Source organism: Thermodesulfovibrionales bacterium, assembly GCA_026417875.1.
GTDB lineage: Bacteria > Nitrospirota > Thermodesulfovibrionia > Thermodesulfovibrionales > CALJEL01 > CALJEL01.
This window is the reverse complement of record JAOACK010000005.1, coordinates 1-57,671: the sequence shown is the minus strand read 5'-3', so window position 1 is coordinate 57,671 and position 57,671 is coordinate 1. Positions and strand designations below refer to the sequence as shown.

At 39.8% G+C, this 57,671-nt stretch carries 49 protein-coding genes and 1 rRNA gene (1 of these 50 running past the window's edge); 34 read left to right on the top strand and 16 right to left on the bottom strand.

Features of this window, described 5'->3' with window-relative positions:
- The 4 genes in view from N2257_02080 to N2257_02065 are tightly spaced (each overlapping or abutting the next) and all read right to left on the bottom strand, a layout consistent with a single transcriptional unit that may run on beyond the window.
- Positions 1-28: the start of a M23 family metallopeptidase gene (locus tag N2257_02080; protein ID MCX7793185.1), read on the bottom strand. It extends 848 nt beyond the left edge of the window; 28 of the gene's 876 nt are visible here — the first part of the coding sequence; the start codon lies at positions 26-28; its stop codon lies off the left edge, out of view.
- Entirely contained in the window at positions 25-3,237 is a 3,213-nt protein-coding gene (locus N2257_02075; GenBank protein MCX7793184.1) for a M20/M25/M40 family metallo-hydrolase, read from the bottom strand. Before N2257_02075 ends, N2257_02080 begins: the two co-directional genes overlap by 4 nt.
- Positions 3,238-4,272, bottom strand: a complete 1,035-nt coding sequence (locus N2257_02070; GenBank protein MCX7793183.1) for a hypothetical protein — start codon at positions 4,270-4,272, stop codon at positions 3,238-3,240.
- Positions 4,269-4,814, bottom strand: a complete 546-nt coding sequence (locus N2257_02065; protein MCX7793182.1) for a hypothetical protein — start codon at positions 4,812-4,814, stop codon at positions 4,269-4,271. Before N2257_02065 ends, N2257_02070 begins: the two co-directional genes overlap by 4 nt.
- A 172-nt stretch (positions 4,815-4,986) precedes the next feature.
- Between N2257_02065 and N2257_02060 the strand changes: the two genes are divergently transcribed.
- From N2257_02060 to N2257_02050, 3 genes are all read left to right on the top strand, one after another.
- Positions 4,987-5,367: a peptide chain release factor-like protein gene (locus N2257_02060; protein MCX7793181.1), complete on the top strand. Its 381-nt coding sequence runs from the start codon at positions 4,987-4,989 to the stop codon at positions 5,365-5,367.
- A 14-nt stretch (positions 5,368-5,381) separates the two neighbouring features.
- Positions 5,382-5,630 (top strand): hypothetical protein, encoded by a 249-nt coding sequence (locus N2257_02055; GenBank protein ID MCX7793180.1) that lies wholly within the window; start codon positions 5,382-5,384, stop codon positions 5,628-5,630.
- A gap of 580 nt (positions 5,631-6,210) precedes the next feature.
- Entirely contained in the window at positions 6,211-8,529 is a 2,319-nt protein-coding gene (locus N2257_02050; GenBank protein ID MCX7793179.1) for an endonuclease MutS2, read from the top strand.
- Between the two features lie 71 nt (positions 8,530-8,600).
- Here N2257_02050 and N2257_02045 read toward each other — a convergent pair whose 3' ends face one another.
- Together N2257_02045 and N2257_02040 are read right to left on the bottom strand one after the other, a co-directional pair.
- Entirely contained in the window at positions 8,601-11,384 is a 2,784-nt protein-coding gene (locus N2257_02045) for a PKD domain-containing protein (GenBank protein ID MCX7793178.1), read from the bottom strand.
- 85 nt (positions 11,385-11,469) lie between these two features.
- Positions 11,470-11,865 carry a hypothetical protein gene (locus N2257_02040; protein MCX7793177.1) on the bottom strand — a complete coding sequence of 132 codons (396 nt, stop codon included), beginning with the start codon at positions 11,863-11,865 and terminating at the stop codon, positions 11,470-11,472.
- 527 nt (positions 11,866-12,392) lie between these two features.
- Here N2257_02040 and N2257_02035 point away from each other — a divergent pair.
- The 7 genes from N2257_02035 to N2257_02005 all read left to right on the top strand — a co-directional run bounded on the left by N2257_02035 (position 12,393) and on the right by N2257_02005 (position 20,666).
- Positions 12,393-13,181 carry a cytochrome c3 family protein gene (locus N2257_02035; protein ID MCX7793176.1) on the top strand — a complete coding sequence of 263 codons (789 nt, stop codon included), beginning with the start codon at positions 12,393-12,395 and terminating at the stop codon, positions 13,179-13,181.
- Positions 13,182-13,278: 97 nt separating this feature from the next.
- Positions 13,279-14,433, top strand: coding sequence for a hypothetical protein (locus N2257_02030; protein ID MCX7793175.1), 1,155 nt, complete (start codon positions 13,279-13,281; stop codon positions 14,431-14,433).
- Between the two features lie 39 nt (positions 14,434-14,472).
- Positions 14,473-14,979, top strand: a complete 507-nt coding sequence (locus tag N2257_02025) for a cytochrome c3 family protein (protein MCX7793174.1) — start codon at positions 14,473-14,475, stop codon at positions 14,977-14,979.
- Positions 14,980-15,050: 71 nt separating this feature from the next.
- Positions 15,051-17,024: a hypothetical protein gene (locus N2257_02020; GenBank protein MCX7793173.1), complete on the top strand. Its 1,974-nt coding sequence runs from the start codon at positions 15,051-15,053 to the stop codon at positions 17,022-17,024.
- An 8-nt stretch (positions 17,025-17,032) separates the two neighbouring features.
- Entirely contained in the window at positions 17,033-17,947 is a 915-nt protein-coding gene (locus tag N2257_02015) for a peptidyl-prolyl cis-trans isomerase (protein MCX7793172.1), read from the top strand.
- Positions 17,944-18,921: a 6-bladed beta-propeller gene (locus tag N2257_02010; protein MCX7793171.1), complete on the top strand. Its 978-nt coding sequence runs from the start codon at positions 17,944-17,946 to the stop codon at positions 18,919-18,921. Before N2257_02015 ends, N2257_02010 begins: the two co-directional genes overlap by 4 nt.
- Positions 18,918-20,666 (top strand): hypothetical protein, encoded by a 1,749-nt coding sequence (locus N2257_02005; protein ID MCX7793170.1) that lies wholly within the window; start codon positions 18,918-18,920, stop codon positions 20,664-20,666. Before N2257_02010 ends, N2257_02005 begins: the two co-directional genes overlap by 4 nt.
- Positions 20,667-20,670: 4 nt before the next feature.
- Here N2257_02005 and N2257_02000 read toward each other — a convergent pair whose 3' ends face one another.
- From N2257_02000 to N2257_01990, 3 genes are all read right to left on the bottom strand, one after another.
- Complete coding sequence (locus tag N2257_02000) at positions 20,671-22,059, bottom strand: sigma-54 dependent transcriptional regulator (GenBank protein ID MCX7793169.1); 1,389 nt, start codon at positions 22,057-22,059, stop codon at positions 20,671-20,673.
- 65 nt (positions 22,060-22,124) lie between these two features.
- Positions 22,125-22,403: a PilZ domain-containing protein gene (locus N2257_01995; protein MCX7793168.1), complete on the bottom strand. Its 279-nt coding sequence runs from the start codon at positions 22,401-22,403 to the stop codon at positions 22,125-22,127.
- Positions 22,400-23,656 (bottom strand): cytochrome c3 family protein, encoded by a 1,257-nt coding sequence (locus N2257_01990; GenBank protein MCX7793167.1) that lies wholly within the window; start codon positions 23,654-23,656, stop codon positions 22,400-22,402. The genes N2257_01995 and N2257_01990 overlap by 4 nt, the downstream gene beginning before the upstream one ends.
- Before the next feature lie 145 nt (positions 23,657-23,801).
- Between N2257_01990 and N2257_01985 the strand changes: the two genes are divergently transcribed.
- Together N2257_01985 and N2257_01980 are read left to right on the top strand one after the other, a co-directional pair.
- Positions 23,802-25,235 carry a sensor histidine kinase gene (locus tag N2257_01985; protein ID MCX7793166.1) on the top strand — a complete coding sequence of 478 codons (1,434 nt, stop codon included), beginning with the start codon at positions 23,802-23,804 and terminating at the stop codon, positions 25,233-25,235.
- 22 nt (positions 25,236-25,257) lie between these two features.
- Entirely contained in the window at positions 25,258-27,783 is a 2,526-nt protein-coding gene (locus N2257_01980; protein MCX7793165.1) for an AMP-binding protein, read from the top strand.
- Here N2257_01980 and N2257_01975 read toward each other — a convergent pair.
- Positions 27,769-28,356, bottom strand: coding sequence for a hypothetical protein (locus N2257_01975; protein ID MCX7793164.1), 588 nt, complete (start codon positions 28,354-28,356; stop codon positions 27,769-27,771). The genes N2257_01980 and N2257_01975 overlap by 15 nt on opposite strands.
- 389 nt (positions 28,357-28,745) lie before the next feature.
- Here N2257_01975 and N2257_01970 point away from each other — a divergent pair, with 389 nt between their 5' ends.
- Both N2257_01970 and N2257_01965 read left to right on the top strand, forming a co-directional pair.
- Entirely contained in the window at positions 28,746-29,906 is a 1,161-nt protein-coding gene (locus N2257_01970) for an acyl-CoA dehydrogenase family protein (protein MCX7793163.1), read from the top strand.
- 9 nt (positions 29,907-29,915) lie between these two features.
- Positions 29,916-30,833 carry a branched-chain amino acid transaminase gene (locus N2257_01965; GenBank protein MCX7793162.1) on the top strand — a complete coding sequence of 306 codons (918 nt, stop codon included), beginning with the start codon at positions 29,916-29,918 and terminating at the stop codon, positions 30,831-30,833.
- A gap of 1 nt (position 30,834) precedes the next feature.
- Here the strand turns inward: N2257_01965 and mtgA are convergent, their stop codons facing one another.
- Together mtgA and argB are read right to left on the bottom strand one after the other, a co-directional pair.
- Positions 30,835-31,626, bottom strand: a complete 792-nt coding sequence (gene mtgA / locus N2257_01960; protein ID MCX7793161.1) for a monofunctional biosynthetic peptidoglycan transglycosylase — start codon at positions 31,624-31,626, stop codon at positions 30,835-30,837.
- Position 31,627: 1 nt separating this feature from the next.
- On the bottom strand, positions 31,628-32,506 hold the full coding sequence (gene argB, locus N2257_01955; protein MCX7793160.1) for an acetylglutamate kinase: 879 nt from the start codon (positions 32,504-32,506) through the stop codon (positions 31,628-31,630).
- A 163-nt stretch (positions 32,507-32,669) separates the two neighbouring features.
- Here argB and N2257_01950 point away from each other — a divergent pair, with 163 nt between their 5' ends.
- The 15 genes from N2257_01950 (at position 32,670) to N2257_01880 (ending at position 45,320) form a co-directional block, all read left to right on the top strand.
- Positions 32,670-33,569: a hypothetical protein gene (locus tag N2257_01950; GenBank protein MCX7793159.1), complete on the top strand. Its 900-nt coding sequence runs from the start codon at positions 32,670-32,672 to the stop codon at positions 33,567-33,569.
- 27 nt (positions 33,570-33,596) lie between these two features.
- A complete protein-coding gene (locus N2257_01945; GenBank protein MCX7793158.1) occupies positions 33,597-34,043 on the top strand; it encodes a hypothetical protein in 447 nt (148 codons plus the stop codon).
- 291 nt (positions 34,044-34,334) lie between these two features.
- Positions 34,335-38,474 carry a PilC/PilY family type IV pilus protein gene (locus N2257_01940; GenBank protein MCX7793157.1) on the top strand — a complete coding sequence of 1,380 codons (4,140 nt, stop codon included), beginning with the start codon at positions 34,335-34,337 and terminating at the stop codon, positions 38,472-38,474.
- Positions 38,471-38,947: a prepilin-type N-terminal cleavage/methylation domain-containing protein gene (locus N2257_01935; protein MCX7793156.1), complete on the top strand. Its 477-nt coding sequence runs from the start codon at positions 38,471-38,473 to the stop codon at positions 38,945-38,947. Before N2257_01940 ends, N2257_01935 begins: the two co-directional genes overlap by 4 nt.
- Positions 38,922-39,377, top strand: coding sequence for a type II secretion system GspH family protein (locus N2257_01930; GenBank protein MCX7793155.1), 456 nt, complete (start codon positions 38,922-38,924; stop codon positions 39,375-39,377). Before N2257_01935 ends, N2257_01930 begins: the two co-directional genes overlap by 26 nt.
- Complete coding sequence (locus tag N2257_01925; protein ID MCX7793154.1) at positions 39,374-40,504, top strand: PilW family protein; 1,131 nt, start codon at positions 39,374-39,376, stop codon at positions 40,502-40,504. Before N2257_01930 ends, N2257_01925 begins: the two co-directional genes overlap by 4 nt.
- A 3-nt stretch (positions 40,505-40,507) precedes the next feature.
- Positions 40,508-41,128 carry a hypothetical protein gene (locus N2257_01920; GenBank protein MCX7793153.1) on the top strand — a complete coding sequence of 207 codons (621 nt, stop codon included), beginning with the start codon at positions 40,508-40,510 and terminating at the stop codon, positions 41,126-41,128.
- A gap of 26 nt (positions 41,129-41,154) precedes the next feature.
- Positions 41,155-41,997 (top strand): putative Ig domain-containing protein, encoded by an 843-nt coding sequence (locus N2257_01915; GenBank protein MCX7793152.1) that lies wholly within the window; start codon positions 41,155-41,157, stop codon positions 41,995-41,997.
- Positions 41,998-42,621: 624 nt separating this feature from the next.
- Positions 42,622-43,743 carry a Vms1/Ankzf1 family peptidyl-tRNA hydrolase gene (locus N2257_01910; GenBank protein ID MCX7793151.1) on the top strand — a complete coding sequence of 374 codons (1,122 nt, stop codon included), beginning with the start codon at positions 42,622-42,624 and terminating at the stop codon, positions 43,741-43,743.
- Positions 43,743-43,901: a hypothetical protein gene (locus N2257_01905; protein MCX7793150.1), complete on the top strand. Its 159-nt coding sequence runs from the start codon at positions 43,743-43,745 to the stop codon at positions 43,899-43,901. Before N2257_01910 ends, N2257_01905 begins: the two co-directional genes overlap by 1 nt.
- Positions 43,888-44,367 carry a hypothetical protein gene (locus tag N2257_01900; GenBank protein ID MCX7793149.1) on the top strand — a complete coding sequence of 160 codons (480 nt, stop codon included), beginning with the start codon at positions 43,888-43,890 and terminating at the stop codon, positions 44,365-44,367. The genes N2257_01905 and N2257_01900 overlap by 14 nt, the downstream gene beginning before the upstream one ends.
- Positions 44,368-44,404: 37 nt before the next feature.
- Positions 44,405-44,719 carry a carboxymuconolactone decarboxylase family protein gene (locus tag N2257_01895; GenBank protein ID MCX7793148.1) on the top strand — a complete coding sequence of 105 codons (315 nt, stop codon included), beginning with the start codon at positions 44,405-44,407 and terminating at the stop codon, positions 44,717-44,719.
- Positions 44,720-44,721: 2 nt separating this feature from the next.
- Complete coding sequence (locus N2257_01890; GenBank protein MCX7793147.1) at positions 44,722-44,922, top strand: hypothetical protein; 201 nt, start codon at positions 44,722-44,724, stop codon at positions 44,920-44,922.
- A complete protein-coding gene (locus N2257_01885) occupies positions 44,867-45,199 on the top strand; it encodes a hypothetical protein (protein MCX7793146.1) in 333 nt (110 codons plus the stop codon). Before N2257_01890 ends, N2257_01885 begins: the two co-directional genes overlap by 56 nt.
- Positions 45,165-45,320 (top strand): hypothetical protein, encoded by a 156-nt coding sequence (locus N2257_01880; GenBank protein MCX7793145.1) that lies wholly within the window; start codon positions 45,165-45,167, stop codon positions 45,318-45,320. The genes N2257_01885 and N2257_01880 overlap by 35 nt, the downstream gene beginning before the upstream one ends.
- On the opposite strand, the gene N2257_01875 is transcribed toward N2257_01880, so the two are convergent.
- The 4 genes from N2257_01875 to N2257_01860 are packed head-to-tail and all read right to left on the bottom strand — an operon-like array spanning position 45,298 to position 51,248.
- Positions 45,298-48,492, bottom strand: coding sequence for a CusA/CzcA family heavy metal efflux RND transporter (locus tag N2257_01875; GenBank protein MCX7793144.1), 3,195 nt, complete (start codon positions 48,490-48,492; stop codon positions 45,298-45,300). The two genes, N2257_01880 and N2257_01875, sit on opposite strands and share 23 nt — an antisense overlap.
- A 6-nt stretch (positions 48,493-48,498) precedes the next feature.
- Positions 48,499-49,614, bottom strand: coding sequence for an efflux RND transporter periplasmic adaptor subunit (locus N2257_01870; GenBank protein MCX7793143.1), 1,116 nt, complete (start codon positions 49,612-49,614; stop codon positions 48,499-48,501).
- Positions 49,580-50,860: a TolC family protein gene (locus N2257_01865; GenBank protein MCX7793142.1), complete on the bottom strand. Its 1,281-nt coding sequence runs from the start codon at positions 50,858-50,860 to the stop codon at positions 49,580-49,582. The genes N2257_01870 and N2257_01865 overlap by 35 nt, the downstream gene beginning before the upstream one ends.
- 4 nt (positions 50,861-50,864) lie before the next feature.
- Positions 50,865-51,248 (bottom strand): FixH family protein, encoded by a 384-nt coding sequence (locus tag N2257_01860; GenBank protein MCX7793141.1) that lies wholly within the window; start codon positions 51,246-51,248, stop codon positions 50,865-50,867.
- Between the two features lie 90 nt (positions 51,249-51,338).
- On the opposite strand from N2257_01860, the gene cdaA reads away from it, so the two are divergent.
- The 5 genes from cdaA to N2257_01835 form a co-directional block, all read left to right on the top strand.
- A complete protein-coding gene (gene cdaA, locus N2257_01855) occupies positions 51,339-52,100 on the top strand; it encodes a diadenylate cyclase CdaA (protein ID MCX7793140.1) in 762 nt (253 codons plus the stop codon).
- Positions 52,101-52,103: 3 nt separating this feature from the next.
- Entirely contained in the window at positions 52,104-52,769 is a 666-nt protein-coding gene (locus tag N2257_01850; GenBank protein ID MCX7793139.1) for a CdaR family protein, read from the top strand.
- A complete protein-coding gene (glmM, locus tag N2257_01845; GenBank protein ID MCX7793138.1) occupies positions 52,766-54,124 on the top strand; it encodes a phosphoglucosamine mutase in 1,359 nt (452 codons plus the stop codon). The genes N2257_01850 and glmM overlap by 4 nt, the downstream gene beginning before the upstream one ends.
- A 225-nt stretch (positions 54,125-54,349) precedes the next feature.
- Positions 54,350-56,407, top strand: a complete 2,058-nt coding sequence (locus N2257_01840) for a DNA internalization-related competence protein ComEC/Rec2 (protein ID MCX7793137.1) — start codon at positions 54,350-54,352, stop codon at positions 56,405-56,407.
- Between the two features lie 399 nt (positions 56,408-56,806).
- Positions 56,807-57,671 (top strand): 16S ribosomal RNA (locus tag N2257_01835); the annotation flags it as partial.

The window sequence follows — 57,671 nt, the reverse complement described above, 5'->3', positions numbered from 1 at the left end:
CTTTTAATCTGAGTCTGATGGAGTTCACTTCCTCTCCCTTAATTCAACCTCAATGTTTAAGGTCTTTCCATCCCTTTCTATCTTTAGCAGGATTTTATCACCCGGCTGAAGGTTTTTAAGATATTCAGAAAAATCCCTGATACCCTTTACAGGTTTTGAGCTGACCTCTATTATCACATCTCCTTCCCTCAGACCAGCCTCATGGGCAGGAGAACCCTTTGTTGTTCCGCTAATTCTGTATCCAGTGCCTTTATATGTAAAATCAGGTATTGTGCCTATACTTACCCTTCTTTTACTTTCTTCTTGTGAGGTTCTTTTATTTATATTGCCTGTGAAGCTCAGTTCCGGGAGTCTGTCCACTCTCTTTATTAACTCTTCTGTAAAAGTCCCTATCTTAATTATGCCATCAATATCAACTTTGTCAATGGTATCGGTTATTTTGTGGTAGTCTTCATGAGGTCCGGAAGATAATTGTATGGCCGGAATGCCAGCCTCCTCAAAGCTTTTCTGGTCACTTGAATCAAGATCTTCCTTTGCGATATCAATCTTAATGCCTGAAATAAGGGATGCCTCCTTAAGAAGCATGGGCCATTCCTTTGCTGAATGGGCACCGATGACAAGGAGTCTTCTTCCCTCCAGTCTGCCCACAGTATCAAGATTTATCATTGCTATACATCTGTATGAGTCAGCATGTTCAACAAAGTGTCTTGAACCTTTTCTGCCGTATTCCTCACCGGTAAAGGCAATGAATATTAAGTCCCTGTTGATTCCACCTTTTTCAGCCTTTATCCTTGCCAGCTCCAGAAGAAGGGCAACACCGCTTGCGTTGTCATCAGCACCAGGATAGATATTTCCTTTATCATCTTTCCCAAGATGGTCATAATGGGCTCCTATGATTATACATTCTTCAGACCTTCCCTTTATTTTTCCTATAACATTGGCAAAGGTCATGCCTTTTTCATCATGCCATTTCTGAAGATAATCACTATTTAGGGGCTGTAGTCCAGCCTTTCTAAAGGATTCTCTGATAAATTCAGCAGCCCTCATTGCTCCATCTGAGCCGGCCTTTCTACCTTCTAAATGAGGAGAGGTGAGAAATTCTAATGTCTTGTTGATTGATTCCTGTGAGAAGAAAGGGATGAGTAATTTATCACTTGATTTTATACTGAGAGATCGGGATTTCTCATCGAGAATGATATTCATCGGAGTTTCCTCAATCTCCCATCTGCCTTTCATAGTATTTGTTGCTTCCTCTCCCTCAAAGACAAGATAACTGTATTTATGGTAGTGGGGAAGCTTTCTTAATAGAGCCCTGAGTGTTGATGGATTTTTAGAACCGATAAACATGAGAGGTCTATCCCTTTTTAGTGGATTATTCCTGACAATGACTACGGAGTCTTTTTCTGTGTCAAGCAATCTTTCTGATAGCCTGTACCCGTTGTTCTCTATCTTTATATATTTTTGATCAGAGAAAAGATAATCTAAAAATTTATTCTCCCATCCAAGGATTATAATTGAGGATTCAGGTAAAGTATCTATTTTACTGTCAATAACTACCTTTATCCTTTCAGGACCGGCATTTTCTATTACTCTTGTAACATCATCCCAGGTATCCATAAGCTCTTTCTTTCCTGCTTCGGGTTTTATAATAACTATCTCCTTTGAGCCTAAAACAGCGGTTATTGCAGGAGGTATCTCATCTCTTGAAAGTTTTCTGAATACATGAAGATCAGGATCAATATCTATTCTTAAGGGCTTTTCAGGAAGTCTCTCCATAAAAGACTGGTTTTTATCTCTCATTTTTAATGCGGTCTCATGGATAGTGCCATTTCTGAGAATAATTCTTACAGGTATCTCAAGTATGTAAGGAGAACCATCCTGGCTCTGTCGGAGGGTGAGCCTAAGGTGGCTTTCCTTTACCACTGCCTCCTTTATCTCAATAACAGGTGCGCCTGTTCTCTTTGTCCATTGATCAAAGAAATCTCTTAAATCCCTTCCCGAAACCCTTTCAAAACTCCTTCTCAGATCATCAAGGTCTGCATACCTGAACTTTTTTTCCTGGTAAAAATCCCTGAGGCCCTCTTTAAAGAGCTTTTCTCCAAGAGACCTTCTGAGCATATGAAAGAAGAAGAGGGATTTTCCATAGCCTATCGCCTCTGTTGCTCCTGAATGCCTGCTCCTGAACTCTTCAATAGGAAAATCCTTTTCATCAAGAACATAGTCTGCATATTTCTGGAGTGTCGTGAACCTGTATTCTCTGTCTTCACCTTTGAGTTCTTTCATCAGATGGTCTGACAAATAGGCAGTGAGCCCTTCTGTCCAGTTTCCTCTTCCAGGTCTTGGCCATACACTGTTACCCCACCAGTTGTGGAGAATCTCATGGGGATAGGAGGTGTCTATTATGAAGGGAAGTCTGAGAACCTTCGGTCCAAGAAGTGTGAACGAAGGCATACCAAATCCTGATTCAAAGAAGTTTTCAACAAGGGCAAATTTTTTATAGGGATAGGGTCCGATCAGTTCCTCATAGAGTTTTATATACCTGAATGTTGCACTGATATATTTTTTTGCAATCTCATCATCAGGACTTCTCAGAAGCACCATAGCACTTATCCCATCAAGCTCCTCTTCATACTTTATAAATCTATTTGCAACCAGATATATCTCCTCTTGAGGCTCTGGTGAATCCCAGATAACGGTATCCCCTTTTTTTTCCTCTCCCTGGCTTATTCCATACCATCCTTGAGGAAGCTCCACAGCAAGTCTGAAGGTCAAAAGACCTTTCGAAACAGGATACCAGTAAGAGCCACCGTGAAGAAATATACCTTCCTCTGAGATTATTCCTCCTGTATAGCTGTAACCCCGTGCCTGTTCCCCTATGGTTCTTACTGGCTCATTAATTAGGCCTTCATAAGTGAGGGTTATTGAACTCCGTGGAGAATCAAAGATTATCTCAATCAGTTTTGCTTCCGCAGTCTCTTTAATCTCAACTGATGCTTCGGGTGTTGTTTTTTTTATATCAAGATTTTTGTTGATAAAAAAGGAGAGTCTTTTTCTCGGTTCTTCAAAAGTTATGGTGTCGCTTGCTACAATATAATGCCTTTCAGGAATGATCTTTACATGGAGTTCATGATGACAGTATGTGTCAGCATAAGTTGACTCAGACCTGAGGCAGGATGAAAGGCCTAAGAGGGGAATCTGGAAGATTAAGATGAAAAGAACCCTTAAGATGATTTTCATCTATTCTATCCAGTCTGCAATGAAGATATCAGTCTGTCTGGGCTTTTCTGGATTCCTGTTTGAGGCAAAGACAAGTTTTTTCCCATCCGGACTGAACATTGGAAAACTATCAAAGACATTGTTATAGGTGATCCTTTTAAGTCCTGTGCCATCAATGTTTATCATGTAGAGCTCGAAGTTCGGCCCGTACTGTTTAAGTTCCTCTCTCCAGTCATCCATATTACTTGAAAATATTATCCTTCTACCATCAGGATGCCAGGAAGGAGCCCAGTTTGTTGCACCGTTATGAAGTATTCTTCTCTTGTCAGATCCATCCCTGTTCATGACCCACAGGTCAAGGGGCAGAGGAACTATGTAATTACCCTTTATGCACTCTTTCCATAGATTGAGCTCTTCCTCTGTTTCAGGATACCAGGCACGCCATACAATCTTAGTACCGTCAGGAGAAAACCATGCACCTCCGTCATAACCGAATCTATCTGTTAGTCTTCTTATGTTTGTTCCATCAGCATTCATAATATAGATATCCACATCTCCATTTCTTTTTGATGTAAAGACAATCTCCTTTCCATCGGGTGATACAATCGCCTCAGCATCATATTCAGGATTTTCTGTTAGCCTCTTAAGTCCTGAACCATCAATGTTTGCAACATAGATATCATAGGGATAAAGGGGCCATACATATCTTTTTTGAGCTGGAACTGCCTGCTCAGGACAATCACCCTCAAGATGGACTGTGGAAGAAAAAAGTATCCTCTTTCCGTCAGGAAAGAAGAAGGCACAGGTATGGGCACCTCTTGAGGGGCTTACCATCCTTTTTTCTGTTCCATCAATATTCATGATCCATATCTTGTCACATTTATATCCCCTGTTTGATTGATAGATCAGTTTTTTTCCATCAGAGCTGAAATAGGCTTCTCCATTGTCTCCCTCAAAGGTTAGCTGTTGTATATTACTGAGATATCTCTCTTCCTGAGAAATGGCAGAAGAGATAAGAAGTAAAACCAGCATTAGAAGAATCACAAACTTTCTCATTCAAAGCTCCTGACACATATCTTAAATGGTACTGATTCAGGTCTGTGCATGAATGCACCGAGCCTCACTAGCTCCGGGTTTAAAATGCCCTGTACTCTGAAGTCTGATATAACGCAGTACCGGGAAAGAACAGGCTGGACAACAAAGTCAAAGCCCTTGATGTCATCCTTTATCTCGAATCTGAAGGAAAGGGTATCTCTGAGTCTTCTTATGTCATCAATGGGAGAGGCATTGAATCTGCTTACATCAATTATGATACCGTCCTCAACCCTGATATTGCCTGAAAATACTGTACCTTCAGGAAAGGCCCTTGGAGCCGTATAGGGTCTCGCAAATCTTACATGCCAGGTATTTGCACTCTTCCAGTAATAAATACCTCCTTCTATCCTCATATCTATTGCTGGCTGACCCTGGATATAACTATCATAAGGTGGTCCTGCTACAGGCGGTAAAAATTCTTCTTCTCCCTCTTTAACACCAGCAATGGTGGCGCAGCCTGTTAATAAAAAGAAGAGAAGGGTTATGGCGATTTGTCTTTTCATATTTATATAATGTAATGATTTCTTTTTAAAGTCAATAGTTAGGATCTTCAGTCCCTGTCTTAGAATGGTTTCTACCTGATTTTAAAATCTTAGAGTTAAAAGATATTAATTTACAGGTATTAATTTCGCCCTTTCTTTTATGCTAAACTTAACATTAATAAAGGTTGAGGAAATGCCTGATTTTGCTGTCAGTGAAGAAAAGAACCGCTGGCTACAGGAGAGAATGGAGGCCCTGAATATAAGGGAAGAGGATATTATTGAAAAATTTATTCGTTCCTCGGGCAGGGGTGGTCAGAAGGTTAACAAGACCGCAACCTGTGTTTATCTAAAACATGTCCCTACCGGTATTGAAGTTAAATGCATGGATACCAGAAGCCAGTCCATTAACAGATTCCTTGCAAGAAGGGAACTTATCTGGAAGATAGAGGAGCTCCATGGATTGAGGTCTTCAAGACAAGCTGAAATAGAGAGGCTCAGAAAGCAGAAGGCAAAGAGGAAGAAAAGGGCAGAGAAGAAATATGAAGTTTACAGAGAAAGGGATGATGAAATATAACATCGGCTAAGTTGATGAACAATTTCATAACAAATAGTTCTACAAAGCTCCTTAAAAAGAGACTTCTTGAACTTCTTTCAAAGAGTAAAGAGCTCAAATTCCTCGTTGGATTTTTTTATTTTTCAGGTCTTATGGAACTCTATGAAGGCCTGAAGAATAATCCTTATGTTACATTGAAAATCCTTGTTGGGCTGAATGTTGATAAAACTATCTATGGACTCATTGAGCACGGAAGTGATGAAAAGGGGCTTTCAGATTACTAAAGGCTTTATAAATTTTTTGACTCTATAAAGAAATCCATAAACACAGAACAATTTGACAACAGGGAATTTTACGAGCAGGTAAGATTTTTTATTGAACTTATAAAAAACAACCGCCTCATAATAAGAAAGACCTATGAGCCAAACCATGCCAAGCTTTATATCTTCAAGCTTGAAGAAACACAGGTCGGAAGAAAGGCCCTTTTTATCACAGGAAGTAGTAATCTTACATCATCTGGCTTAACACGGGAGCAGTAGTTCAATGTGGAGATAAGTGATTATGGGGTAGATGAGGCAGAAAAGTATTTTGATAATCTCTGGCAGTAGGCAATACCTGTCACAGAAGATAATATAGCAAGAAAAAGATGAGTTGCTTTAACAACACAGCGAGCATAGAGAGGATATTCTCAGCAGTAATTAGCCAGTTAAATGAACATTGGCGGATAAAACCTTTAAAGGAATTTACGCAGAAGTATTGACATTACCTAAGAGGCCCTTATCTTTAAAAAGATTAATTTAAAGGTTGTATAATTAATAGACAGAAGAAAACGATTAGAAATAACTTTTGTATGGAAAATTAAGAATGGATGAAAATTCTTTAAGGCTTCTTGAGTTTCATAAGGTCCTTGAGGAGATTTCGCTTTATGCAAGGAGTCCTGCCTCTAAGAGGCTCATACTCTCAATAAGGCCTTTGGGTTATAAAGATGAGATTGAAAAGAGATTTCACCTTGTGGCTGAACTGAGAAGGGTCATATCTGAGGGAAGGGAGATAGCCCTTGATGAATTTGATGATCTTTCAGGAATTCTTCAGAAGTTAAGGCCAGAGGGTTCTTTTATTGAGCCAGAGGAGCTTTATACCTTAAGAAAGGTCTTTTTAAACATAGAGAGAATCAGAAACTCCGTCGGGACAGCAAAGGACATTCCCCATTTATCTCATCTAATTTCAGGAATGGGTGATTTTAAAGACCTTATAGATCTTATTGACAGGTCTGTCGACCATGAAGGTAATATCCTCGATACAGCATCTCATGAATTGAGGGAAATTAGAAGGAGAAAAAGGAATCTCGAGCAGGGGATCAGAAAAAGGCTAGATGAAATTATCCATGCAAGGGAATTAGCACCTGCTATTCAGGATGAATATGTTACCATCAGAGGAGGAAGGTGGGTTATTCCATTGAAGGCTGATTTTAAGGGAAAGATTCCAGGTGTTATACATGATATCTCAAGGACAGGCGAGACCCTTTATGTTGAACCCCTTGAGATTGTCGAACTTGCCAATGAGCACGAAAATATAATTGCAGAGGAAAAGGCAGAGGAGATAAGGGTATTGAGAGGTATATCCTCTCTTTTGAGGGCAGATCTTTCTAAAATAGAAGCCTCTTATGGAAACCTTATTTATTTTGACCTATTAAGAAGCATTGCCTTATTCTCTGAAAGGCTCGGACTGACCGAGCCTGAGATAGACAGTGAACAGAGACTCCAGCTCTTTGGAGCAAGACATCCAGTGCTTCTCCTTCTAAAGGAAAAGAGAGTCATTCAGGATGTTGTTCCCCTTGATCTCGAGCTGGGAGGTTCTCACAGGATAATGATTATTACAGGACCCAATGCTGGAGGAAAGACCATTGCCCTCAAGACAGCAGGTCTTCTTACTATCATGGCACTCTCTGGAATACCTGTTCCGGCTCAATCTGGCTCGGTCTTACCCTTTGTGAGTGATGTTCTTGTTGATATGGGTGATGAGCAGTCCATAGAGGAAAATCTCTCCACATTTTCAGGCCATATAAAGAATGTTTCAGATATAATCAATAGGTCAAAGCCTGAAGTCCTTGTGCTTCTTGATGAGATTGGCAGGGCTACAGATCCCTCAGAAGGTGCTGCCCTTTCCTGTGCCATACTTGAGGAGTTAAAGATGAGGGGTAGCACAGTTATAGCAACAACCCATCTGCTTGAGGTTGCTGCCTTTGTCTCAAATACTGAAGGTATGGTTAATGCTTCAATGGAGTTTGACGAAAGCCTGATGAGGCCGCTCTACAGATTGAGAATGGGTCTGCCAGGACAATCCCATGGTATCTCTATAGCAGAGAGATTCGGTCTTCCTGAGAATATTATTCGGAGGGCAAAGGAGTTTATTGGAAAGGGCAAGCTTGACTTTCAGCTTGTACTGGATGATCTTAGGAAAAAGCAGAAGTTTTATGAGCTTGAGTTAGAAAGACTAAGGAAGCTTCAACAAGAGATTTCTGAAAAAGAAAGGATCCTGCAAGAAAAGGAATCAGAGCTGGTAATTAAAAAAAAGGAGATTATAAGAAAGGCCCTTGAGGAGTCAAAGGAGCTATTGAATGAGACAAAGGTCTTTATTAATAAATTAATTATGGAAGCAAAGAGAAGTCCCAAGGAGAGTATTAAAAATCTCAGGGCAAAAGAGATGGAGATTGAAAAGGCTTTAAATGAATTTAAAAAGAAAGAAGAGGTCTTTATTCCAGAACCTGGCTCAAAGGTTTATATCAAAAGCCTTGGTTATGACGGTGTAGTCATGAGGGTAGAATCCGACAGGGTCAGGGTTAGGGCAGGTGCCTTTGAGGCAGAGGTAGCCCTGAGCGATATAGAGGCTCCAAGAGGTATATTATTAAAAAGTTATGAAGAAAGAATGCCTGAAGAGCGAGTTGCTGAATCAATCAATTTAACAGGCATGACTGTGGAGGAGGCCCTCTCAAGGCTCGAAACCTATTTAAATCATGCCTCCCTTGCTGGATTGAGTGGAGTTAAGATTATTCACGGTCTTGGCACAGGAAGACTTAAAAGGGCAGTGAGGGATTATCTTAAAGGCCATCCACTAGTTGATAATTTCAGACCAGGAAATACTGAAGAGGGTGGAGACGGAGTATCAATAGTAAAGTTAAAATAAATGCCCGGAGCCAATGGCTCCGGGCAACGGGATGGGAGGTAAGGCCGGGCATTTCTGCCCGGTCAATTTTTTTACTGAGCCCGAATGGTCACAGACTGGTCAGGTCCAACAGTTACCTCTGTATCAGGGAATGTGTAACCAGATTTGGTGGTTTTAATTGTGTATGTACCGGGTTTAAGATAAGTGAAGGAGAAAGAGCCTGCTGTAGTTGAGTAAGAGGTTTTCAGAAGTGTTGAGCCTTTATAGAGTTTAAGGGTTGCGCCGCCAACCGGGTTACCACTTGAATTAGTAACAGATCCAGTGATCTTGAATCTGGAGAAGGAGACAATCTGTGATACAGAGGACTTAGCGCCAGTGGAGTCCTTTGCAGTCAGTGTAATGGAATAAGAGCCCTGTGTTGCATAGGTACGGGTCACAGTAGCTCCGGGTGAAAGAGTCTGTACATAACCATCTCCCCAGTTAATTGTAATGCTTGAAAGATTACCATCTGGATCAGTAGAGGTATCAGTAATAGATACAGTCCAGGAGTTCTGATTCACTGAGATATTCCAGCTTGCCTGAGGTGGACGGTTTGCAGCATATGTTGAAATTGACACCGGGATAGATCTAACATCCTGGGTGGAATTGATGTTGTCAACAACAGTGAGCTTAACTGTATAGGTGCCCGGCTGAGAATATGTATAAGAGGCAGTCAGTCCTGATGCAGTCGAGCCATCACCGAATGACCAGTTATAGGAACAGCTGGTGCTTGAACATGAAGCGGTAGAGGTTTTCACAGAGATGTTAAGACCGTTCAGGGAATAGGCGAATTGGGCTCTGGGTTTTGGTATACCTGCAGTTGCAGGATCTGTGAGCATGGTTACATCATAGGAGCTGTATCCCATTACCTCAGCCTGATTAACGGTATTTGGAACAGTCTGACCGTGAGCGGCCCTTGAACCAAGGTCTATGATGTTTGAGCTTCCATCTGGATTTTTATAGCTAAGCACATATCTCACCCTTCTTTTTCCAGTTGTGCAGTTAGGATCAATGTTTCCAGCACTATCCGTGCATGTCTGGGTAAGTCTTGATGAGTTTAGATAGAGTGTGTAATCCATATCAAAGAAACCAATAGACTTAGGGCTGTAATTTTTTGAGTTTGGATCTGAACTGGAATGGCACTCTACACAACCATTTATACCAAGAGGTCCGGTGTTTCTCTGGAAGGTGCCAGTTGTACCATCTGGTTTAGTAAATGTATAAGTTTTGAGAGGACCTGGTACGGGTTTTCCCTGAGCATCCCTTGTGATAGGCTGGATATTGTGGCTTATGCTGAATACTATATTGTATATGTTGAGTACAGGATCAGATATGGATGGAACACCTGAGATTCCAAAACCTGTTGGGTTATTAAGCCTTGCCACAAAACCAGCAATCTCAGGAGGATCATTAACTATATGGCTTACCCTTGTGCCACCATCATGCGGTCTGTTAAGGGGCCAGTCATAAAGGCCATCTCCATTTGCATCTCCCACAAATGCCCTGTAATTTACAGCCACAGCCCTTGCATATCTCTGGAATGTGGGTTTAGCTGGAGAACCATCTACCCATACACTGGCAGCCATTGTACCGTGTGGTACGAGCTTTATGCCATCCTCTCTTTTCTGCCAGGTCTTAAGGGGCTTAAGACCTATTCCTGTTGAAGGCATCTCAACTGACTGAACCCTTGCAAATCCCCTGTATGGTCCTGCTGAGAAATCAGCTAAGAATTGTTTTACCGGACCATTCACTACGGGAATATGACAGGTTTTGCAATGTATCTTTACAAAGTGTACTGATGGGAATCCAGCATGTGTGGGTGTAGGTGCATTTCCTGCATTAGGATGGGTCTTTGTTATGTGGCAGCTTTCACAGGTAACAGTGTAGTCTACCTGGTCCATTCCTTTTGTATCCTGGAAGGCATCACCTTTTGCAAACTGATGGTCTATTTTCTTTATATTTACCTGAGGAGCGACGATGTTGCCAGCAGCATCTCTTTTTGGTCCGTAGAGTTCTCCATCTTCATCTCCGAGAGTATAATGGCAGGTAGCGCATACAAATCCTCTATCCATATGGGCATCTGGATTATTGGGATCATTTATGGATTCTCCTCTCTTGCCACCTTCAACCCTTCCATTTACAATGTCCCAGGCTGCGTCATTCTTTCCATCCTTTCCACCAACACCAGCTATTTCATCATCATCTGTTACAGTACCTGCTGGAATTCTCTTCTGAAAACTCGTGAATCCAAGAGGTCTGTCAGCAGGACCTCTGTTTGCTGAACCAGAAGGACCGAACCAGCTTCTGTCAGGAAAATGACATATGGAACAGTTTTCCTTTGGAGGTGTCATTGTTATCCATGACCCGGGAATAGTGGTGCTTGCCCATGACCAGCCACTCAAGCTTGGATTTATATTTGGTGAACCAGTGGTTATTCCAGTAAGCAATCCTGTCCTCGCAAGACCGAGTGTTGGTGAGAATTTAAGGCCTTTAAGTGTCTTCGGGTCATCAGCTATTGCTGGTGGTTCAGCCACAGTATAATTTCTCTCCAGATTTGCAAATCTTCCTGCATTCTGGTAATTGAGGTGACACATAAGGCAGTCTGCTTCTCCAACACCCTGATTAATCCAGGCACTTACCCTTGATACAATACCTGTTCCAGCCACAAAAATATAATAATCACCTTTGTGATTATCCTTCTGTGGATTTGCCGTTCCACCAGGTATAAGACCACTCGGTCTGTTATCATATCTGTAACCTGCCCTGTCATATTCAAGGTTTCCACCACCTGGATGGCACCATGCGCAATTTCCGTAAGCCCACTCAAAGCTGCTCATATCAAACCTGGCAGGTGTACTTTCTGTTAGGTCCGCCAACTGGCGGTTTGAAGGTGGTCAATACTTGCCATACATTCCTGGTGAGTTAGTGAATGACGGGACACCGTAATATGTTCTCTGTATCTCCCCATGGAACATCCCTTCCCTGCTGGAAGTGAAAGCCGGATGTTATTCCATGTTCTGGATAGAGCACACTGTAGGGATTTGTGTATGATGGTGAACCTGAACCGTGATCCTTCTGTGCATAAAGCACTCCGTGCTCATAGATGTTATTCAGCCCGTATCTTGAGGCTATGGTATCATGGCACTGGCTAGTTCCACAGGTCTGCTTTGGAGAATAGGGTATATTGGAACCTGGTTGAATAAGGTTTCCATCTGCATCCCTTAAAGCTACATCAGGATGGGCAGCCATTCCCTCCGATGCCCCAAATATTGTCCCTGATAGAACTATCAGGCTTATTAACCAGCAAACTAACTTCATGCGTTCCTCCTTTTAAGGTTTCTTGAATAAGGAAATTTTTAAGTTAAAATTTGAATTTCACCTCCAAGCCTGTCAGATTAAGGGCTCATCATTTGTTTAAGCAATAAGCATGCCAGGATAAATTTCCTAATTTTTTATTCTTTTTTAAAATATTATAATTATCTTAATCTGACCAGCATGGGTGATTTCACCCTATTTTTGTAAAATTTTATAGTCAGGAATGTGAGAATTAATAAAAAGACTTACAGGCTCGCAGGCAATTCTTTTCATCCAGTTTCTATCTCTAAAGATGGCGTAATTTCTATCACCCAATCAAATTTATGACTAAACTCAATTAAGTTAGAATTTCACCCATTTAATATGGGTTATTTCACCACTGATGAGAAAGTGAAGAGAGGTTTAAAGGATATTTTGCTTAAAATTCATTATTTTTGTGTCTGGCACATGAATTGCTAAATAATATGTGCCTGTCAGGAAAGGGTTTCGGCTGCTCATTGAGCAGTTCAGTTTAGTAAGGAGGTTTTCAGATGAAAAGGTCTTTAATACCTTTGTTCAGCCTACTAGTGGTTATTCTCGTATGTGCTGTAGCAATGGCTTTTACTGGAAACTATACACCTGGTACAGGTATAAATGGCACACCCCATGATTTAAGGCAGGGTCAGCCAGGCGGAAATTATCCTGCTCAACCAGCTGATTATCTGAACAGAATCTGTGTTTGGTGTCATGCACCTCACCATGCATATAAGTTAAGCACAGCAGCCGGAGCAGGTACAGGTCCTGAGGCACCTGCTGACTATACCTATCTTCCGTTATGGAACCATGCTGTCACCACTCAGGTCTTCGCACCCTATGATCCAGGACCTGATAAACCCATCGCAGGATCAAAGGCTCCACAGTCCGTTGATTATTTTGACAGAGTGGGCTCTGTATCACTTCTCTGCTTAAGCTGCCATGATGGAACTGTTGCAGTTAATGAGTATGGTCATGCGCCACAGGATTCAAGATCAAGGAGTTCAGGAGGAAGCGTTATTGCAGATCAGTATAAAATTGGTAAAGATGGCTATCTCCTCAACCATCATCCAATCGGTTTTGACTATGACAGTGTTGCTGCTGAAGATCCTGAAATCTATGACTCTGCAACAGCAACCTTCGGCACAGTGCCTGTTAGCAACTATCTCTGGAATGGAAAGATGGAATGCTCAACCTGCCACGCAGTTCATAACACTGGAAATAGCGGTGAGAAATTGCTATACGTGAGCGACTCTAACAGCAATCTCTGTCTTTCCTGCCACGCAAAAGGACAGAAGACACCTTAAACTCAATTAGAAGGGAAGGGTTTCCCCTTCCCTTCTTTTTTAATTAAATGCTATAATTTCAGTGTTTAGAATATAATAATAAATTTTTAAATTAATAATGCCAACGTTAAAATCAGGGCTCCTGTTTCTAATAATTATCATATCTGCTTGCGCTGCACCCCAAAAGGAGATAAAAGAACCTGCTGTATTTTTTCCTGAACCGCCCGATCCTCCAAGAATTCAATTTCTCATGTCCTTTACAGGTGCAAAGGATGTTGAACCTCCAAAATCCAGTTTTGAAAAATTCATAACAGGCGAAAAGGAGGATATAAGGAGGCTTGATAAACCCTATGGAGTAGCTATATACGATGGAAAGATCTATGTATGTGATACTAATGCAGGTGTTATTGTCTTTGATTTAAGAAATAAAAGATATGAATACCTTAAGGGTGCAATAGGTCAGGGAAAGCTCATGCAACCTGTTAATATAAGCATAGATGAAGAGGGGAATAAATATGTATCTGACCCCGTTAGAAAACAGGTTGTTGTGTTTGATAGAAATGATTTTTATGTAAAATCCTTCGGCATTATAGGAGACTGGAAACCAGTTGATGCCGTTGCCTTTGGCGATGAAGTATATGTAGCTGATATAAAGAACGGTGAGATAAAGGTATTTGATAAACTCACTGGTGAACTCAACAGAACCTTTGGTAGAAAGGGTGATATATCTGAATGGCTTGACAGACCAACAAATCTTGTCTTTGACAGAGAAGGTATTCTTTATGTAAGCGATGCAGGAAGGTTCCAGATTGTAAAATTTGACAGGGATGGTCATTTTAAGGGAACAGTAGGAAGGCTCGGTGTTAATCTCGGACATTTTGCAAGACCCAGAGGTGTTGCTGTTGATAAAGAAGGCAGGATATATGTTGTTGATGCTGCATTCTTTAATGTCCAGATATTTAATAAGGATGGATTTCTTCTCATGTTCTTTGGTGGTGGAGGGACAAGACCAGGAAGGCTCATCCTTCCTGCAGAGGTAGTGATTGATTATAAACATATAGATTATTTCAGACAGTATGCTGCACCTGATTTTGAAATTGAATACATTATAATAGTTACAAGTCAGTTCGGTGACAGGATGGTGAATGTATATGCCTTTGGCAAACAAAAAGGTGTGAGGTATCGCACAGATCAGGAACTTCTGGAGGAGGTAAGAAAGAAACAGCAGGTCTTTGAAAGACAGAGTTTACCGGAGGGTGAAAAATCGGACTGAATCAGTTAACTCATGAAAAGACTCATGATGATATATCTGATGGTAGCGTTCATCTCTGGATGCTCTGACCCAGTGAAGAGATACAGGATACTCTCTTTCTTCTTTGATGGTGTACCCCCGCCAAAAATAACAGAGCCTGAGCCAACTGCAAAAAAAGAAAAGGACGGTGATTCTACAGAAAAAAAGCTGCTGGGCAGACCTACAGAGCATGGTCCCTATGCTGCAAAGATGTGTTATGGCTGTCATAAAAGGGATACGAATGAATTAATAATGCCTGCTGAAAAATTATGTCTTTACTGTCATGATATGAATATTGAAAATAGATGGATTCACGGTCCAATCGCTGCAGGTGGATGCAGGGTCTGTCATCTGCCTCATAGTTCAGGCTATGCCTATATGCTTGTATCAGAACCCAGAGAATTCTGTCTGTACTGCCATGATAAAAACGATATCCTCAAGAATGACGTTCATATGTATTCAGACCTCAGATGTCTTGACTGTCATGATGCCCATTCAGGGAATGATAGATTTATTTTAAAGAATTAATTTTACAGAATTTATGGAGACGAGATTTTTTAGAAATGAATTTATTTTTAATAATGATGTTCCTTTTATTAATGGATATTGGCCCTGTCCATGCCCTTGATTTTACGCCCAGGCTTTACGATGCAGAGGGTGAGCTTGAGATAAATTTCTCCTTTACCAGGGATGAGAATAGAACAGATGAAAGTGGTTTCATGAGGCAGGATGTTTTTCTCAAGGAAAAAATTAATCTTATCCTGAGAGGCTATGTATACCATCCAAGATTTATTACGATCTATTTAAAGACATCTGCGGGTCTGAAGCATGAGGATTTCAGGACAGAGAATCGTAAGGCATCCTGGTGGACTTCTTCATCATTTGAATACGAATGGAGGAACTTTATTCTTCCTGAACATCCTTATAATCTTGAGCTCTTCTTTATCAGAAAAGAACCGCTTTCAAGGCAGGGTCTCATGAGGATATCACCTGCTGTGATTACCATTGAAGGTGGGAAATTCAAATATGAAAAAAAACCTTATTTTCTTAATATGCTCTACTCTCAGGTTTCCACCCATCAGGAAGATATAAGATATGATACAAGACTATTCAGTAATAGCATGAGGTACTTTAAGGAATTCAAAGGTGGAAGGAGCCTTTCATTTACAGGTTCTTTTTTAAAGAGTGAATCCCCTGGTTCAGATTCAAGAGAACTTTATCAGTTAGGTAATGGTATAAATCTTGGATTCTTTAATCTTAATTCATCTTTATCCTTTGACCATTCAACACACAGAGACCTGCTTAAACAGGATATTGATTCTTTCAACTGGTCTGAGAGACTGTTACTGAGGTTACCCTTTAATTTTTCATCAGGTCTATCATTCAGTTATACAAAAGATGAAAGTACCGCTGATAAGAGGATTAAAAGAGAGCGTGAGGTAAATAGTGGCCTTTTCAGCCTTTCCCATCAGTTATTTGCAAGTTTGAGCACCACTTACCGGTTCAATTACCTGTCATCAATGTCTTTTGAGGATAATCTTCTAAGAACTATTCAGAGCGAGATCAAGACAACCTCTCACTTTTTTTCAACAAATTATACAAAGTCTATAAGGGGTGGTAGATTTACTGCGGGTTTTAACTTGGGAACATCCCTTCATGATAGAAAGGGAGAAATGAGCATAATTAAAGAACCCCATTCTGCACAGCCGGGTATCATAGGTAATGATGAATTTGATCTGAATGAAAGAAATGTCCTTATACAATCTATAGAAGTCTATGTCGAGAATCCTGATAACAGGATGCTTTACCTGCTCACGCCGGTAATTCATTACGAGGTCATAGAGATAGGGGATATTACAAGAATCAGAATCCTTGACCTACCTCCAGGAGCATGGAGCACAGATCCGTCAATAACAACCTACCAATTCTTTGTATCCTATAGAACAGAGGCCAGGGATGTTGAATTAAAAACAGATACCCATGGTTATAACCTGCGACTTGATTTATTCAATAATCTTCTATCTCCCTATTACAGCCATAACAGTCTGAAAACATACCTTAGGTCCGGTTTCTATGAGGGAAGACTTCCTGATACAGAGATAGATACTGTCGGCTTGATTATTTCACGGAAGCCTTATAATATTTTTCTGCAGTATCAGAATGTTGATTCAAACATAAATCCCTCAGAGTCCTTCAGAGCAGAATTCAGATATGGAATAGACCTAAATCCTAATTTTAACATCCTATCAAAGATATTCTATTCAGAGACCTGGTATCAGAAAGGTTACATGACCAGAAGAGATTACAAGGAGACAACAAAGGGAGCAGCTATTGATATAAGAAGAAAGTTTTACAGGAACCTCTGGTTGAATGGCGGGGCAAAGTATACAAGAAGGGACTCTCTTTCCGATGCTGATGCCTATTTACTTTCTTCTTCTCTTTCATTCAGGTCAGGCATGCTTGAGCTTACAGGTGGTCTAAATCTTCAGTGGAGCAGGACCCATTCAGATAATATGGATACAAGAAGATTTTCTGAACTGTTTTATATAAATATAAAAAGAAAACTTTTTTAGGAGGCAGGATGATTAGATTTTTTATTATGGGTTTAATAATTGTTCTTCTGTTAGCTCATACTATTTCTGCAGAGGAGAGGCTTCCAGAGGCCGTCGTTGCTGAGATAAACGGAAATCCCGTATATCTTTCTAATTTTCTGAATTTGTTGTCTCAAAAGGTCGGCTCATCGTCAGTTGACTCTGTAAGAGAAATACTTGAGAATATTATCATAGAAGAGCTAGCCTTTCAGAGAGCAAAAAAGCTTGGCATGACAGTTGATGAAAAAAATGTTAAAAATGCAATTATGGAACTGAAAATAGGACTTGGAGAAAGAGGATTCTCGGATTATCTTAAAAAAGAGGGTTTATCAGAGGAATCACTTTATTCATTAATTGAAAGAAAACTTCTTCTGGAGATGCTTTATGTTGAGGAGGTTATAAAAAAAGTCGTGATTACTGAGGATGATATAAAGGCTGACTATGAGAAGGAGAAAGGGAAATTTAAACTTCCAGAGAAGGTTATAGTTGTTGATTTGAGATTTCTGAAAGATACTGATGATATGGAAAAAAAAGCAGAATTACTCCTTACAAAAATAAAAAATGAATATAATGGTGATCCTTGGAGGCTTGTTCAGGATGGAACATTCATAATAAACCAGATAAGGCTCAACAGGGAGAAACACAAGGAACTTTATGAAGAGGCAAAAAAGCTAAAACCAGGAGAATTATCGGGATTGATTAAGTCCACTGACGGTTTGCATATTATCAAACTTGTTGATTATTCTGGGGAGAGGTACCCATCTCTTGAGGAGATGAGGGTGTATCTTGAAAACAGGCTTTTCCCCAATGCATTGAAAAAGAGGGAGTTAGAATGGAAAGAAGAATTAAAAAAAGGTGCTGAGATAAAGATATACGAAGAAAGATTGAAGGTTTTAGAGAGATGAAGCTGCTGCCTGTTTTAATTATATTTTTCATTTCAGCCTGTGCATCTTCATGGTCCATTCTTCATGAGGATTCTTCCAAGACTCATTCATGGTACCACCAGTCCGGTAAGATTGTTTATGGTGGAATGATTTATGGTTTTAAGGAAAAAAATTATATCCTACGTTCTTTTTTTACTGGTAGAACGGAAGTGAGGCTTATTAAACCCCTGGCATTTGCAAAAGGAAGTGATGGAAGGATTGCTATAGCTGATGGTGGTTGCGGATGTGTTCATCTTTTTATACCCGAGGATGGCAGATATATTACCCTCTTCAAAATAGATTCCGGTGAACTTCTTTCACCTGCTGGTGTTGCCTTTGATGAAAGTAACAGACTTTATGTAAGTGATTCTCTACGTGGAAAGGTTTTTATATATGATAGTGAAGGTAGATATGGAGGATTTATAGATGGTTTCAGCAAACCTACAGGGCTTGTTTGTGACAGAGAGACCGGAATCCTTTATGTTGTTGATACTTTAAGAAATGTTGTGAGTGCAGTTTATCATGATGGTAAGCCTCTTTTTCACTTTGGTGGAAGGGGAGAGGAGCCGGGGAAATTCAATTTTCCGACTTATATAGCTCTTTCTGACAGACTGTATGTTACTGATGCAATGAATTTCAGAATACAGATTTTCAGAAAGGACGGTTCACTTATAAATCTCTTCGGTCACCATGGAAATGGTTCTGGAGACTTTGCCATGCCCAAGGGAGTGGGAGCTGACAGGGACGGGATAATCTATGTGGTTGATGCCCTTTTTGATAATGTTCAGCTTTTCAATGAAAAAGGGGAATTTCTCCTCACCCTGGGTGCCAGGGGAAAGGGTGAGGCTGAGTTCTGGCTACCTTCCTGTATATTTATTGATACTTCAGAGAATATTTATATATGTGATACCTATAACCAGAGGATTCAGGTATTCAAACTGAAGAGGGAGAGATGAAAAAAATAGTCATCGAGTTGATTATTGCATTCGTTACGGTATCCTCTCTTCAGGCTTCAACCGGTATTGTCGGAACAAAACACAATCTATCAGTTACAGGTCCTGGCGAGATAAAGGCACTTTCAGAGACAAGGATATGTGTGTTCTGTCATACACCTCACAATGCAAAACCCCTCACTCCATTATGGAACAGAGAACTTGAACCTCTGAATTATGATATTTACGCGAGCTCAACCCTCAGGGCGTCTCCAGCACAACCTGAAGGTCCTTCAAGACTCTGTCTTAGCTGTCATGATGGCATAGTTGCTGTGGGGATGGTCCTGAGACCAATGGGTGGAATAGAGGTTGCTGGTAGGATCACACTCGATAGAAGGTCCTATATAGGCACTGACCTTTCTGATGACCATCCTGTTTCTTTTTCCTATTTTGATTCGATTTCAAATCCCGAGATAGTGCCCATGCCACCCCGGGACCTTACCTTTTATGGCTTCCAGTATAATATACATTGTTCCACCTGTCATGATCCCCATAATAATCAATATGGAAAGTTTCTTGCTGTTGATAACAGGTATTCAGGGTTGTGCCTTAAATGCCACATGAAAAATCGCTGGGAATCATCTAGCCACAAGACCTCTGTTTCAGTCTGGAATGGCGCTGAACCTAATCCCTGGCCCTTTACTGGAAGAGGAACGGATTTTGGATGGCTTACAGTATCTGAAAATGGATGTGAAAACTGTCATACACCTCATGGGGCACAAGGAAGAGAGAGATTGCTTTATCATCAGGAGGAGGAAAGAAATTGTTATAAATGTCATAATGGAAATGTAGCTCAAAAGGATGTCTATTCTCAGTTTCAAAGAATATCAAGACACCCTGTTGAAGATACAACAACAGGAATAACTGCATCCTATCATAAGCCAGAAGAAGAGATTCCCCTTTGGGGACATGTGGAATGTGTTGATTGCCATAATCCTCATACCGTAAATGATGGTAATGCTCTCCCACCCTATGCGGGAGGAAGGCTTCTCGGTGTAAAAGGTATTGACAGAAATGGTGGCCCTGTAAGGGAGGTCACTTATGAATATGAATTATGTTTTAAATGTCACGGTGATTCAAGCGGTTCAATTCCTTTTGTGCCAAGGGTAGTAAATACTGTTAATACAAGGATAGAGTTCAGTCCATCAAACCCATCCTACCACCCCGTGATTGAAGCTGGTAAAAATCCTGCTGTACCCAGTATCCCCAGCAGCCTTAGACCTGACCTCACATACTCAAGCATTATCAGATGCAGTGACTGCCATCAGGCTGATGACAGTCCTGATGTAGGAGGAAGTGGTGCAAGGGGTGTTCATGGATCGCGGTTCAGACCCATACTTGCTGAGAGGTACGAGACTGATGATGGAATTCCTGAGTCCTATAATAATTATGCCCTTTGCTATAGATGTCATAACAGGGATAGTATTTTAAGGGATGAGAGTTTTCAGAGAAATATTTCGGGAAGAGGAGGTCATAGCGGTCATCTTTTTAATGCTATATCATGCGCAGCCTGTCATGATCCCCATGGTGTTGAGCTATCACCTGAATCTGGTGACCACACCCATCTTATAAATTTTGATACAAGGATTGTTCAGCCTGCCGAGGGAAATCTGTATCCAAAGTTTATTGACTATGGAAGCTTTTCAGGATCCTGTGTTCTGAACTGTCACGGAAGGCTCCATAATGAGTCAAATTCCAGATATCCATGATTATTCACCTTTTGTATTCTGAAGCCCTGATACCTAGTTTTTTTAAGCGGTAGCGGAGTGTATCCCTGCTTATATTGAGCAGTTCAGCAGCCTTTTTTTGATTTCCTCTGGCAATTTGGAGGGCTTTTCTTATACATTCTATTTCTATGTCCCTAAGCGAGAGGTTAGCGAAACTTCTTTCAAAAGTTTTTAATTCCTCTGATGGACATGTTGTCTCATTTTTTAAAAAATATTCTGGCAGGTCATGGATTCCAATCTCATAAGATTTTGAAAGTATGACAAGCTTTTCTACAAGATTTTTTAATTCCCTTATATTTCCTGGCCAGCTGTATCTCTGCATTGCCTCAATTGTTTGCTCTGTGAAGGTTTTCTTACCGGTACTGTATTTTTCGGTGTAATGTTTTAAGAAATTGTTTGCCAGTAGTGGAATATCTTCCTTTCTTTCTCTAAGAGGTAGCAGTTCCACAGTAGCCACATTTAATCTGTAATAAAGGTCAAGCCTGAATTTTCCTTCATGTACCAGCTGCTGCAGGTTTTTATTGGTTGCAGCAAGTATCCTTACATCTGTTCTTAGGAACTGCAGACCCCCGATCCTTCTGAATCTTTTTTCTTCAATAAGAGTGAGAAGTTTTGACTGCATAGGATAGGGCATGTCACCTATTTCATCAAGGAATATGGTTCCTCCATGGGCTATTTCAACAAGACCCTTTTTCAGGTTCTTTGCATCAGTAAAGGCACCTTTTTCGTATCCAAAAAGCTCACTTTCTATTAGATGTTCGGGTATGTTTGAACAGCTTACCTCTACAAAAGGCATGTTCCTTCTAGGACTTATATCATGGAGTTTTTTGCAAAGAAAATTTTTACCGGTTCCGCTTTCACCGAGAACAAGTATTGTTACATCTGACTTTGTGGCGAGCCTTTCTGCTACCCTGTAAATCTCCTTCATCCTTGGATTTAAGGTAATCAAACCTTCTGCTTCGGTAGCATGTTCTTGAACATCAAACCTTAATCTTGAAAGGGTTTCTTTGAGATTTTTGAAATCTATTGGTTTTTCAAGATAATCAAGGGCGCCAATCTTCATTGCCTCAACAGCACCTTTCACATCTGCATGCCCTGTTATCATGATCACTGTTATTGATGGATTCATCTCCTTAATTGTTTTAAGGAGGTTTAATCCATTTGAGTCAGGAAGCTGGATATCAAGGATTACTAAATCTGGATGGTCCTCTTCAATCTTTTTAAGGGCATCCATACCTGTGCTTGAAGTAAGGGAGATAAATCCCTCATCCTCAAGAAATTTTTTCAGTGAAAGTCTTATTATGGATTCATCATCCACAACAAGGGCTTTCTTTCTGAAGCCTGAAGCCTCAGGACTGTTTATTGCAGTCATCATGTTTTGACCCCGATTTAAAAAGTTTACATGTTTCATAAATATATTACATTAATAAATTTGGTTATTCAAATAGATTTCTTTCTTATACTATTCCTGTAGATCCCTGCCCTGAAAAGACCATTCCTTTTAAAAGTCCACATGACAGTGCCTGTAACAATACCTTCCTGCATTATTATCTCTATTAGCTGTCCTGGCTTCAGGGGATATTCTGTTGAAAGCCCCAGCCCTTCTTCACTTATATCTAATAGTACGCCTTTGAAATTACTGCTGGCTTCCCCAGGTATATTTATGGATATCTCCTGAAAAATCTTTTTCCTTCTGGATTTTCTTTCAGGAATACTCATCTTGCTCTGGTTTTTCTATCGTATGTATATTTTCTGTGACAGCCAGGTGCGCAGGTTCCACCTGTTTCGGTTTTAGTGAAACCAACTGGAAGGTCCCAGTTTCCGAATCTTACTTTTTCTGCAATTAATTTTGGAAGGGTACCTCCATGGATTGTATGGCAGAACCTGCAGCTTCTGCCCTTGTCCTTTTTATTGACATGAAGATAGTGTAGGTTCCTGTTTCCATCCCTGAATCCTGTGGCAAAACTTGTGTCCGGGTATCTGAGCAGATCTCTGTTATGACAGGAAAAGCACAGCGCATAGGCTTTTTCGTTATAAGGCACATATAACTCTTCTGGAAAATCCATTACAAGAAGTTTTCTATACTGGCTTCCATGACTGTCATGACAGGAAGAGCAATCTCCATTATTAATAGGCCCGTGAAGATACCTGTCTCTTTTTATATCTATGAATTTCTTATGGCACTCAAGGCAGGCATCCATACCAGACTTTTCCATGAGTTTTGTGCCCGAGCTTGAGTGAGGTAAATGGCAGGATGCACAGGCTTTATCAGTCTTAATAGGTCTGTGAACTGATTTTGATCTGCTTATTTTTTCTTCAATCAATGGATGACAGGAGAAACAGAGTCTGTCGCCCTGATTGATAAGAAATTTTCTATAGTTAGAGGCATGGGGATTATGGCAGGAGGAGCAACCGGAATTAATGGCTGGATGTATAGAGGGTTTTTTAAGTTCTATTGAGATATCATAATGGCAGTCAAGACAGAGGTCTGGCTCCTTATTTTTTAAAAGAAATTTTTTTTCTGATTGATGGGCACCATGACAGTAAAAACAGTCTCCAGCGGCAGATGGTCCATGAAGAAAATTTCCTTTATGTTTGTCTTCATGACAGGACAGGCATACCTTTTCAGGAGATTCCTTCAGGAGACCACTGTGCTCGGATTCATGGGGATTATGACAGCCTGTACAGAGTCCCTGTTTAAAGGGTGGATGGGTTGAAGATAAAGGTTTTGGTTCCTGATGGCATGTCCAGCAAAGCAATGGTACCTCTGATATAAGACTAAAGGTTTTTTTATTCTTTACCGGATGCCTGTCTCCAAGGAGTAAATGACAGCTTTCACAGGAATAAGCCGGTGGATGGATATTCTTTCCCTTGAGCATGGGCTGATGGCATCTGGCTGTACAGGAATCTTCTGAAGAAGATACTGAACTTAAGAGGTGTATCAGGAATAAAACCAGTGATATTATTCTCATATTTTCTATAATAGCAAAATATAGGCCATCATTTGCAGGTGAAAAATTTCTTTAAAATGGGTTATTTTACCCATCTTCAGGGGCAAATTACCCTTTTTTAAAAATGTTTTATTTTTCTTTTATATTTTGATAAAATTAATTTAGTATGGATTATCAATTGTCCATAGGTGAGAATGAACTGAAAGAGATAGAAAGGTTAAGATCAATTGTTGAATCTCAGGAAAAGGCTCTCGAGGCACTGTTTGCTATATCGGATGCTATTATAGCCTATCCAAGATCAAAAGCCCTTATCACCAGTATACTGGAGATTATAAAACCCATTCTCAATGCAAAGACTGTGGTATTCTGGTCATTGAATCCAGAGAGACTTAAGAAATGCTGGGAATATGTGGAATGCGGAAAGGTTACCTGCCCTGCCTATTGCAACGATGATCAGAGATGCTGGTCAATACCAGGTACACAGTGTAAACCCGATAACAGCTCTACCAAAAATTTTGAAGAAAAGATGACAGTATGCTTTGAATGTCCTGTTCTGCTTGACACGGTGCTAAGCTTTGAGGCAGTTGCAGGAGAAGAACATGAATTTGTTGAAAAGGAATTAACAGTTGGCACTCATATATGCAAGGAGCTTTTTTTACATAAACCTCCCATAGCTGTTTATCATACCTATTACAGTGATTCAGGATTAAAATGTTACAGACAGATTGATTATTTACCAAGAGGTTCTCTTAAGAGACCTGAACTCATAGAGACAGAGGACTGTGTTACCCTTTCTGCTGTGTCGGGTCCGAGCACCAAGATAGGTCTCGGACTCTTAACCAAGAACCAGCTTACAGGAATTGTTTGCATGATGCTTGACAGGATACATTATTTATCCATTGAAGAGGTATCCCTTCTGACAAACATTGCCAGGATCATATCTGTTGCAGTGGAAAACAGCCATCTTTATACAATAATGGAAAAGAAGAACAGACGTATTATGAATATCTGCAGGGATGCTCATCACAGGATCAAGAATAACCTCCAGATACTCTCAGGGCTCTTCCTTCTTCAGCTTCAGCAGTGTCATGACCCTTCAACAAAGGAACTTATGATTGATAATCTCATGAGGGTAAGAAGTATAGCCTATGTTCATCAGCTTCTTTCAAAGGAGGATAGCTCAACTGTAAATCTAGCAGAACTCTGTGAGAAGATTGTGGAATCAGGGCTTCAGCTTTCAAATATAGAAAATAAATTTCTTAATTTCGCAATAACAGGCTCATCATCTGTATCACTTGATTCAAGAAAGGCAACAAATATAGCAATAATTGTTAATGAACTTGTAACAAACAGTATAAAACATGGTTTTAGAGAAAGACTATTTGGAAGAATCAATGTAAAAATAACAGATATGCAGGACGGTATGGTAAATCTTGAGTTCTCCGATAATGGAATCGGATTTCCTGCTGATTTTGATTTAGAAAGAGATGCCAATCTAGGATTGAGAATAGTCTCGGACATTGTAAGAGAAGACCTGAATGGATGTATGAAGATTGAGTCAGAACGGGGTGCAAGGATAAAGATTATCTTCAAACTCTGACCTCTATGTGATATAATCTTTTATGACCCTTAAGGATCATTTCCTTCTTTCCTTTGAGAGATTCAATAAGAGGATTGCCTTTTTTCAGCCTGTGCGGCCTGCCACTGGGGAAAGATATATCTGGCGCTCTTTTACTTATGAAGATATAAAGGACCTGAGCACGAGACTCGCTGTTTATCTAAATAAAGTTGTATCACATCAGGACAGGGTTCTTCTTTATGCAGAGAATTCGGTTTACTGGTGCATTGCTTACATAGCAATTATCCTGCGGGGTGCCATAGCTGTTCCGCTTGATGTAGAGTCAGACAGGGAGGGTGTGGAGCTTGTTATAAAGGATTCTGAAGTAAAGTTTGTTCTTTATTCAGAAAAGACAGCCCCAGTGGTGAAGGAATACAATGGTTTTAATATTGAAAAAGTTGAAGAATTACTAATATTCGATAAAATTGAATTTTATGAGCCTTCAGAGGATACAATAGCCTCTATAATCTATACCTCAGGTACAACAGGTAGACCCAAGGCAGTGATGCTCACCCACAGAAATTTCAGCTTTGAAATAGAGGCAGGTAAAAAGACAGGTATTATCAGTAGTGATGAGAATGTTCTCTGTATTCTACCACTTCATCACACCTATCCTTTTGTGTGTAATTTCCTTGTTCCATTCTGTCTGGGTGCAACTATTAGCTTTTCACCCTATCTGAGAGGTCCTGAGGTTTTAAAAACAATAAAAGAAAGGAAAATAACTTCTGTTATTGCTGTACCGCAGGTCCTTGAACTAATGAGAATAAGGATACTTGAGCGTTTAAAGAGACTTCCAATCTTTTTAAGGATACCACTGTTTGTGGTAAAAAGACTGAGTTCTTTTTTAAGAAGAAAATATGATCTAAATATCGGCAGGTTGCTGTTCTTCTTTCTTCATATAAAAACTGGTTTTCAGTTAAGATTTTTTGCCTCCGGAGGTGCAAGGCTTGACCCAGATGTGATGATGGACCTTGAGGCTTTTGGTTTTACAGTTATTGAAGGTTACGGTCTTACAGAGACTTCACCTGTTGCTACATTTAATCCTGTTAAAAGAAGAAAACCGGGTTCTGCAGGAAAACCACTTGACGGAGTAGAACTTAAAATTATTAATCCTGATGAAACAGGCACAGGAGAGATAGCTATAAAAGGTCCATTGGTTATGAAGGGTTATTATAAAAATGAGGAGCTTACCAGTCAGTCCATTCAGGAGGGATGGTTTCTCACAGGAGACCTCGGATATATTGATAAAGATGGTTATCTTTACATTACAGGAAGAAAAAAGGATGTGATAATTCTTCCTTCGGGAAAGACCATTTATCCTGAAGATATAGAGGAAAGATACAGAAAGGCAATCCCCCTTATAAAAGAGATATGTATTCTGGATACAATGGAAGCAGTGATTGTTCCTGATCTTGATTATGCAAGAAATAAAGGTATAGTGAATATAAATTCCAGTCTAAAATGGGAGATTGATTCTCTTTCAGGGAAATTACCTTCTTATATGAGGCTTAAAGGATTCAGGCTTCATAATGAAGCCCTTCCAAAGACAAGACTCGGTAAATTCAAAAGGTTTCTTATAAGGGAGACAATAGAGAAGAAATCTATACTGGAGAGAAAACCTGATCCCGGTCTTGAGACAGCTACAGGTAAAGCTGTTCTTAAGGTCCTTAAAACCCTTGTGCCATCAATTGATAATGTCTATCTTACAGACCATCTTGAGCTTGACCTGGGGCTGGATTCCCTAAAGAGACTTGAGCTTGCAGCAGCTATTGAAAAAAAGTTTTCCATAAACCTTACAGATGATATTGTAGCGAGATGGCATATCCTTGATGATGTTATAAGGGACATTGAGAGATTACAGACACTTCCCCCTGCAAGATTCATCCCCGGAAAACGGAGAGGAGCAATCTTTAGATTAATCAATCGGGTCATATTAAGAATAGCCCATATTTTATTAAGGATTGTGTTCAGGCTATTATTCAGACTCAGGGTTCAGGGAATAGATAATCTTCCAGCTCCACCTTTTATTATTACACCCAATCACACAAGTTATCTTGATGGTTTTGTGCTTTTCGCTTCACTTCCATACAGGGTCTCAAAAGATTTATATTTTCAGGGACTCAAGAAATATTTTCCTTCTAAGTTCCTTGCCGAGCTCATAAATGTTATATCCATTAGCTCAGACAGTGATATCCTAAGTGCAATGGCCTATTCAAAAGAGATACTTAAAAGAGGCAAATGCCTGTGCATATTTCCTGAAGGAGGAAGGTCCTTTGACGGAGAACTAAGGGAATTTAAGACCGGATTTGCAATCTTGAGCATCGAGGAGCAGGTACCTGTTGTTCCTGTAATTATTGAAGGGACATTCAAAAGTCTCCCAAGAGGAAGGAAGATACCCAGATTAAGCAGAATAGATATAATTATAGACAGACCACTAATGCCTCCCGGAGGAGCTTCTGATGCAGAATTCCTCCGGGATAAATTAAGAGAACGGATGCTTAAACTTAAAAGCACTCTATCTTCCCTTTGAAGATCCTGTGAATGCTTTAAGAAGTTCTGCGATTATTTGAAGTCCAAGAAATATTAAAAATGTATAGGCTATGCCCCTCACCATGAAAGTAAGACCCTGGATGAAGGTCTCTCCCTTAAGACCGGAAAAAGGATAATAGTAAGTTACGGTCTTGAAAAGTGGATTTGCATTTATTACTCCTGGACCTGCAAACCATATGAATATGCCTCCAGCGATAGCCATAATAATGGCAAAGGCGGAATAGGCGTTTGCAAAAGTCTTTATTATTTCATGGCCTATATTCGTATAGAGTGAATCATAAGCTTTTAAGTCTCTTATCTTCTGTGAACCGATTAAGAGGGCATGGACTCCTGCATAAACGGCCACTGCAAAGAGTAACTGAAATATCGTGCCTCCTATTATTCCGGACGTCTGCATCTTGAAGACCTCTCTCCATCCAATAACAAATCCTACAAGACCTGCAAGCAAAGCAAATACAGCTACAGCCTTCAGATAGATACTGAAGACCTTTTTAAGAAAATCCTCTCTTTCGAGCATATCAGCAAGAGTTTTCATAAAAAGATACTTTTCCATTTGACTCCTCCTGTAAAAATATTTTTAAGACATTTTACACCAAATCAGGAAAAAAATTCATTTTTATTGAGCTGATAACCCCTAATTGCCTATAGAAAAGGGGCAGGCATGACTCAAGGTCTTTACATAGCGAAAGAATTTATTATTAACTTGATAATAGATTCACCATTAAGATGAGTTTTGTGATGTGGTTAATAAAGGGCCATATTTTTTCTGCGTTCAGTATAAGGTTTCGCTTTTCGGCACACCTGTCCTTTTAATAAGATTATCATAGATTTCTTTCGGCGGATCAGGGGATAACCACTTTCCTTGACAAAGGCTTGTATACTTTGAGAAAATAGAGACCTATAATTTATCCTTATTTACCTGTTTTAGAAAGGGAGGAAGAGATGGATTATTTTCTTACAGAAGAACAGCTAATGATAAAGGAGATTGCAAGAAAGATAGCAGAGGAAAAGGTTGTTCCTGTTAGAGAGGAACTTGATGAGAAAGAAGAGTTTCCCTGGGATATAATGAAGGCCATAGCCCAGGCTGACCTTTTAAGGATATTTATACCTGAAGAGTATGAAGGTTTAGGTAAAGGTGCCCTTGAGCTCTGTATAGCAGTTGAGGAGCTTTCGAGGGCGTGCCTTGGTGTATCGACCACATATGCTGCCAATGCACTGGGAACATATCCCATAATATTATTCGGTAATGAAGAGCAAAAAAGAAAATACCTTCCTGATATTGCAAGTGGTAAAAGGCTTGTTGCCTTTGCCCTTACAGAGGCAAATGCCGGAAGTGATGCAGGAGGTATTGAGACTACAGCAAAGAAAGAAGGTGACTATTACATCCTTAATGGCACAAAACAATGGATAACAAATGGTGGTGAGGCAGAGATATACACGGTCATAGCAATCACTGACAAAAAAAAGGGTGCAAGAGGAGCATCAGCCTTTATAGTGGAGAAGGGTACACCGGGATTTTCCTTCGGAAAAAAAGAAAAAAAGATGGGCATAAGGGCATCTGCCACAAGGGAGCTCATATTTGAAAACTGTAAAGTTCCAAAGGAGAATCTCCTTGGCAGGGAAGGAATGGGATTTATTGTAGCCATGAAGACCCTTGACCATTCAAGGGTTGGAGTGGGAGCTCAGGGAGTTGGTGTAGCTCAGGGAGCTTTTGAGGTTGCCCTTGATTATGCGAGAAAGAGGCATCAGTTTGGTCATCCAATAATAAGTTTTCAGGCTATACAGCATATGCTTGCTGATATGGCTACAGAGATAGAGGCAGCAAGGGCACTGGTCTATTCTGTTGCAAGATATATGGATAGTGGAGCAAAGGATTTTTCAAAGGAATCGGCAATGGCAAAATTATTTGCAACAGACATGGCAATGAGGGTCACGACAAATGCTGTACAGATACTGGGTGGTTACGGATATATGAGGGAATATCCTGTAGAAAAGATGATGCGTGATGCAAAGATACTCCAGATCTACGAGGGAACAAACCAGATCCAGAGAAATGTAATAGGTCAGGAGCTCATAAAAGAGTCATTAAAGAAAAAATCTTAGGAGCCAGGTATGATAAACAAGACTGAAAAGATATGGATGGATGGAAGGCTCGTTCCATGGGATGAGGCAAAGGTTCATGTACTTACCCACAGCCTTCATTATGGTCTTGCAATATTTGAGGGTATAAGGTGCTATGAGACAGTAGAAGGTCCTGCCATATTCAGGCTTGATGAGCATATAGATCGACTGGTCAAATCAGCCTCTATATTCATGCTCCAGATACCTTATTCCAAGGAAGATATCAAAAAAGCAGTAATAGAGACTGTTAGAGAAAACAGAATGACAGAATGTTATATAAGACCAATTGTCTATCTGGGATACGGTGCCATGGGCCTTTTTCCAAAGGGTAATCCTGTGAATCTTGCAATTGCAGTATGGCCCTGGGGTTCCTATCTTGGAGAAGAGGGATTGAACAGGGGTATAAGGGTAAAGATATCCTCTTTTATCCGCGGACATGTAAATTCCTTTATGGCAAGGGCAAAGGTTAGTGGATACTATGTGAACTCCCAGCTTGCAAAGCGTGAGGCAATCTCTCATGGCTATGATGAGGCCCTTCTGCTTGATGCCGATGGTTATGTCTCCGAGGGAAGCGGAGAGAATATATTCATAGTGAGAAAGGGGATATTGAAGACAACTCCCCTGACCTCAATTCTTGAGGGCATTACAAGAGATAGTATTATAACAATTGCAAAGGATGAAGGCATCTCTTTCAGCGAACAGAGATTTACAAGGGATGAGGTTTATACAGCTGATGAGGCTTTTTTTACAGGAACAGCAGCTGAGGTTACACCAATAATAGAGGTGGATGGACGGATAATCGGAACAGGCAGACCAGGTGAAATAACAAAAAAATTGCAGACTATCTTTTTTGATACAGTAAAGGGTAAGAACAGAAAATATAGAGACTGGCTGACCTTCGTAAAATAAATTATTCCCTTATTTCTTGAATCTTCTCTTCTTGAGGATGATCCATTAGATTCTGTTCCTCGGTATCAGAGGAGCCCTTTTCAAGCCCGTACTCAGGAGGGATAATGCCCCTCTTTCTCATGATCTCAAGTACAAAGGCTGCCCTGTTTTCTACATACCTTGAGCCACTCAGGGGATTGTATCTAATAGGATTGGGAAGAACTACAGCAAGCCTTGCCGCCTCCTCTGGTGTGAGCTCTCTTGAACTCTTTCCAAAATAATAATTGGCAGCTGCTTCAGCTCCAAAAACACCAGGACCCCATTCAACCACATTAAGGTAAAGTTCTAAGATCCTTTTCTTGGAAAGGGTTCTTTCAAGTTTCCATGCAATTATTGCTTCTTTCATCTTTCTTGTGATGGTCCTTTCCGGTGTGAGGAAGAGATTTTTTGCAAGCTGCTGTGTTATGGTGCTTCCACCTGCAACAAACTTTCCTTTTTTTATGTCCTTTCTTATTGCTTCTTTTATACCTTCAATATCAAATCCCTCATGCATATAAAATCTGTCATCCTCAGCAATCAGGACTGCCTTTATAAGATAGGGTGAAATCTCAGAGAGAGGAACCCATTTTTTTCTGATATGGTATCCTGGAGAGGCTTTTTTCAGCCTGTAATTCATAAGTGAGGTAAGTTCAGGATTTTTATGTTTTAGCCATGCAGTGGAGGGTATTGTAAAGAGATAGGCAATAAATAAAAAGATAAGCCCTGAGAAAAAGAAGATCAGAAGATATTTAAAAAACCTTTTTCCTAAGGACATCTCAAAGAACTATCTCTGTACCGAGACCTTCCCTGGTGAAAATCTCAAGAAGCAGGGCATGCTCAATCCTTCCATCAACAATATAGGTCTTTGAACATCCCTGCCTGAGGGCACTGATACAGGCCTGGACCTTTGGTATCATACCGCCCTTTATTACTTTGTCAATAAGTTTTTCAGCCTTCGACGCCTTTATGGATGAAATGAGATGACCATCTTCATCCAGAATTCCCTCAACATCGGTCATGAGTATTAGTTTTTCAGCCCTCAGTGCTCCTGCAATAGCAGCAGCCACATAATCAGCATTAATATTTAGTGTGTTTCCCTTACTGTCATATCCTACAGGTGCTATGACAGGTATAAAGTTTTTTTCCTTAAGTGTGTGGAGTATGGATGGATCAACCTCCTCCACATCTCCAACAAGTCCTGGATCTATGATCTCCTCTGTCTGTGTCTCAGGAGATATCTTTTTAATCAATTTCTTTCTTGCCTTAATAAGGCCACCATCCTTTCCACTTAAACCAACAGCCTTACCACCGTGACTGTTTATGAGATTTACGATCTCTTTATTTATTATTCCTGCAAGCACCATCTCCACAATATCCATTGTCTCCCTGTCTGTTATCCTCTGACCCTGTATGAAGAGGGGCTTTTTCCCCATCTGCTCCATGGTCTTTGATATCTTCGGACCTCCTCCATGGACAACAACAGTATGAATCCCTATAAAATTCAAAAGCACAATATCCTGAGCAAAGCTTTCCTTGAGCGCTTCTTCAGTCTGGGCAGCACCACCATATTTTATTACAAAGGTCTTTCCATAGAAATTTCTTATATAAGGCAATGCCTCTATTAGAACAGCTGCCTTTTCAGCAAGTTTTTTCATCCTGACCTCCCGAAGTTCATTAGATTTGGATTTTAGCCCGTGAATAGCTTAGCTGTCAACAGATGCTACAGTGAAAAAATGTAAACAGACTCAATATCCTATAAGTTTAATTTGTGTTAAATGATTTTAAATGTTTTTACTTTAACATATGTTATAATTTTTTATGTTAAAGTATCTTGAAGCAATAGAGCAGCTTCCTGTGGAAATAAAGCTTCCACTTCTTAAGGCCTTTGAGTTTTTTAAGGAGGAGATAGCAGAGACTGTAAAAAGGTCTGATTTTGAAGAACTTAAGTCAATAGTAAAAGAGCTAGCAGAAGCCCAGAAGAGGACAGAGCAGAGGGTAGAGGAGCTAGCAGAGGCGCAGAAGGAGAGCGAGAAGAGGCTTACCAGGCTTGAGCAGGTAGTTGCTGAGCTTGCAGAAGCACATAAGGAGAGCGAGAAGAGACTTACCAGGCTTGAGCAGGTAGTTGCTGAGTTAGCAGAAGCCCAGAAGAGGACAGAGCAGAGGGTAGAGGAGCTAGCAGAGGCGCAGAAGGAGAGCGAGAAGAGGCTTACCAGGCTTGAGCAGGTAGTTGCTGAGCTAGCAGAAGCCCAGAAGAGGACGGAGGAAGAATTAAGAAAACTTATCAAGGAGCATGAGAGAACAAGGGAGATAGTTGCTGGCCTTTCTGATACAGTAGGTTATGGTTTAGAGGATAAGATAATGCCTTACATACCTGATTTTGCAAAAAAGGAGTATGGCATAGAGGTTACACTTGTAGATAGAAGGAATCTGGTTTATCCTGATGGCAGGTATGATGAGCTAAATATATACGTAGAGGGAAGAAAGAATGGAGAAAAGGTCTATATGATAGGAGAATGTAAGTCAAGACCGAGCAAGAAGGACATTATGAGGTTTTCTGAGGTTTTAAGCAGAGTTAAAAGATATCTTAATGCTCCTGTTTATTCTTTTATAACAGGTTATTATTATTCACCTGAGGTTGAGAAATATCTAAAGGAGAAGCATCCTGAAATAAGGGCAATGAAGAGCTTTGAGTTTGAGATGAGATATTCAAGAATTTGAGTTTAATGCATAAAAACAGGAGGTTTTATGGAATGGGAAGTGGTAGCAGAGAAGGTTAGGGATATAATTCTTGGTGAGCTAAGGGAGGAGTTCAGGGATTTTAAGTCTACAGTAACAGGGCAGCTTTCTGGATTTGCCCTTGCAATTAGCTCTTTAGAGTCAAGGATGGCTGGTTTAGAGTCAAGGATGACGAATATAGAGTCTGACTTAAGAGACCTGAGGAGGTCATTAGATGATACGAACAAGAGGATAGATGAGTTAAGGGCAGAGCTTAAGTCAGAGATAATGCTTAATACTCAGAGGATAGATGATACAAACAAGAGGATAGATGAGATGAACAAGAGGATAGATGAGCTATATATAGAGGTATCGCACATAAGGGGTGATCTTAACAGGGCCCTTTCTCAGAAAGAACTTATTGATGATGTACTTATAAGGATTCAGAGGCTTGAGGGGAAGGTCTGGGCAGCCTAATTTAAGTGGCAGTATTACTTTAAGTGCTAATTATTTTGTGCAGTACTTTTAAAATACTTTGCTTTAGATTTTCCTTCCTATTTTATTACACATTCTTAGATAGTAGGTGGCATATTATAGATTTCTGTTGTCTTAGGTTGTGCAAGATTATGTACTTTTTTGCCTACTTTATGTAATCTGTTACACAATCAAGCCTGTGAAATAATAGGAAATCTATAGATTTTTTTGAAACTTTTCAACTGGCACGGCAGTTGCTTAAAAAGAGAAGGAATCTCTAAGGAGGTACTCATTATGAAGACTCTATTAAATAAGCATAGTGACTTTCCTTATAGCTATAAAAATTCAAGATTTTTAATGGTTCTCTTTATAATACTTTCTATCCTTCCCTTGAATTCAGAAGCCGCTAATATGGAGGATTACTGCCTCGTTCCGCCTTATGTGAAAAAGAATGTTCCTCCAAATATAATGATCCTTATGGACAACTCTCAAGACATGCTCAATGCTGCCTACGGCAGTACTTATGATCCTAATAAAACATATATCGGCTATTTTAAGTCGAACAAATATTACAGATATTCAGGACAGACATTTCAGGAGGCAACAGGATGTACTTCTCCAGGTCCTGACTGTTATCCTGGCAACCTTATGAACTGGGCAACTATGTCAAGGTTTGACCTTCTACAAAAGGTGCTTTTAGGTGGTAAAACAGCTTCCCGTCAGGCTAATGCCCATACACTTTCAAGCATAAGTGGTTCTTGGACTAAGACATATAATAATTGCACATTTTCTGTTAGTAATGCCAATTTGACAATATCTGGCAGTACTTGTGGAATATTAGGTGGTAGCGGAGGAGGTGGGTCATGTCCTAGTCCTAGTGGAAATTGTTCTACAGATACCAATTTCCCATGCTCTACAGGAAGTGCAAGTGCATCAAAATCTCCATCTATTATTACCCCTTCATCTTCAAGTCTTCCAGATGCTGAGGTGGGTATTTGTTATAAGTTTACATTTGAGGCTAAATGGGGAATGCCAGTAAATACTCCCTGCGGAGGTAGCAATCAGCCTTCTTGTATTGCAAGGTATACATGGAACATTACAGCAGGGTCTTTACCACCAGGGCTATATCTTGATCAGGCTTCAGGGATAATTTACGGAAGTCCTACAAGTACTGGTACCTGGTCTTTTACAGTTCAGGTAAGAGATACAGCGGGTCAAACTGATTCAAAGACCGTAACTATTCAAGTTAAGAGCCCTACTGTAAGTTCTAAGCAATTCAATGTAAAAGTAGACCTCCCCGAAGAACCTCTGACAGACTCTAATGGCAATGATATATGGGATCCTGGTGAATCATTTACAGATCAAAATGGTAATGGTCAGTGGGATGGTAAAAAAGGAGTTATTCAGGAATTCTGGGATGATATTAATCCAAGGGCAAGATGGGGCTTGACAGATTTCTTTGGAACCACTCCTAGGATAGATGTTGAGACCTGTATTCCTGCATCACCTGCATCAAGTTTTTATACAGCAATACAGAATGCTACACCTGCACCAGCCTCTGCCCTTGCTAAGGGCTTATACGGAATAACACATTATTTTATTAATACTACAAGTGGCAGACCTGAGTATGATTCAAATGCCTATCATGGTTGCACAAACAGAGATCCAATAGATAATACTCCGTGCAGATTAAATTTTATACTTCTTATTACAAGTGGTTCAAATCTTTCTGGCCCTACCTTACCAAATCTAACTGGTCCTACTAACACCTGTAATGCTTCAACAGGAACATGTTTTGTAAATAATGCACAATGGGCTTTTCTTAATGACCTGAGGAATGATAAAAATGGTAAACAATTTATATCCCTTTATGTAGTCCACACCTTTGGTAATGACCAGACACGGCCTTATCTTGAAGAGGCTGCTTTAAAAGGCGGAGGTAAATTTTATCCTGCTGATGAAAATAATCTTGAAGAACAATTGAGGCAGGCTCTTCAGGATATCTTAAGAAGGGCTGCTTCTGGAACTGCTGCATCTGTGCTTGCCTCTGGCGAGGGCCAGGGTGCAAATCTCATACAGGCAGTATTTTATCCGAGGACTACCTCTATCCAGAGAGGTGGTATCTTTGACAGGGAGATATCCTGGATAGGAAGGCTCTCAAATTACTGGTATTTTGTTGACCCCCTCTTTGCTCAGAGTACAATTGTTGAGGATAGCAATCAGGACAGAAAGCTCAGATTCTTAGATGACAAAAAAATCACCATGAGATTTGACCCATCTCTTGAAGCAACCTTTGCTGATCTTTATGACTATAATTCAATACAGAATATCTATAATCCTTCATCTTCTTCCTCTGTAATCTTTGAAAGGACAAAGGTGCTCTGGGAGGCTGGTCTTGAACTGTGGAAAAGGGATATTAATACTTCGCCAAGAAGAATATTCACAAGCTGTCTTGGTGGAACATGCCAGAATAATATGCTCTCCTTTTCTGAAGGAAATGCCTCTCAATTAAGACCTTATCTTGCACCAGGGGATTTAAATGGTGATCTGCAGATAAACGATAATGATGCTATAACATTAATAAATTACATGAATGGAAGAGAGTACAGTTTTTTAAGGTCAAGAACAGTTGCAATTGACCTAAACGGAGATGGTGATGTTCTGGATAGTGGTGAGGAGCCGAAGGTCTGGAAGCTTGGAGATGTTTTGAACTCTACACCAAAGGTTATGTCCTGGATACCCCTTAATAGTTATCACCAGAAATATGGTGATACTACCTATGAGCAATATCTTAATTCTACCAATTACAGGCAGAGAGGTATAGTCTTTGCCGGTGGGAATGATGGAATGCTCCATGCCTTTAAACTTGGAAGACTTGAATTTCCTACAAGTGAGACATGCAGTTCTGATTACAAAGCCTGTCTTTCTGGCTCTGAACTTGGTAAGGAGCTATGGGCATTTATTCCAAAGCATGTCCTTCCATATCTTAAATATTATGCAGACCCTGGTTACTGCCATATATATTCAGTTGACCTTACACCATATATATTTGATGCAAGTATAAATAATCCTGCTAATTGTATAGGTGATTACTGGACTTGTGATAAGACCCCTGAAAGCTGGAGGACTATTGTTATAGGAGGCATGAGGTTTGGTGGTGCCTGCAGGAATGTTAATGCTTCTTGTACTGATTGCGTAAAAACACCCGAGACTGCTCTCGGTTATTCATCCTATTTCGCCCTTGATGTGACAGATCCTGATAATCCTGTTCTTCTTTGGGAATTTGCACGGGATGACTTAGGCTTTACAACATCTGGTCCTGCTATTATAAGAGTAGGTGAACAAGGGAAAAATGGCAGATGGTTTGTAGTCTTTGGCTCAGGACCAACAGGTCCAATAGATACCGTTAATCAACAATTTCTCGGAAGATCAGATCAGAATCTAAAGATATTCATACTTGACCTCAAGAATGGTCCTAAACCTAATAATCTATGGGTACTGGATACAAACATAACAAATGCCTTTTCAGGTTCACTCCTTAATAGTGTAATGGATACAGACCGGGATTATCAGGATGATGTAGTCTATATACCTTATGTAAAAAGGGCATCTGATAATACCTTTACCCAAGGTGGTATTTTAAGGCTTATTACTATGGAATCTATTGGGGGAGCAATGAGGGAAACAATGGATGTGAGCAGATGGTCCTTTAGCACTGTGATTGATAACATAGGTCCTGTAACATCAGCAGTTGCTAATCTGCTTAATAAAAAGACAGGTAAGCTCTGGCTCTATGCTGGTACAGGAAGGTATTTCTATTCAAGACCTGATGACATAGATGATGCCACTGGTCAGAGACATATTGTGGGATTTACAGAACCCTGCTATAATAATGGCTGGAGTGGAAGCTGCTTAAATGATTCATCAGCAAGATTAAGGACTCTTGGTCAGCTCACAGATGTAACTGATAGACCTGAGGGGACCGATGATCCAGATGGCTGGTATATAAGGCTTGATCGCGAGGGTAATTATACCTATTGCGAAAGATACAATAGTGATGGTTCCTGTGCCCTCCAGATAACAAGACAGTATATGGCTGAAAGGGTTATAACAGACCCCCTCACAGGAACAATTGGTGTAGTGTTCTTTACAGCATATAAACCCTACAACGATATATGCTCACTTGGTGGTAAAAGCTTCCTCTGGGCTGTTAAATACGATACAGGAGGTGCTCCAGGTGGTCTTCTTAAAGGTGTGGGAATACTTCAGGTCTCAACAGGTGCTATTGAGCAGATTGACCTCTCACGGGCTTTTACTGCTGCTGGTGGAAGGAAATCCTACAGCCTTGAAGGTGTGCCTCCTGTTCAGCAGGGTCTTTCTATCATGACATCACCTGCACCGGTTAAGAGAATTATTCATGTGAGGGAAAGGTGAATACCAAAGGCTTTACCATTACAGAGGTTGTCATTGTTGTTGCAATAATTGCGATATTGTTTGCTATTACCATTTCCTTTCAGGGATGGATGAGAAGATATAATGTTGAAAGGACCATCAGGGAGATACATGCAGATCTTCTTAGAGGCAGGCAGATAGCACTTTCAGAAAACAGATTGGTATGCGTAACCCTGGGAACAAATTCTTATGTAATAAAAGGAGACTACAGTCCAGTACCTGATGGAGATGGAGATTGCGATGACCAGGGTGATAGAATTATAGTCCAGAGGAGCCTTCCATACACTTTAAGAAATAATTTTTCAAACAATACATTCAATTTTCAAAAAGATGGACTTTCTAACAGAATGGGTCATGTCCGGATAGAAGAACAGGCTTATATTAATTGCATAGATGTATTTACAACAAGGATTAACTTGGGAGAATGGAATGGCAGTCAATGTATTGCAAAATAAAAAAGGTGCAACATTAATAGAGGTTATGGTTGCCCTTGTGATCTTTCTTATTGTCTCTCTTGCTCTCATGCAGACCTCGTTAATTTCCCTTGAGACGAATTTAAAAAATGAAATGCGAGATGAAGCAGTAAGGATAGCTGCTGAGAGGATGGAGGAAGCAAGAAATATGAATTTTGATGCTCTCCTTTCTGATGCCACACCAGGGGCAAATTTTGAAATAGCACCGTGTAAGAGACCTCCAGTGAATGATCCTAATAATTATCCTGTAAAGATAACAAGAAGAATCAGAAATAATGATATCGATTTTGGAAGCAGGAGGACAGTCAGGTCTCTTGGTACAGATACAAAGGAGGTTAATATACTGGTGCGGTGGCAGTACAGGGGAGAATGTTATTCCCACAGCATTACTTCAATAAGGAAGAAGTCATGAGTAAGAGAATGGAAAAAATGTTAAATAAAGGTTTTACTATTGTTGAACTTCTTATTACAATGTCTATATTTATCATTGCCATAACACTTGTTAGCAATCTTTTCATCAATCAGCTAAATCTCTTCAGGCAGCAATCAGCTATTATGGAGACAAATGTTGAGGGTATAATGGGTCTTGAGATACTCAGAAGGGATATAGAAGGTGCTGGTTATGGGCTGCCCTGGAATCTATCTTCAGGTATTACCTATGCTGCAGCAGAGACATTTACTGCACAACCATGCGGTCCTGCTACGACCGCAAACCCTGTTACTTATAATGACAATCCCCCGAATCCACCCAGAGCCATAGTCAGCGGAAATAATTTGTGCTTTAATGGTTCTGATTATCTTGTTATTAAATCAGCAATTATCACAGAAAATGATTCTAGCAGAAAGTGGGCACTATTAAAAAATACAGGTGTAATCAGGTCTGATATCTCTGGAGAATCCTTTGATGGAAATGATAGGGTTATAGTTATTGACCCTGGGACATCAGAATCAAATTATAGAACACTTGTTGGCAGCGGTTCTACTTTTTACAAAGTGTACAGTAATGCTGGTGATTTTAAACCTTCAGACTCGATATCCACGAGGGTTATTTATGGAATTATTCGAAACACTAATCCTAAGGTACCCTTTAACCGTGCTGATTATTTTATAAATAGAAATAATTTACCCTCAAGGTGTGCTTCTGGAACGGGTGTTCTATATAAAGCAACAATGAATCATGGTTCCACTTCTGGAACAAATCAGTTTACTGAATATCCTGTTATTGACTGTGTGGCAGATATGCAGATAGTATTTGCAATAGATACTGATAATAACGGCGTACCTGATAACTTAACAAATGATATAAGTGCTCTTACAGCCGGGCAGATCAGAAAACAGGTGAAAGAGGTCAGGGTCTATATCCTTGCCCATGAAGGACAGAGGGATATTAATTATAATTATCCAAATCCTACTGTTTATGTGGGAGAGACAGGTTTGGGGCAGTCCTTTGATCTTAAAACAAGGATAGGTGATCCTGAATATAAATATTACAGGTGGAAGATTTACAAGCTTGTTGTCAAGCCGAATAATCTGGGGTGAGATATGAAAGGTATTAAAAGGATTTTATCAGAAAGTGGCATTGCCTTGGTTACAGTGCTTGTCCTATCTGCTATATCACTTGTAATAATGGCTGGACTGATATATCTTGTTACAGTCGGCACCCAGATATCAGGTATTGAGAAGAGATATAAAACAGCCCTTGAGGCTGCCTCAGGTGGAGTTGATATAAGCCTGAAGGTTATTGCAGCAAGGGGGAATAATCCTTTTGATTCCACTGTGACAGGATTATTAAATTTTCAAAGATCTATACCGAACTGTCTTATAGAAAAGATGAACAAAGCAACAGCCAACTGGAGCAGCGTCTGTCCTAATCTAAGTAGTGCTACCTCACTTATAATTGACCCTTCAGAAAACAACAATCCTCCCTTAACTTATGACGTGCGCTTTGATATTGGCACTTACAGGGTTTATGCAAAGATTGTAGATACAGTTGAGGGAAATTCTGGCGGTGACGAAGGTTTAATAAAAGGTGGTGTGGTTGAGTCAAACCCAGGTGAGGTTGCTGTTATGAGCATACCTTATCTTTATACTATTGAGATATTGAGCCAGAGGATTGATAATCCATCCGAGAGGGCAAAACTCTCTGTTCTTTATGAATACTGATGAGAATATTTTTCTTAATATTCCTTTTGTTCTTATTCATATCCTGTACTAAGGAAAGACCTGAGAAGCAAGCTTTTCAGGAAACTCCCTCTTCTCTGATACAATTTTCTGATTATTCTATAGATCTCAATACCTCTGAGCCCAAAGGTAATTCTTATGTGGAACTGGTTTTTAAAAATATTGATCCATCCAAAGTAAAGATTGAATGGTACATAAATGGAAAAAGAGCAGAAACAGGAAATTTAAGATTAAGCACAGAAGGATTAAAAAGGGATGATGTGATAATGGTGAGGGCTTTAATGGATGAAAGATTATTATTTTCAAAGGAAGTAAGGGTTAAAAACGCACTACCGGAGTTAAAGAGAGTAAAGCTCATGCCAGAGATATTCAGGCCAGGTGATAGACTCTATGTTGATGCGGAAGCAGCTGACGCTGATGGAGACCCGGTCATAATTCTTTATGAATGGACAAAAAATGGTGAGCCCGCAGGAAAGGAAAGACAGATCCAGGAAACTGTAAAAAGAGGTGATAAGGTCACAGTTAAAATTACTCCTTTTGATGGGGAGGATTATGGGGAGGCTCTTCTTTTAAGAAGAGAGATAACAAATATTCCACCCATTATAATTGACTATAAAGACAATCAATTTGATGGAAATCTTTTTACCTGTCAGATAAAGGCTATGGACATTGATGGCGATACTCTTACCTATTTCCTTAAATCTGCGCCTCAGGGTATGACCATCGATCATGTGAACGGTATTATTAGATGGTTGGTTCCTGAGGGTTTTAGAGGCCAAGTTAGTTTCACTGTAGTTGTTAGTGATGGATACGGTGGTGAGGCAATTCAGAGTTTTGAACTTAATATATAGCCCGTCATTAATCTTCCTTTGTTTGTCCGCAGTAAGTCAACATAAAAAGAGATTTCTTAAATGCTCTAATCCCTAATTCTCTGTTATTGATTTTTTCAGTCCTTTTCTTTAAAGTAAAAGTGTAGCTTTTGTTCGGCATAGGAGGTTTTTACTTCATTCCTGTGGGCTTTTATGATATCTTTGTTAATGTCGGGGCTTATGGGAGATACAGAAGGATATTCATAAGAGTGCTGAGATGCAGATAGCAATGTCAAAGTGATAGACTCAAATACGTGAGAGTTCTATGTTGGTTCCGGTAGAAAGGACATCAGAGGATAGAGTGCGAACAGACAAGAAGCCTTATTACCCGTTAAAAATATGAATCTTGATATTGATTCTCTCATTATTTACTGTGTCCTTAGGAGAGAAAATTACTTTCCTTTTAATAATTTGAAGTTTGACTTTTTATCTTCGATTTGTATTATTTGATTGCAAAATTCAGAATCAGAAATTGCTTTAAAAGAATATACTTTTTTTGTGTTATCTTAATTCTGAGTTTTTCTTTTCTGTGCTATAATGATATAAAATTCTAAATCCCCTGATAAGGGTTAATCCATATCTAATTTTCTTTTACGGAGGTAGGGTATGCTGGACAGGAGAGAATTAAAAGAGATGGCAGAACTTGATGGAAAGGGTTATTTTGTGAGTCTTTATCTGAATGTCGATCCTCTTTTCAATAAGGCCGGAGATTATATGGTCCATTTTAAAAATATGATTAAACATACATCTGATAATCTTGACAGGGAGATTTACAGGAAAGTTAAGGATTCAATGTCAAAAATAGAGAATTATGTCCTCACAAGTAAACGTCTCTTTAAAAAGGGTCTAGCGGTTTTTGCTGGTGAGGATGATTTATTCTGGAAGGTTTATCATCTAAATGTACCTGTTAAGAATGAGCTTATTATAGATAGATTTCCCTATACAAAACCACTTATTGACCTTCTTGACAATTACCAGCGGTACTGTATCTTGATTGTGGATAAGGAATCAGCAAGAATATTTGTTGTCCATCTCGGAGAGATTGTTGAGTATGGAGAGGTGCACACAGAGGGCGTGCCAGGTAAGCATAAAAAGGGTGGTTGGTTTGCCCTCTCCCAGGATCACTATGAGAGACATATTGATTACCATGTAGGAATTCATCTTAAGGAGGTAATTGAAAAACTTGCTTCCTTCATGAACGGAGAATATATTGGAAGACTGATTATCGGAGGCTCTCCCGAGGCTGTATCCATGATTAAAGATAGACTTCCAAAAGAGCTTTTAAATAAGGTTATAGGAACTGTCAGGATAGAAATGTTTGCAAAACCTGATGAGGTATTAAGGAAAGTTGAACCTGTTATAAAGGAGTTTGAAAGAAAAAAGGAGGAAGAGGATGTAAAAAAACTGATAGAGGTTAGCCTTAAAGGTGGGCCTGCTGTGCTTGGACTTGATGATGTCCTTAAGGCAATTCAGGATAAAAGGGTGATGAAGTTAATAATTTCTAAGGATTTTGAAAATGGTGGTTATCACTGTACTGGCTGTGGATATCTCACAGCCCAGAAGATAGAGAAATGTCCCTATTGCAGTGGAAGGATAGAATTCATAGAGCATATCATAGGGCTTGCTGGAGAAAAGGCAATTGAACAGGGAAGTCTTGTTGAGGTTCTTTCAGAACCCTCTGAGGAATTAAAAAAATACGGGTCCATAGGTGCTTTCCTGAGGTATTGATGGAGATAAAACTTAAAAGAGAGGATGAGATAATCGAAAACATAAGGGTCTTCAGTAAACTTACTCCTTCAGAGAAGATAAGATACGTGGAGAAGGCAAAAAAAAGATTATCCTATTTTAGAAAACTTAAGGAAATAAAGAGGGATGAGAAGACCTGAATTTGATCCCCTTGAGATTATTAAGGCCTTTAACAGAGAGGGCATCAGATACATTCTTATTGGAAGACAGGCTGTTGTTCAGTATGGTGCGCCTCTTTTTTCTTTTGATTACGATTTCTGGATTGATCCTGAAGACCGTTTCTCTGTTTACAGGTTACTGGAAAGGCTTTGCCTGAGCGGTAAATATTCTTCTGAAGATAAAAGACCTGTGGATTCTTTTTCTGACGATGAAGGTAATAAAATAGATGTATTCTTCGTAAAGGCCTTTGATAAACCTTCTATCGGAATCTCTTTAGATTTTGATAAAGTTTATGAAAGATCAGTGGTCAAAAAAGATCCTGATTCTGATTTTTATGTAAGGATACCTTCTATAGATGATTTGATAAAGTTAAAACAACTTGGTGAATTGAGACCAAAAGACCTTGAGGATATAGAGTATCTTAAAAAACTGAAGGAAATTGTATGATACCTTTGGTATCTTATCTTTATTAAGGGGGTTTTATATGAAGAAGCAGAAAGCCCTCCCGAAACAGTATCTTAAACTCAGAAAGAGATATCCTGAGGTAATGGAGAGTCTTGATAGTCTTGCAAAGAGCATTAAGAATGCAGGTCCAGTTGATGAGAAAACAGCTCATCTTATTCAGCTTGCTGCTGCAGCTGCAATAAAGTCTGAGGGCGCTGTTCACAGCCATACAAGGAGGGCCCTTGAGGCAGGTGCCAAACCTGAGGAGATAAGGCATTCGCTTCTACTTTTAATAAGTACAATTGGTTTTCCAAATGTATCTGCAGCCCTGAGCTGGGTTGATGATATACTTTAGAAATGAGAGAAAAGATCTGGATAAAGAGATTCAATTCTTTTAAGGATGCTTCAGAGGCAGACATAAATTATCATCTTAATATGACTCCAGAGGAGAGACTTGAGACCATGGAGTATCTCAGGGAGGTCTTTTATAAGCTGAAGGGTTATGGAAAGGGTAGAGAAGGATTACGAAGAGTTTTTAAGATTGTTAAAAAAACATGATGTCAGATACTGTATAGTGGGTGCTTATGCAGTGGCTTATCATGCTATTGCCAGGTATACCAAGGATATGGATATATTAATAGAACCAACTGAAGAGAATGCTTTAAGACTGGTAAGGGCAATAAAAGAATTCGGTTTCACAGGCCTCACCGAGAAGGATTTTATGAGCTCTGGAATAATTATTCAGCTTGGTTATGAGCCTGTGAGGATTGATATAGTGACATCTATTGATGGGTGCACATTTGAGGAGGTCTGGAAAAAACAGAGCTATAGGTAGATACGGAGATACAGAGGTATATTTTATAGGGCTTAATGAACTTATAAAGAATAAAAGGGCTACAGGGAGAAAACAGGATGAACTTGATCTTGAGATACTCACAAAGAGGCTGAAGGGGTAGAATTATTCAGAGCTCTCTTTTTTATGAGCATGTAAATTACAGGGTAAATTATCAGCTCCAGGATTGTTGATGTTATTACCCCGCCTATCATTGGTGCTGCGATCCTTTTCATTACGTCTGAGCCTGTGCCCTGGCTGAACATTATGGGTATGAGACCCGCAAGTATTACACTGACAGTCATTATTTTCGGTCTGATCCTTTTTACAGCACCATACATAATTGCATCTCTTAGGTCAGCTATAGTCTTGAGCCTGCCTTCTTTAACCCATTTCTGATAGGCAAGCTCCAGATAAAGAAGCATAACAACACCTGTTTCCGCATCAAGTCCAGCAAGGGCAATGAGGCCAACCCATACTGCAGTTGAAAGATTGTATCCAAGGAGATGAAGAAACCAGAATGAACCAACAAGTGAGAAAGGTACAGCAAGAAGAACAATAAATGTCTTTGTAACAGAACGAGTATTTAGATAAATGAGGACAAAGATTATGAATATAGTAAGGGGAATTACCAGCTTAAGCCTTTCATGAGTCCTTAGCATGTATTCATATTCTCCACTGTACTGAAGTCTGTAACCAGGTGGGATCTTTATCTTTTCTCTTATACGTTTTTTAACCTCCTCAATATATCCTCCAATATCCTTACTTGAAAAGTCTATATAAACATAGGCAGCAAGGAGTCCCTCCTCTGATTTAATCATGGTAGGTCCCGGCTTTACCTCTATATCTGCAAGCTGTCCTAATGTAATAAAGGTTTGTTGAAATGTTGAAGGGTCCATAGTGTTTTTTTCTGACCCTGCAGGGCTAAGAGGTACAGGAAGGGATTTCAGTTTCTCAATGCTATCTCTTAGCTCTCTCGGATATCTTATATTTACAGGATAACGCTCTCTTCCCTCAACAGTGGTTGTGATATTCATACCTCCAATGGCTGTCTGGACAAAGGTGTTGACCTCTTCTATACTTAATCCATACCTTGCGATAACCTCTCTTCTGGGTTTTATGTCAATAAAGTAACCTGTATTGACCCTTTCTGCATACACACTTCTTGTACCAGGAATATCTTTTATTGCATCTTCAATCTCAATGCCTATTTTTTCTATGGTCTCAATGTCGGGTCCAAGTATTTTTATACCTGCTGGTGTTCTTATGCCTGTTGCAAGCATATCTATCCTTGCCTTTATGGGCATTGTAAAGGAATTGGCAACACCAGGAATGGAGAGTTTTTCATTCAGTTCGTCCTTGAGTTTTTCTACATTCATGCCCTCACGCCATTGCGATTCAGGTTTTAGATTTATCACTGTCTCAAACATCTCAAGTGGTGCAGGGTCTGTTGCTGTTTCTGCCCTGCCAGCCTTTCCAAAAACAAGCTCAACCTCTGGTATGGATTTTATAATCCTGTCCTGTATCTGGAGGAGTCTTGCTGATTCTGCTGCTGAAAGTCCAGGTGCTGTAACAGGCATGTAAAAAAGGGTACCCTCATAAAGGGGTGGCATGAATTCTGTTCCAAGTTTTGCAATAGGTATATAAGTTAAAGCCATTATTATTATGGCACCTGCTATTACGAGGTATTTAAATCTCAATGCCAGTCTCACAAGAGGTTCAAAGATTTTATGAAGGATTATACTTACTGGGTTTTTTTCTTCAGATAAAACCTTTCCCCTGATAAATAAGGTCATGAGTGCTGGTGTGAGTGTGACTGCAAGAAATGAGGCAAAGAGCATGGCAAAGGTCTTTGTAAAGGCAAGTGGTTTGAAGAGCCTTCCTGCCTGCGCTTCAAGTGTGAAGACAGGGAGGAATCCAACTGTGATTACAAGGAGCGAGAAGAATAAGGAAGGTCCCACCTCTTTCGCAGCCTCTATTATCACATTTATCCTGTAAGATGTTGCATTGTTATGATGGAATCCTACTTTATTTATTTCCTCTAACTTCTTGTGGGCATTTTCTACCATTATTATTGATGCATCAACCATGGCGCCGATTGCTATCGCGATGCCGCTAAGGCTCATTATATTTGAGGTGACATTAAATTGATGTATTAGTATGAAGGAGGCTATTATTGCTACAGGCAGTGTAAGTATTATTACTAAGGCGCTTGGTAGATGAAGCAGAAATACAAGGCAGACGGCACTTACTGCCACTGCGAGTTTTATTATCTCTTCCCTTAGTGTATCAACTGCTCTATAAATGAGATCAGACCTGTCATAGGTAACAATAATCTTTACCCCTTCTGGCAGGGATGGTTCTATCTCGGTTTTTATCTTTTCCTTTACCCTTTCAATGACATTAAGGACATTCTCACCGAATCTTACAATAACTATGCCACCAACAACCTCTCCTTGGCCATTGAGCTCTGCTATCCCCCTCCTTATCTCAGGTCCCAGTTCTATTCTTGCAACATCTCTCAGCAAGACAGGCACTCCTTTTTCTGACCTTAGGACAGTATTTTTTATATCCTGAAGATTCTTTATGTATCCTCTGCCCCTAATCATGTATTCTGCTCCACTCAGTTCAAGTACCCTTCCTTCCACATCAATATTTGATGCCTTAATGGCATTCATGATATCCATTAGAGTGAGCCCATAGGACCTCAGTCTTATAGGATCAACTATCACCTGATATTGCTTTACAAATCCACCAACACTTGCTACCTGAGATACGCCCGGTACACTCTCAAGGGCAAGTTTTATATGCCAGTCCTGGAGTGAGCGGAGCTCTGCAAGATTCATCTTTCCTTTTTCATCAACAACTGCATAGCTGAATCCCCATCCAAGACTTGTAGCATCAGGACCAAGCACAGGAGATACATCCTGGGGAAGCTTTGTCCTTACAGACTGTAGATACTCAAGAACCCTGCTTCGGGCCCAGTATATGTCTGTGCCTTCTTTAAATATTACATAGACAAAGGAACTTCCCAGGAAAGAGAATCCTCTTACTACATTCACCTCTGGTGCTGCAAGAAGTGTGGAGGATATAGGATAGGTTATCTGGTTTTCTACAAGGTCAGGGCTCCTTCCAGGCCATTCAGTATAGATGATTACCTGTGTGTCGCTCAGGTCTGGTATTGCATCAAGCGGTGTGTGCTTTAATGCCCAGTATCCCCAGGCAACAAGCATTCCTGTAAGCAGGAATATAAAAAATCTGTTACGGGAGCTGAACTCTATAAGTTTAGCAATCATAATAGTTTATTTCAATGGAAGCGGTTTTATTCCCTTAAGTCTGGCCTCAGAGTCAATCAGAAATGTTGCCTGGCTCACTACCTCTTCGCCTGGTTTAAGACCCCTTATAACCTCTCGCATTCCGTCTGCACTTAGTCCTGTAAGAATTTCTCTCGGTTCGAATTCTTCATCAGATTTACGAACATATACAATGGTTCTTAAACCAGTATCGATCACTGCATCTTCTGGAATGGCAAGCCTCCTGCCAAGGTTTGTTTTTATTAAAATATCTGTAAACATGCCAGGTCTAAGGAGATGCCCCTGATTTGGAAGAAGAAATCTAACCTTTAATGTCCTTGTACTCTCATTAACCACAGGATAGATATAATCAACAGGAGCCCTGTATACCCTTGATGGAATATGGCTTAATCTTATCTCTGCTGACTTAAGGGATTGTAATAAGGCTATATCAGCTTCATATACATCTGCAATTATCCATACACGTTCAAGGTCTGCTATGTCAAAAAGCCTTTCTCCTGGCATTACCCTCATACCCTCTACAGCATATTTCTGAATTACATAACCCTTTTGAGGACTTAGGATAGTAAGTGTTCTTAAGGGTCTGTTATTTTTCTCTATATCTTCTATCTTTTCCTGTGGGATGTCCCAGTAAAGAAGCCTCTGTCTTGCTGCTTCATATATCTTTCTGGCATCATTTATGAGAAGTTCAGAACCTTTCTCCTGCGCCTTCTTCAAAAGCCTCAAGGCACTGAGGAGTTCTTCCTGAGCTGATAGGAGTTCAGGACTGTATATCTCTGCAAGTGGCTCTCCTTTATTTATATATCTTCCTGTTGTATTCACATGAAGTTTCTCGATCCAGCCCTCTATCTTTATATTTATGGTTGAGGTAAGGGATTCGTCAAACTGGACAATTCCAGCAGTTTTTATGGTCCGTTTCATATCAATATAGGCTACTTTTGATGTTTTGATACCTACTATCCTTTGTTGCTCAAGGGTTACCTCCACAAGTGGTTCCTGAGCTTCTGAGAGGTTATGAGGATAGAGAGATATCAGTAGATAGATGAATATAAATTTTAAAATCCCTACCTTAATCCTTTTCATTACTGCTCTGGGGTTTTTCATTTATCTTTCCTCCACAGAGTCTTTCAATCCTTGAAAGTAACTTTTCCCTTTCAATAATCTGTCTCCAGTAATTAAGTCTGTAATCAATCAGGTTATTTAGAGCTTTTATTACCTCTGTGAGCTCTATTTTTCCTGTTCTGTATGCTGTGATAGCTGCCTCAAATGCCTGTTCAGCCTTTGGTATAAAGACTCCCCTGTAAAGACTTATTAGCTCTTCTGATGCCCTGAGCATCGAGAGGGTATCAATAATATTCGCCTTTAGCATCTGTTTTGCTGCCTCAAGTTTATGATAACTTTCATCAATCTCTGCCTTTGCCTCTAAAACCATATTTCTCTGTTTTGTCCTGTAGAATATCGGGAGATTGAAAGAGAGTGAAAGCATCCACATATCTTCATATGGTTCAGGTTTTAAAGATACCTGTGCTGAGATGGTAAGGTCTGGATAATATTCCAGCTCTGCTTGTTTGTATATGTACTGTCTTGATTCTAAAAGATATTTAATCTCCTTTATTTCAGGTGAATCCATTGCCCTATCAATCAGATAATTTTCATCAAGTTTTATCTCCTCTGTTAATCTCTCTTCGGGCCTTCCAAGAGGACTCAATGGCTCTCTATTAATCAGGGAATTTATCATCCCTTCAAGGGATTTTATTTTCTGTTTGTACATTATCTCCTGTTCCATAGCCATATATTTTTCTGTCTGTGCCATGATCAGTTCAGAAAGTGTAGCCATGCCTGAGGAATATCTTGAGGATGTTATATCTTCGAGCCTTTTGAGAAGCTCCTTCTTTTCTTCTATATAATCAATGGTCTTATATACAAGAAGGAGTTCATAATATTTAACCTTCAGCTCTTCAATCACATTGAGCTTCATTTTTTCATAAAGTGCCTTAAATGATTCTGCCTCTCTCTCTGCTGAGAGTTCTTTTTGGGAAAGCTTGCCCGGCCAAGGAAATGTCTGAGATAGAGAGAATATCCATCTGGCACCTGGCATCTCGCCGTATGTGTATCTTGACCATCCCTCATTCTCATAGCCTATCATTATCATTGGATCAGGAAGGGCTCCTGCCTGCTGGATACGGTACCTAGATATCTCAACCCCTGATCTTGCCATCAGGAGTTCATGATTTTCCATTGATGCAATCTCAAGGAGTCTATCTAATTTAAGTACAGGGTAGAGGCCCTCATCTGCCCCTGATGAAGCAGTTATCCCTAAAAGAATAAGGATGATGAGGACCCCTCTCACAGTATTATCTTACATCAATGTTGAATTTCATTGTTGATGTTTTATCTCCTCTCTTGATCTTTATTGCAATATTCCATGGACCTGACATGCTCAGATCCATTGTAGCTGCGTATTCATTTCCTTTCAGGGAAGCATCAGTTTTATAATCCATGGGTGGCATACCGGGCATCGCTGGCATGGAGTAATTGATTGTTACTTTTGCATCGGTAACAATCTTTCCAGCCTCTTTAATCGTGACTGTAATATTATTCTTTCCAGTTGATGGAGGGTTTTTATCTATCCTTGCCACAACCTCATAGCCATTTACTGTCTTTTTAACCTCATAGTCCTTACCGAAGGCAATGCCGGTAAGTAAAAGCATTGATAAAATGATTGTTATTATCTTCATCTTTACCTCCTTAATATTAGTTTTTATTAATAATACATTAAAAATATGAAGGAAATTTGAAGAGATGACTTTCATGGGTTATAATAAAACATGTTTTCCCTTTACCAGATAAGGTGGCAGGATTTTATTGACATCCTTATTATCGCTTTCATTCTCTACAGACTTCTTGCCTTTTTTAAGCGCGGAAGCAGGGCAGGAAGGATAGTTATAGGGATAGTTATTCTCCTTGCAGCTTCTTTACTTTCCAAAACCTTTGGCTTTTACACTGTTGACTGGCTTTTTCATAATTTCTGGAGCCAGATAGTCATAGCCCTGATAATAATATTTCAGCCAGAGATAAGAAGGGCTCTTGCTCAAATGGGTAGATCACCAATATTTGGGTTAACATCAGCTGAGGAGATAAAATCCATTGATGAAATTGTCAAAGCGGCTATCAGCCTTGCCTCAAGAAAAATAGGTGCCCTTATTGTTATCGAAAGGGAGGTATCACTGAGGGATTATGTAGAAATAGGCGTACCCCTCGATGCAAAGGTCTCAAAAGAGCTACTTTTAAGCATATTCCATCCCACGTCACCCATACATGATGGCGCTGTAATTATAAGGGGTAACAGGGTTGTGGCTGCTGGCTGTTTTCTACCCCTTGCTCTTGGTACTGAGATAAGTAAGGCGTACGGTACAAGACACCGTGCTGGAATAGGATTGAGTGAGGAAACGGATGCGGTAGTGATAATAATTTCAGAGGAAACAGGTCACATATCTGTAGCAATCAGAGGTGAGTTAAAGACCAACCTTGATCTCAGCACATTAAGGGATATCCTTACAAACCTTTTCTCCGAAAAGGAGGAATTGTAAGGGATGAGCAAATTTCATAAATTTTTTGATTTTTTCCGAAAAGATCTTATTTTAAAAATTACCTCCCTTTTTATAGCTATAGTTTTATGGTTTTTTGTTGTTATCAAAGGTCAGACAGAGATTACAATGAATGTACCCCTTGAATTAAAATACATACCCAGAGGGCTTGGCGTAGAGAGTAAAAGTGTATCACAGGTGACAGTCGGTGTTAAGGGCTTTGAACAGATCATAAAAAATCTGAAACCCTATGATGTAAAGGTATCTGTAGATCTTTCAAAGGCAAAGAAAGGGATGAATGTTATTTACCTTGGCAGCAAAGATGTTTCAATTCCTTCCTCCCTCACTGTAACATCTATTGAACCTTCAAGTGTTAGGATAAGACTTGATGAGATAAGGGTAAAAAGGGTTTCAATAATTCCTGAGCTAACAGGTGAACCTCAAAGGGGGTATGTTATAAGTGCTGTAAGGGTAGAGCCAGAAACTGTGGAGATAGAGGGTCTTAGATCGCATATTGAAAAAATGAGGTATATCAAGACCGAGCCTCTCTCAATTGACGGCATTAAAGAAGATATAACCTTTACAGCATTACTTGAACCACCTGCTGGTTATGTGAGGATAAATCCAGAAAGTGTAAAGGTAAAGGTAATTATTAGGAGGCAGAAACCATGAGATTATTCGGTACCGATGGTATAAGAGGAAAAGCAAATATAGAACCTTTAACCCCTGAGATGATTGTAAGAATTGGCATGGCTATAGCAAAGGTATTAAGAAAATCTTCAGGTAGAAACATGATTCTAATAGGTAAGGATACAAGACTTTCAGGATATATGGTAGAGAGTGCTCTTACCTCGGGAATATGTTCAATGGGAATGAATGTAATATTAATTGGTCCCCTCCCTACCCCGGGAATAGCATTTCTTACCAGAGCCTTGAGGGTTGATGCAGGGATTGCTATTTCTGCTTCCCATAATCCTTTTGAAGACAATGGTATAAAGTGCTTTTCCTCTGATGGATTTAAATTACCCGATAAGGTTGAAGAAAGGATAGAGCAGCTAGTTGAAGATCAAGTGCTCTTTAACGGAAGACCTGCTGCAGACGGAATAGGAAAGGCCTTCAGACTGGAAGATGCCACTGGAAGGTATATTGAGTATATTAAATCTACAATCCCAAGGGGGTTCAATATTGAAGGTCTCAGAATTGTAGTAGATTGCGCAAATGGTGCTGCCTATAAGGTTACACCCTGGGTTTTAAGAGAGCTAGGAGCAGATGTAGTATCAATAAATGATAAACCTGACGGTAAGAATATAAATAAAGACTGTGGTTCTCTCTATCTTGAAGGTCTCAGAAGGGCTGTCATTGAAAACTCAGCCCATCTCGGAATTGCCCATGATGGAGATGCAGACAGGACTATATTTATAGATGAAAAGGGCAATATTATAAATGGAGATCACATACTTGCTATATGTGCCTTAGATATGAAAAGAGACGGAAGATTAAAAAAGAATAAGGTTGTAGCAACTGTTATGAGTAACTTAGGAGTTGAAAATTATCTCAATAAAAATGGTATAGAGATGGTCAGGACAAAGGTCGGCGATAGATATGTCGTTGAGAGAATGCTTGATGAGGACTGCAACCTTGGCGGAGAACAATCAGGACACATAGTCTTTCTTGACCATAATACTACAGGTGACGGTCCCATAACAGCGCTTCAGGTCCTTTATTTAATAAAGAAAACAGGAAGAACCCTCTCTGAGCTTACAAAAGATATAATCTTTTATCCCCAGATATTAATAAATGTACCAGTAAGGAATGAGCTCAGACTTGAGGACATACCTGAACTAAAAAAAGATATAAGTCTTGCAGAAGAGAAACTTGGAAATAAAGGCAGGATACTTGTGAGGAGATCAGGAACAGAGTCAAAAATAAGGATAATGGTTGAAGGAGAGGATGAGCTTTTAATAAAGGAGATTGCTTCCCATCTGGCAGATAGAATAACTCGGAGCACAGGAGAGAGGCCTCCCTAAGAGATGTTATTGTTTTTCTTTATTGGAGGGGTTTTTCTTTCCTATGTTTCTTCTTATTTTCCCTTTTTAAGCTTTCTTTTAATCGGTGTATTTTTACTTTTTCTTTTAAAGAATAAAAATTTTTTAGCAATTTCATTTTTAATTTTCGGTTTTATTTATCCCTTTTTAAGGGCTGATTCACAGCCTGAAGATATTCATGATACTATTAGGGCAGATGTAATTTTTTTGTCATCTGAGCCCTCATTAAGCAGTGATTTTAAATACAGGGTTAAGATCAGAAAATGTTCTCCTGAGCCGTGCCCATCAGAAGTCAGGCTTTATTTTGATAAATATATAGAGCCTGGAACAGAGGCTGAGGTTTTTATGAAATTAAAACTTAAAAACTATGGTCTGGTTCCGGGTATTTATGCAAGACCTTATTGTAAAGCGATACCAATTGAGATAAAGATTAAAAAGGTTTCTAAAGATATAAGGTGGACTGTTGAGAAACAGAGGGAAAAACTTAACGACCTTTTTGAAAGGATATTTAACGAAAAGGCTGCTGGTTTATCAAAGGCACTTATTACGGGTGCAAAGGATGTGGATCCTGATTTGAGGGAATCATTTAGAAAGACAGGTCTATCCCATCTCCTTACAATCTCAGGAACCCATTTTGGACTTTTATTTTTTTTATTTTTCAGAATTACGAAGAGGATTATTTCTTTTCTTCCGTACAGAGTATTTCACAGATTGACCACAGAGGTATCAATAAATTTTATATCCGTTATTATTGTTGTACCCTTTCTGACATGGTATTTTGTTATCTCTGGTATGGATATACCAGCCTTCAGGGCTTTTATAATGGCCATACTTTTTGTATCAGGACTTATGATTGAAAGAAGATATTACTGGCTCGCGGGACTCTTGATAGCTGCAACAATTATCCTTATTATTGAACCATACTCTTTTTCTGACCTTTCTTTTCTGCTTTCTTTCTCTGCAGTATTCTTTATAGGACTCTGGTTTAGGCAATTTAAAAAAGAACATGACTCTACAGAAGGGATATTAAAGAAAAGATTGATTGTTCCTTTTATAAATACCTTTTTTATTTCTCTTTCTGCAACACTCGGTACCCTTCCTTTAATACTTTATTTTTTTCACTATTTACCTCTAACAGGTATATTGTCCAATATCCTTATCACGCCTTTAGTTTGTTTTGTGCTTTTGCCACTGCTTTTATTTTTTTCTTTTTTTTATCTTCTAACCGGCCATCTTATTTTAAAGGATCTGCTTGAAGGAATTATCAATTTTGTAATTAAAATCGTTGAACTCTTCGCTTCCTTTAAATATTCGGAAATAACTGTATTGCCCTTTCCTGTGGTAGTTTTGCTTGCTCTTTATTTCTTTTTAATTCTCTTTTTATTACTTAATAGGCTAAGATATTTTTATCTCGCCTTTTTTATAATTATTATTTTATTCCTGACTATAAGAACGGATAGAACACCCCAGATCACATTCCTTGACGTTGGACAGGGAGACAGTACAGTTATTGAATTACCTGATGGAAGGACTGTTGTTATTGATACAGGTAAAAGCGGAATAGAGACATCAGCTTATTTGAGATACAGGGGTAAAAGAACGATCGATGTGTTAATTCTTACTCATCCCCATCCTGATCATACAGGAGGTCTGAGATTATTAAAAGAAAATTTCAAGATAAAAGAGATATGGGACAATGGATTTCTTTTATATCCAGAAGATTTAAGAGATATTCCTAGAAGAGCTCTTAAGAGAGGAGATTATATTTCTGCTAGAGGATATAGTTTTTATGTACTTCATCCCTATCAAGGTTTTTATACCTCTGGAGATAGATACAGTTATGAGAACAATACCTCTCTTGTACTTAAGGCAATTATTAATGGAGTCTCTGTGCTTTTTACTGGAGATATTGAAAGAGAGGCAGAAGCAGATATTCTTTATCTCGGTGAAATTTTAAATTCTGATATCTTAAAGATACCACATCATGGAAGCAGATATTCAACATATAAGAATTTTTTTGAGCTAATATCACCAGAGTTTGCTATAATAAGTGCTGGAGCAAGAAACCCATATGGTCACCCGCACAGAGAGGTTTTAAATAGTTTAAAGGATTCAAATGTATTTATCACCTCCTCAACTGGAACAATTAAGATTTTACTTAAAGGCAATTTATATGTTAAATTATACAAAGACTTCAGGTTAGTAGAAACCAGAAGCCTTTTAGTAGAGATTTCAAACATAAAGAATTTATTTAGAACATTTTAAAATAAGGAGAAAAAACTTAAAAAAATGAGCTAAATGCGTAAAATCAGCTAAAATTCCGGTTAAAAATCTTTTAAGGCTTCTTGACAAATATACATAAAGTGGTAAAATATAATTGTAAGAAAAAAGTAAGATTGCTCTTTTAAAGGTAACTCGGTTATCTGAGGTCTTCATTTTTCTCTGCGATACCTATTCTGCTAAAGTAAGCTGAGGGAACACCAAGAGTTAGGGAGCCAGCGGAGGATTGTGGTGTGCATGCCCCAAACCGAAAGGGGAGGGGAAGCCTAAGCATCTTCCAAGGCACCCACTTATAGACCTTGCCTCGCAAGGCTTATAGCAGAGAGGTATCGTGGGGAGTAATTGTTCTTTGAAAACATGGGTAGGCTTTTAAAGCTTTAAGTTTGCTTTGAGAGTTTGATCCTGGCTCAGAGCGAACGCTGGCGGCGTGCCTAACACATGCAAGTCGAGCGGAGTTAATGTTGTAGCAATACAGCATTAACTTAGCGGCGGACGGGTGAGTAACACGTAGGTGACCTACCCCTGGGAGCGGGATAACCACTGGAAACGGTGGCTAATACTGCATAAAGTTATGGGTTTGAAGACTCATAACCAAAGGGAGCAATCCGCCTGGGGATGGGCCTGCGGCCTATCAGGTAGTTGGTGGGGTAATGGCCTACCAAGCCTGAGACGGGTAGCCGGTCTGAGAGGACGGACGGCCACACTGGGACTGAGACACGGCCCAGACTCCTACGGGAGGCAGCAGTGGGGAATATTGGACAATGGGCGAAAGCCTGATCCAGCGACGCCGCGTGGAGGACGAAGGCCTTCGGGTTGTAAACTCCTTTTAGAGGGGAAAAGCTGGGATGGTACCCTCTGAATAAGCCACGGCTAACTCTGTGCCAGCAGCCGCGGTAAGACAGAGGTGGCTAGCGTTGCTCGGAATCACTGGGCTTAAAGGGCGTGTAGGCGGTCATGCAAGTGTTTGGTGGAATACGGCGGCTTAACCGTCGTGCTGCCGAACAGACTGCGTGACTTGAGAGAGCGAGGGGAGGGCGGAATTCCCGGTGTAGCGGTGAAATGCGTAGATATCGGGAGGAAGGCCTGTGGCGAAGGCGGCCCTCTGGCGCTCATCTGACGCTGAGGCGCGAAAGCGTGGGGAGCAAACAGGATTAGATACCCTGGTAGTCCACGCCCTAAACGATGCAGGCCAGATGTCGGGGGAGTGTTCCCTCGGTGACGCAACCAACGTGGTAAGCCTGCCGCCTGG

Bases quoted from the DNA above. Each gene is read 5' to 3' on its own strand.
- N2257_02075 (MCX7793184.1), bottom strand. From the start codon at position 3,237: ATGAAAATCATCTTAAGGGTTCTTTTCATCTTAATCTTCCAGATTCCC.
- N2257_02070 (MCX7793183.1), bottom strand. From the start codon at position 4,272: ATGAGAAAGTTTGTGATTCTTCTAATGCTGGTTTTACTTCTTATCTCT.
- N2257_02065 (MCX7793182.1), bottom strand. From the start codon at position 4,814: ATGAAAAGACAAATCGCCATAACCCTTCTCTTCTTTTTATTAACAGGC.
- N2257_02060 (MCX7793181.1), top strand. From the start codon at position 4,987: ATGCCTGATTTTGCTGTCAGTGAAGAAAAGAACCGCTGGCTACAGGAG.
- N2257_02055 (MCX7793180.1), top strand. From the start codon at position 5,382: ATGAACAATTTCATAACAAATAGTTCTACAAAGCTCCTTAAAAAGAGA.
- N2257_02050 (MCX7793179.1), top strand. From the start codon at position 6,211: ATGGATGAAAATTCTTTAAGGCTTCTTGAGTTTCATAAGGTCCTTGAG.
- N2257_02045 (MCX7793178.1), bottom strand. From the start codon at position 11,384: ATGAGCAGCTTTGAGTGGGCTTACGGAAATTGCGCATGGTGCCATCCA.
- N2257_02040 (MCX7793177.1), bottom strand. From the start codon at position 11,865: ATGAAGTTAGTTTGCTGGTTAATAAGCCTGATAGTTCTATCAGGGACA.
- N2257_02035 (MCX7793176.1), top strand. From the start codon at position 12,393: ATGAAAAGGTCTTTAATACCTTTGTTCAGCCTACTAGTGGTTATTCTC.
- N2257_02030 (MCX7793175.1), top strand. From the start codon at position 13,279: ATGCCAACGTTAAAATCAGGGCTCCTGTTTCTAATAATTATCATATCT.
- N2257_02025 (MCX7793174.1), top strand. From the start codon at position 14,473: ATGGTAGCGTTCATCTCTGGATGCTCTGACCCAGTGAAGAGATACAGG.
- N2257_02020 (MCX7793173.1), top strand. From the start codon at position 15,051: ATGGATATTGGCCCTGTCCATGCCCTTGATTTTACGCCCAGGCTTTAC.
- N2257_02015 (MCX7793172.1), top strand. From the start codon at position 17,033: ATGATTAGATTTTTTATTATGGGTTTAATAATTGTTCTTCTGTTAGCT.
- N2257_02010 (MCX7793171.1), top strand. From the start codon at position 17,944: ATGAAGCTGCTGCCTGTTTTAATTATATTTTTCATTTCAGCCTGTGCA.
- N2257_02005 (MCX7793170.1), top strand. From the start codon at position 18,918: ATGAAAAAAATAGTCATCGAGTTGATTATTGCATTCGTTACGGTATCC.
- N2257_02000 (MCX7793169.1), bottom strand. From the start codon at position 22,059: ATGATGACTGCAATAAACAGTCCTGAGGCTTCAGGCTTCAGAAAGAAA.
- N2257_01995 (MCX7793168.1), bottom strand. From the start codon at position 22,403: ATGAGTATTCCTGAAAGAAAATCCAGAAGGAAAAAGATTTTTCAGGAG.
- N2257_01990 (MCX7793167.1), bottom strand. From the start codon at position 23,656: ATGAGAATAATATCACTGGTTTTATTCCTGATACACCTCTTAAGTTCA.
- N2257_01985 (MCX7793166.1), top strand. From the start codon at position 23,802: ATGGATTATCAATTGTCCATAGGTGAGAATGAACTGAAAGAGATAGAA.
- N2257_01980 (MCX7793165.1), top strand. From the start codon at position 25,258: ATGACCCTTAAGGATCATTTCCTTCTTTCCTTTGAGAGATTCAATAAG.
- N2257_01975 (MCX7793164.1), bottom strand. From the start codon at position 28,356: ATGGAAAAGTATCTTTTTATGAAAACTCTTGCTGATATGCTCGAAAGA.
- N2257_01970 (MCX7793163.1), top strand. From the start codon at position 28,746: ATGGATTATTTTCTTACAGAAGAACAGCTAATGATAAAGGAGATTGCA.
- N2257_01965 (MCX7793162.1), top strand. From the start codon at position 29,916: ATGATAAACAAGACTGAAAAGATATGGATGGATGGAAGGCTCGTTCCA.
- mtgA (MCX7793161.1), bottom strand. From the start codon at position 31,626: ATGTCCTTAGGAAAAAGGTTTTTTAAATATCTTCTGATCTTCTTTTTC.
- argB (MCX7793160.1), bottom strand. From the start codon at position 32,506: ATGAAAAAACTTGCTGAAAAGGCAGCTGTTCTAATAGAGGCATTGCCT.
- N2257_01950 (MCX7793159.1), top strand. From the start codon at position 32,670: ATGTTAAAGTATCTTGAAGCAATAGAGCAGCTTCCTGTGGAAATAAAG.
- N2257_01945 (MCX7793158.1), top strand. From the start codon at position 33,597: ATGGAATGGGAAGTGGTAGCAGAGAAGGTTAGGGATATAATTCTTGGT.
- N2257_01940 (MCX7793157.1), top strand. From the start codon at position 34,335: ATGAAGACTCTATTAAATAAGCATAGTGACTTTCCTTATAGCTATAAA.
- N2257_01930 (MCX7793155.1), top strand. From the start codon at position 38,922: ATGGCAGTCAATGTATTGCAAAATAAAAAAGGTGCAACATTAATAGAG.
- N2257_01925 (MCX7793154.1), top strand. From the start codon at position 39,374: ATGAGTAAGAGAATGGAAAAAATGTTAAATAAAGGTTTTACTATTGTT.
- N2257_01920 (MCX7793153.1), top strand. From the start codon at position 40,508: ATGAAAGGTATTAAAAGGATTTTATCAGAAAGTGGCATTGCCTTGGTT.
- N2257_01910 (MCX7793151.1), top strand. From the start codon at position 42,622: ATGCTGGACAGGAGAGAATTAAAAGAGATGGCAGAACTTGATGGAAAG.
- N2257_01905 (MCX7793150.1), top strand. From the start codon at position 43,743: ATGGAGATAAAACTTAAAAGAGAGGATGAGATAATCGAAAACATAAGG.
- N2257_01900 (MCX7793149.1), top strand. From the start codon at position 43,888: ATGAGAAGACCTGAATTTGATCCCCTTGAGATTATTAAGGCCTTTAAC.
- N2257_01895 (MCX7793148.1), top strand. From the start codon at position 44,405: ATGAAGAAGCAGAAAGCCCTCCCGAAACAGTATCTTAAACTCAGAAAG.
- N2257_01890 (MCX7793147.1), top strand. From the start codon at position 44,722: ATGAGAGAAAAGATCTGGATAAAGAGATTCAATTCTTTTAAGGATGCT.
- N2257_01885 (MCX7793146.1), top strand. From the start codon at position 44,867: ATGGAAAGGGTAGAGAAGGATTACGAAGAGTTTTTAAGATTGTTAAAA.
- N2257_01875 (MCX7793144.1), bottom strand. From the start codon at position 48,492: ATGATTGCTAAACTTATAGAGTTCAGCTCCCGTAACAGATTTTTTATA.
- N2257_01870 (MCX7793143.1), bottom strand. From the start codon at position 49,614: ATGAAAAACCCCAGAGCAGTAATGAAAAGGATTAAGGTAGGGATTTTA.
- N2257_01860 (MCX7793141.1), bottom strand. From the start codon at position 51,248: ATGAAGATAATAACAATCATTTTATCAATGCTTTTACTTACCGGCATT.
- cdaA (MCX7793140.1), top strand. From the start codon at position 51,339: ATGTTTTCCCTTTACCAGATAAGGTGGCAGGATTTTATTGACATCCTT.
- N2257_01850 (MCX7793139.1), top strand. From the start codon at position 52,104: ATGAGCAAATTTCATAAATTTTTTGATTTTTTCCGAAAAGATCTTATT.
- glmM (MCX7793138.1), top strand. From the start codon at position 52,766: ATGAGATTATTCGGTACCGATGGTATAAGAGGAAAAGCAAATATAGAA.